The sequence below is a fragment of the Agathobaculum butyriciproducens genome (genome assembly GCA_003096535.1).
In the GTDB taxonomy this organism is placed as follows: Bacteria; Bacillota; Clostridia; order Oscillospirales; family Butyricicoccaceae; genus Agathobaculum; species Agathobaculum butyriciproducens.
The window spans coordinates 1-57,671 of the sequence record QEKJ01000004.1 but is presented as its reverse complement, the minus strand read 5'-3'; the positions used below and the strand labels follow the sequence as shown (position 1 = coordinate 57,671).

General features: G+C 56.6%; 49 protein-coding genes, 7 tRNA genes, 1 other RNA gene and 1 riboswitch (1 of these 58 running past the window's edge). Of the genes, 40 read left to right on the top strand and 17 right to left on the bottom strand.

All coding sequences use genetic code 11. The features are described from left to right. The 14 genes from C7386_RS05125 to C7386_RS05060 form a co-directional block, all read left to right on the top strand. On the top strand, positions 1-2,119 hold the 3' portion of the coding sequence (locus C7386_RS05125; RefSeq protein WP_318261190.1) for a PolC-type DNA polymerase III. Its footprint begins 2,255 nt before the window's first position; the window shows 2,119 of its 4,374 coding nt (coding positions 2,256-4,374); its start codon lies off the left edge, out of view; it ends in the stop codon at positions 2,117-2,119. Positions 2,120-2,134: 15 nt separating this feature from the next. Continuing rightward, positions 2,135-2,482, top strand: a complete 348-nt coding sequence (locus C7386_RS05120; RefSeq protein WP_116704962.1) for a DUF6054 family protein — start codon at positions 2,135-2,137, stop codon at positions 2,480-2,482. Positions 2,483-2,704: 222 nt separating this feature from the next. Continuing rightward, positions 2,705-4,339 carry an ATP phosphoribosyltransferase regulatory subunit gene (gene hisZ, locus C7386_RS13900; RefSeq protein WP_116704961.1) on the top strand — a complete coding sequence of 545 codons (1,635 nt, stop codon included), beginning with the start codon at positions 2,705-2,707 and terminating at the stop codon, positions 4,337-4,339. A 108-nt stretch (positions 4,340-4,447) separates the two neighbouring features. Next, positions 4,448-5,749, top strand: coding sequence for a histidinol dehydrogenase (gene hisD / locus C7386_RS05110; protein WP_116704960.1), 1,302 nt, complete (start codon positions 4,448-4,450; stop codon positions 5,747-5,749). Next, positions 5,736-6,311 carry an imidazoleglycerol-phosphate dehydratase HisB gene (hisB, locus tag C7386_RS05105; protein WP_116704959.1) on the top strand — a complete coding sequence of 192 codons (576 nt, stop codon included), beginning with the start codon at positions 5,736-5,738 and terminating at the stop codon, positions 6,309-6,311. Before hisD ends, hisB begins: the two co-directional genes overlap by 14 nt. A gap of 78 nt (positions 6,312-6,389) precedes the next feature. Further along, a complete protein-coding gene (hisH, locus tag C7386_RS05100; RefSeq protein ID WP_116704958.1) occupies positions 6,390-7,007 on the top strand; it encodes an imidazole glycerol phosphate synthase subunit HisH in 618 nt (205 codons plus the stop codon). Beyond that, positions 7,004-7,717, top strand: coding sequence for a 1-(5-phosphoribosyl)-5-[(5-phosphoribosylamino)methylideneamino]imidazole-4-carboxamide isomerase (hisA, locus tag C7386_RS05095; protein WP_116704957.1), 714 nt, complete (start codon positions 7,004-7,006; stop codon positions 7,715-7,717). The genes hisH and hisA overlap by 4 nt, the downstream gene beginning before the upstream one ends. Positions 7,718-7,765: 48 nt before the next feature. Then, complete coding sequence (hisF, locus tag C7386_RS05090; protein WP_116704956.1) at positions 7,766-8,530, top strand: imidazole glycerol phosphate synthase subunit HisF; 765 nt, start codon at positions 7,766-7,768, stop codon at positions 8,528-8,530. Between the two features lie 73 nt (positions 8,531-8,603). Beyond that, positions 8,604-8,936 carry a phosphoribosyl-AMP cyclohydrolase gene (gene hisI, locus C7386_RS05085; RefSeq protein WP_116704955.1) on the top strand — a complete coding sequence of 111 codons (333 nt, stop codon included), beginning with the start codon at positions 8,604-8,606 and terminating at the stop codon, positions 8,934-8,936. Positions 8,937-8,951: 15 nt separating this feature from the next. Next, a complete protein-coding gene (gene hisE / locus C7386_RS05080) occupies positions 8,952-9,275 on the top strand; it encodes a phosphoribosyl-ATP diphosphatase (RefSeq protein ID WP_116704954.1) in 324 nt (107 codons plus the stop codon). A 106-nt stretch (positions 9,276-9,381) separates the two neighbouring features. Then, the gene (locus C7386_RS05075; protein ID WP_116704953.1) at positions 9,382-9,867 is read left to right on the top strand and encodes a pyridoxamine 5'-phosphate oxidase family protein; all 486 of its coding nucleotides are present in this window, start codon (positions 9,382-9,384) and stop codon (positions 9,865-9,867) included. A 2-nt stretch (positions 9,868-9,869) separates the two neighbouring features. Continuing rightward, positions 9,870-11,090, top strand: a complete 1,221-nt coding sequence (locus C7386_RS05070) for a CapA family protein (RefSeq protein ID WP_116704952.1) — start codon at positions 9,870-9,872, stop codon at positions 11,088-11,090. Between the two features lie 123 nt (positions 11,091-11,213). Beyond that, the gene (locus tag C7386_RS05065; RefSeq protein WP_165815469.1) at positions 11,214-11,837 is read left to right on the top strand and encodes a TetR/AcrR family transcriptional regulator; all 624 of its coding nucleotides are present in this window, start codon (positions 11,214-11,216) and stop codon (positions 11,835-11,837) included. A gap of 152 nt (positions 11,838-11,989) precedes the next feature. Then, entirely contained in the window at positions 11,990-13,300 is a 1,311-nt protein-coding gene (locus C7386_RS05060; protein ID WP_318261188.1) for an MATE family efflux transporter, read from the top strand. Between the two features lie 469 nt (positions 13,301-13,769). On the opposite strand, the gene murD is transcribed toward C7386_RS05060, so the two are convergent. Then, a complete protein-coding gene (gene murD, locus C7386_RS05055) occupies positions 13,770-15,131 on the bottom strand; it encodes a UDP-N-acetylmuramoyl-L-alanine--D-glutamate ligase (RefSeq protein ID WP_116704950.1) in 1,362 nt (453 codons plus the stop codon). A 104-nt stretch (positions 15,132-15,235) separates the two neighbouring features. Between murD and rnpB the strand changes: the two genes are divergently transcribed. From rnpB to C7386_RS05040, 3 genes are all read left to right on the top strand, one after another. Next, an RNA gene (gene rnpB, locus C7386_RS05050) (RNase P RNA component class A) lies at positions 15,236-15,575 on the top strand. 364 nt (positions 15,576-15,939) lie between these two features. Further along, entirely contained in the window at positions 15,940-16,629 is a 690-nt protein-coding gene (locus tag C7386_RS05045; protein ID WP_116704949.1) for a hypothetical protein, read from the top strand. A gap of 177 nt (positions 16,630-16,806) precedes the next feature. Continuing rightward, positions 16,807-17,418 carry a CpXC domain-containing protein gene (locus C7386_RS05040; RefSeq protein ID WP_116704948.1) on the top strand — a complete coding sequence of 204 codons (612 nt, stop codon included), beginning with the start codon at positions 16,807-16,809 and terminating at the stop codon, positions 17,416-17,418. 280 nt (positions 17,419-17,698) lie between these two features. On the opposite strand, the gene C7386_RS05035 is transcribed toward C7386_RS05040, so the two are convergent. After that, complete coding sequence (locus tag C7386_RS05035; protein WP_133241573.1) at positions 17,699-18,547, bottom strand: putative manganese transporter; 849 nt, start codon at positions 18,545-18,547, stop codon at positions 17,699-17,701. 150 nt (positions 18,548-18,697) lie between these two features. On the opposite strand from C7386_RS05035, the gene C7386_RS05030 reads away from it, so the two are divergent. The 7 genes from C7386_RS05030 (at position 18,698) to C7386_RS04995 (ending at position 26,036) form a co-directional block, all read left to right on the top strand. Beyond that, positions 18,698-20,404: a DEAD/DEAH box helicase gene (locus C7386_RS05030; RefSeq protein ID WP_116704946.1), complete on the top strand. Its 1,707-nt coding sequence runs from the start codon at positions 18,698-18,700 to the stop codon at positions 20,402-20,404. 226 nt (positions 20,405-20,630) lie between these two features. Beyond that, entirely contained in the window at positions 20,631-21,818 is a 1,188-nt protein-coding gene (locus C7386_RS05025; RefSeq protein ID WP_116704945.1) for a phosphodiester glycosidase family protein, read from the top strand. A gap of 86 nt (positions 21,819-21,904) precedes the next feature. Then, positions 21,905-21,995, top strand: a tRNA-Ser gene (locus tag C7386_RS05020). Positions 21,996-22,737: 742 nt separating this feature from the next. Then, positions 22,738-22,822: transfer RNA gene (locus tag C7386_RS05015), tRNA-Leu, on the top strand. Between the two features lie 22 nt (positions 22,823-22,844). Further along, a tRNA-Leu gene (locus C7386_RS05010) sits at positions 22,845-22,930 on the top strand. Between the two features lie 210 nt (positions 22,931-23,140). Beyond that, a riboswitch (THF riboswitch) is annotated at positions 23,141-23,243 on the top strand. Positions 23,244-23,312: 69 nt separating this feature from the next. Further along, positions 23,313-23,897 carry a folate family ECF transporter S component gene (locus tag C7386_RS05005; RefSeq protein ID WP_110436503.1) on the top strand — a complete coding sequence of 195 codons (585 nt, stop codon included), beginning with the start codon at positions 23,313-23,315 and terminating at the stop codon, positions 23,895-23,897. A gap of 516 nt (positions 23,898-24,413) precedes the next feature. Beyond that, positions 24,414-26,036 carry a mannitol dehydrogenase family protein gene (locus C7386_RS04995; protein ID WP_116704944.1) on the top strand — a complete coding sequence of 541 codons (1,623 nt, stop codon included), beginning with the start codon at positions 24,414-24,416 and terminating at the stop codon, positions 26,034-26,036. A gap of 786 nt (positions 26,037-26,822) precedes the next feature. Here C7386_RS04995 and C7386_RS04990 read toward each other — a convergent pair. Genes C7386_RS04990 through C7386_RS04975 form a run of 4 tightly spaced genes read right to left on the bottom strand, consistent with a single transcriptional unit; the run spans position 26,823 to position 30,153 of the window. Next, positions 26,823-28,205, bottom strand: a complete 1,383-nt coding sequence (locus tag C7386_RS04990; protein ID WP_318261187.1) for an MATE family efflux transporter — start codon at positions 28,203-28,205, stop codon at positions 26,823-26,825. After that, entirely contained in the window at positions 28,202-28,687 is a 486-nt protein-coding gene (locus C7386_RS04985; RefSeq protein WP_116704943.1) for a DNA-deoxyinosine glycosylase, read from the bottom strand. The genes C7386_RS04990 and C7386_RS04985 overlap by 4 nt, the downstream gene beginning before the upstream one ends. Before the next feature lie 3 nt (positions 28,688-28,690). After that, a complete protein-coding gene (locus tag C7386_RS04980) occupies positions 28,691-29,734 on the bottom strand; it encodes an A/G-specific adenine glycosylase (protein WP_116704942.1) in 1,044 nt (347 codons plus the stop codon). Further along, on the bottom strand, positions 29,731-30,153 hold the full coding sequence (locus C7386_RS04975; RefSeq protein ID WP_110436509.1) for a PaaI family thioesterase: 423 nt from the start codon (positions 30,151-30,153) through the stop codon (positions 29,731-29,733). The genes C7386_RS04980 and C7386_RS04975 overlap by 4 nt, the downstream gene beginning before the upstream one ends. 1,319 nt (positions 30,154-31,472) lie before the next feature. Between C7386_RS04975 and C7386_RS04970 the strand changes: the two genes are divergently transcribed. The 4 genes from C7386_RS04970 (at position 31,473) to C7386_RS13270 (ending at position 34,021) form a co-directional block, all read left to right on the top strand. Next, positions 31,473-32,132, top strand: a complete 660-nt coding sequence (locus C7386_RS04970) for a helix-turn-helix domain-containing protein (protein WP_110436510.1) — start codon at positions 31,473-31,475, stop codon at positions 32,130-32,132. 79 nt (positions 32,133-32,211) lie between these two features. Next, positions 32,212-32,287: transfer RNA gene (locus tag C7386_RS04965), tRNA-Thr, on the top strand. Between the two features lie 21 nt (positions 32,288-32,308). Further along, positions 32,309-32,393: transfer RNA gene (locus C7386_RS04960), tRNA-Tyr, on the top strand. 1,394 nt (positions 32,394-33,787) lie between these two features. Next, positions 33,788-34,021 (top strand): hypothetical protein, encoded by a 234-nt coding sequence (locus C7386_RS13270; protein ID WP_133241572.1) that lies wholly within the window; start codon positions 33,788-33,790, stop codon positions 34,019-34,021. A gap of 114 nt (positions 34,022-34,135) precedes the next feature. Here C7386_RS13270 and tsf read toward each other — a convergent pair whose 3' ends face one another. Then, the gene (tsf, locus tag C7386_RS04955; RefSeq protein ID WP_110436511.1) at positions 34,136-35,068 is read right to left on the bottom strand and encodes a translation elongation factor Ts; all 933 of its coding nucleotides are present in this window, start codon (positions 35,066-35,068) and stop codon (positions 34,136-34,138) included. Positions 35,069-35,187: 119 nt separating this feature from the next. Beyond that, positions 35,188-35,913 (bottom strand): 30S ribosomal protein S2, encoded by a 726-nt coding sequence (gene rpsB, locus C7386_RS04950; RefSeq protein WP_110436512.1) that lies wholly within the window; start codon positions 35,911-35,913, stop codon positions 35,188-35,190. Positions 35,914-36,511: 598 nt separating this feature from the next. On the opposite strand from rpsB, the gene C7386_RS04945 reads away from it, so the two are divergent. Both C7386_RS04945 and C7386_RS04940 read left to right on the top strand, forming a co-directional pair. Continuing rightward, positions 36,512-37,372: a polysaccharide deacetylase family protein gene (locus C7386_RS04945; protein ID WP_133241571.1), complete on the top strand. Its 861-nt coding sequence runs from the start codon at positions 36,512-36,514 to the stop codon at positions 37,370-37,372. Further along, the gene (locus C7386_RS04940; RefSeq protein WP_110436514.1) at positions 37,373-37,618 is read left to right on the top strand and encodes a YlmC/YmxH family sporulation protein; all 246 of its coding nucleotides are present in this window, start codon (positions 37,373-37,375) and stop codon (positions 37,616-37,618) included. 215 nt (positions 37,619-37,833) lie between these two features. Here the strand turns inward: C7386_RS04940 and C7386_RS04935 are convergent, their stop codons facing one another. Together C7386_RS04935 and C7386_RS04930 are read right to left on the bottom strand one after the other, a co-directional pair. After that, positions 37,834-38,388: a FumA C-terminus/TtdB family hydratase beta subunit gene (locus tag C7386_RS04935; RefSeq protein WP_116704940.1), complete on the bottom strand. Its 555-nt coding sequence runs from the start codon at positions 38,386-38,388 to the stop codon at positions 37,834-37,836. 2 nt (positions 38,389-38,390) lie between these two features. Further along, positions 38,391-39,137: a GumC domain-containing protein gene (locus tag C7386_RS04930; protein ID WP_116704939.1), complete on the bottom strand. Its 747-nt coding sequence runs from the start codon at positions 39,135-39,137 to the stop codon at positions 38,391-38,393. Between the two features lie 373 nt (positions 39,138-39,510). On the opposite strand from C7386_RS04930, the gene ilvA reads away from it, so the two are divergent. From ilvA to C7386_RS04905, 5 genes are all read left to right on the top strand, one after another. Then, positions 39,511-40,722: a threonine ammonia-lyase gene (gene ilvA / locus C7386_RS04925; protein WP_110436517.1), complete on the top strand. Its 1,212-nt coding sequence runs from the start codon at positions 39,511-39,513 to the stop codon at positions 40,720-40,722. Between the two features lie 390 nt (positions 40,723-41,112). Further along, a complete protein-coding gene (locus C7386_RS04920; RefSeq protein WP_110436518.1) occupies positions 41,113-43,464 on the top strand; it encodes a phosphoketolase family protein in 2,352 nt (783 codons plus the stop codon). Positions 43,465-44,117: 653 nt separating this feature from the next. Beyond that, a complete protein-coding gene (locus C7386_RS04915) occupies positions 44,118-44,489 on the top strand; it encodes a GntR family transcriptional regulator (RefSeq protein ID WP_116704938.1) in 372 nt (123 codons plus the stop codon). Then, on the top strand, positions 44,486-45,385 hold the full coding sequence (locus C7386_RS04910; protein WP_110436520.1) for an ABC transporter ATP-binding protein: 900 nt from the start codon (positions 44,486-44,488) through the stop codon (positions 45,383-45,385). Before C7386_RS04915 ends, C7386_RS04910 begins: the two co-directional genes overlap by 4 nt. Positions 45,386-45,404: 19 nt before the next feature. Continuing rightward, positions 45,405-47,525: a DUF6449 domain-containing protein gene (locus C7386_RS04905; protein WP_116704937.1), complete on the top strand. Its 2,121-nt coding sequence runs from the start codon at positions 45,405-45,407 to the stop codon at positions 47,523-47,525. Positions 47,526-48,609: 1,084 nt separating this feature from the next. Here the strand turns inward: C7386_RS04905 and C7386_RS04900 are convergent. The 5 genes from C7386_RS04900 to rpmB form a co-directional block, all read right to left on the bottom strand. Then, positions 48,610-48,694, bottom strand: a tRNA-Tyr gene (locus C7386_RS04900). Positions 48,695-48,715: 21 nt separating this feature from the next. Next, a tRNA-Thr gene (locus C7386_RS04895) sits at positions 48,716-48,791 on the bottom strand. Between the two features lie 147 nt (positions 48,792-48,938). Next, positions 48,939-49,268 (bottom strand): branched-chain amino acid transporter permease, encoded by a 330-nt coding sequence (locus C7386_RS04890; RefSeq protein WP_116704936.1) that lies wholly within the window; start codon positions 49,266-49,268, stop codon positions 48,939-48,941. Between the two features lie 2 nt (positions 49,269-49,270). Then, the gene (locus C7386_RS04885) at positions 49,271-49,957 is read right to left on the bottom strand and encodes an AzlC family ABC transporter permease (protein ID WP_116704935.1); all 687 of its coding nucleotides are present in this window, start codon (positions 49,955-49,957) and stop codon (positions 49,271-49,273) included. 91 nt (positions 49,958-50,048) lie between these two features. Then, entirely contained in the window at positions 50,049-50,237 is a 189-nt protein-coding gene (rpmB, locus tag C7386_RS04880) for a 50S ribosomal protein L28 (protein WP_116704934.1), read from the bottom strand. 264 nt (positions 50,238-50,501) lie between these two features. Between rpmB and hprK the strand changes: the two genes are divergently transcribed. The 5 genes from hprK (at position 50,502) to C7386_RS04855 (ending at position 55,456) form a co-directional block, all read left to right on the top strand. Beyond that, positions 50,502-51,434, top strand: coding sequence for an HPr(Ser) kinase/phosphatase (gene hprK / locus C7386_RS04875; protein ID WP_110436525.1), 933 nt, complete (start codon positions 50,502-50,504; stop codon positions 51,432-51,434). A 97-nt stretch (positions 51,435-51,531) separates the two neighbouring features. Then, on the top strand, positions 51,532-52,047 hold the full coding sequence (locus C7386_RS04870) for a hypothetical protein (protein ID WP_165815468.1): 516 nt from the start codon (positions 51,532-51,534) through the stop codon (positions 52,045-52,047). 168 nt (positions 52,048-52,215) lie between these two features. Continuing rightward, positions 52,216-53,613 (top strand): stalk domain-containing protein, encoded by a 1,398-nt coding sequence (locus C7386_RS04865; RefSeq protein WP_165815467.1) that lies wholly within the window; start codon positions 52,216-52,218, stop codon positions 53,611-53,613. Positions 53,614-53,634: 21 nt separating this feature from the next. Further along, positions 53,635-54,483 carry a hypothetical protein gene (locus tag C7386_RS04860; RefSeq protein WP_116704933.1) on the top strand — a complete coding sequence of 283 codons (849 nt, stop codon included), beginning with the start codon at positions 53,635-53,637 and terminating at the stop codon, positions 54,481-54,483. 76 nt (positions 54,484-54,559) lie between these two features. Beyond that, positions 54,560-55,456, top strand: coding sequence for a hypothetical protein (locus C7386_RS04855; protein WP_110436529.1), 897 nt, complete (start codon positions 54,560-54,562; stop codon positions 55,454-55,456). Between the two features lie 308 nt (positions 55,457-55,764). Here the strand turns inward: C7386_RS04855 and gltA are convergent, their stop codons facing one another. Together gltA and C7386_RS04845 are read right to left on the bottom strand one after the other, a co-directional pair. Then, positions 55,765-57,159, bottom strand: coding sequence for an NADPH-dependent glutamate synthase (gene gltA, locus C7386_RS04850; RefSeq protein ID WP_110436530.1), 1,395 nt, complete (start codon positions 57,157-57,159; stop codon positions 55,765-55,767). 2 nt (positions 57,160-57,161) lie between these two features. Beyond that, positions 57,162-57,671: sulfide/dihydroorotate dehydrogenase-like FAD/NAD-binding protein (locus C7386_RS04845; RefSeq protein WP_116704932.1), on the bottom strand; the 510-nt coding region annotated here is incomplete at its 5' end.

Below are 57,671 nucleotides of genomic sequence, written 5' to 3'. Positions count from 1 at the left end.
CGGTGACGTACACTTCCTCGAGCCCGAGGACGAGGCGTTCCGCCGTATTCTGATGGCGGGTCAGGGTTTCTCCGATGCGGACAATCAGGCGCCGCTGTACTTTAAGAGCACGGATGAAATGCTGAAGGAATTTTCCTATCTCGGTGAGGACCGGGCGTATGAGGTGGTCGTGAAGAACACCAACATGATCGCCGACATGTGTGACGTGATTCGTCCGGTGCCGAGGGAAAACTACCCGCCGCACATCGACGGCTGTGAGGACGACCTGCGCAACATGTGCTATGAAAAGGCTAAGCGTATCTACGGCGATCCGCTGCCCGAGCCGGTGCAGGCGCGGCTTGACCGTGAGCTTGGCTCCATCATCGGCAACGGCTATGCGGTTATGTACATCATCGCGCAGAAGCTGGTTACCAAGTCGCTCGCGGACGGCTATCTGGTTGGCTCGCGTGGTTCGGTCGGCTCGTCGCTCGCGGCGTTCATGTCGGATATCACCGAGGTAAATTCGCTCGCCCCGCACTATCTGTGCCCGGACGACAAATATCTCGAGTGGCACGAGGATTACTCCTGCGGTGTCGATCTGCCCGATAAGATTTGCCCGAACTGCGGCAAGCCGCTCACCAAACAGGGCTTCAACATTCCGTTCGAGACCTTCCTCGGCTTCGAGGGCGACAAGGTGCCGGATATCGACCTGAACTTTGCGGGCGAGTATCAGTCGCGCATTCACTGGTACACCGGCGAGATCTTCGGACACGACCATGTGTTCCGAGCGGGCACCATCGGCACGGTTGCCGAAAAAACCGCGTTCGGTTATGTCAAAAAGTACATGGAGGAGCGCGGCGTTGAGTGCTCCCGCGCGGAGGAAAACCGCCTTGCCGCAGGCTGCACGGGCGTGCGCCGTACCTCGGGTCAGCACCCGGGCGGCGTTGTCGTTGTGCCCAAGGAGATTGAGATTTACGACGTCTGTCCGATTCAGCATCCGGCAGATGACCCGGATTCCGACATCATCACCACCCATTTCGAGTATCACTCCATTGACGCGAACCTCTTGAAGCTGGACGAGCTGGGACACGATGATCCGACCATCATCAAGCATCTGGAGAACCTCACCGGCGTAAACGCGCAGGAGATTCCGCTCGACGACCCGGAGACCATGAGCCTGTTTCACTCATGCAAGGCGCTTAAGTACAAGGGCGAAAACCCGGATACCGACCCGATCCTCGGTGACCTCGGCTGTGTGGCGGTGCCCGAGTTCGGCACCAAGTTCGTGCGCGGCATGGTCAAGGAGACGCACCCGTCCACGTTCGCGGAGCTGGTTTCGATTTCCGGTCTGTCGCACGGCACGGATGTTTGGCTCGGCAATGCCGCAGAGCTGGTCCGCAAGGGCATTCCGCTGTCCGGCTGTATCTGCTGCCGAGACGATATTATGAACTACCTGATCCTGCAGGGCGTCAAGCCCAAGCTGTCGTTCAAGACGATGGAGTCCGTCCGAAAGGGTAAGGGACTGACCGAGGAAATGGAAGCCGCCATGAACGAGCAGCATGTGCCCGAGTGGTACATCGACTCGTGCAAGAAGATCAAGTATATGTTCCCGAAGGCGCACGCGGTCGCGTATGTCATGATGGCGTTCCGTATCGCGTGGTTCAAGGTGCACCGTCCGCTCGCGTTCTATTCGGCGTACTTTTCCATCCGCGCGAAAGGCTTTGATGCGTCCTGTATGATCAAGGGCGATAAGGTTTGTCTGGATAAAATGTCCGAACTGCGCCAGAAGGAGCGCGATAAGACGATTTCAGCAGCGGAAAAGGATATGATGACGACCCTTGAGGTCTGCCACGAGTTTTACCGGCGTGGATTTACGTTTGAGCCGATGGATGTTTATAAATCGGACGCAACGCGCTTTCTCGTGACGGAAACCGGTTTGATTCCGCCGTTTACGTCCATGCCGGGCATCGGTGAGCAGGCGGCGCTCAGCATCGTGGAGGAGAGAAAGAACGGTAAGTTCCTCTCGGCAGAAGAGCTGATCGTCCGGTGCCCGAAGGCGTCCAAGGCGGTCGTCGAGCTGCTCGAGCAGATCGGCGCGCTTGGCTCCATGCCGAAAACAACGCAGATGACCCTCTTTTAGAAAGGTGTGACGATTGTGGCAAAGTACGAAAAGCATCTGACGGGAAATTTTGACGAGCTGCTGGAGCTTGTAACGGACGGCGTGCTGAACGGCAGCATGTCTGCGTCCTACGAGGACGGCTCGGATTGGACAAACGGCACGGTCCGCTGCGCGGTGCGCGTGTTCGAGCGTTACAGCTACATGGGCGGCAACCGCGTCAGCATGAATGTCACTCTGGTCGGCAACGACCGCGACCTGTTTTTCTCCGCCATCACTTCAGGTGGCAGTTCGGCCGTGTTCTTCAAGCTCAACACCCTCGGCGAGGAGAGCTTTCTGGAAAAGCTGGTACCGATTGTGGAGAACTATAAAAAGAGAGTAGAGTGAGGAGTTGAGAGTGAAGAGATGGGAGGAAGCGGGAGGGCGGAGAGAAAAAGCCGCCTCTGCTTCATCTCCGCTCTTCACTCTTTTTTTCACTCGAAAACGGGAGTTCGAAGCGGAAAAGGCTGCCCACTGCGTAGGCTCCGCTCTCTAAAAAGGGTCTTGACAGTATATAGGGAACTATGGTATGATTTCATCATGATAAAGCGATAAAGGAGTAGCGGAGCCATGAACCGTTTTCGTATTTCCACCCCGGAGGGTACCCGAGACCTGTTATTTTCCTCGTGCCGTGCGCTGCGGCAGACGGAAAATGCTGTGCGCGACGCGCTGGAGGAGCGCGGATACAGCGAGATCATCACCCCGGCGGTTGAGTATTTTGATGTATTTGCACAGGCAAACCCCGAGCTGGATCAGGATCAGATGCTGAAGATCATCGACAAGTCCGGCCGCATTTGCGTGGCGCGTCCGGATAACACCACGCCGATCGCGCGTATTGCAGCCACCCGACTGGATGACGCGGCGCTGCCGGTCCGCCTGTATTACAGCCAGAAGGTGTTCCGTTCGGTGTCCGGCGATCACGGCCACAAGGGCGAGTTCCTGCAGGTCGGCGCGGAATTTATCGGCGCGGACGGTCTGGAGGCCGACAAGGACATTCTCACGGCTGCGTTTGCCGCACTCAGCAAGACCGGCGCGGACAACTTCCGCGTAGAGCTTGGTCACGCTGAGATCTACAAGGCGCTGATGGATGAGCTTGGCGCGGATGCACAGTCCGCCGAGGGCATCCGCCGCCTGATCGAAAACAAGTCGTTTGCCGCGCTCGGTGATGCGCTCGAGCCGTTTAAGGGCAAGCCCGCTGCAAAGGCGCTCAGCGCTATGCCGAATCTGTTCGGCGGCATCGAGGTGCTTGACGAGGTCGAGTCGCTCACCGGCAACGTGCGCGTGCTCGGCGCGACCGCTTATCTGCGCCGACTGTATCAGGCACTGGATGAGGCAGGCTACGGCGACCGCATCATGATCGACCTCGGCCTTGTCCACGAGATGGATTACTACACCGGCATCATGTTCCGCGGCTACATCGGCGGCGCAGGCGCGGCGATTCTCGCAGGCGGCCGTTACAACGCGCTGTGCGCCAAGTTCGGCAAGGATATGCCCGCGGGCGGCTTCGGCATTGACGTGGAGAGCGTTGCCGACAGCCTTGCAGGACAGAGCCGTCCCGAGGTCGCAACCCGCCGGGATACCGTGCGTATCGCACTGACCAAGGGCCGTCTGGAGAAGAAAACGCTCGCGCTGCTCAAGGCCGCAGGCTACGATATCTCCGAGCTGGAGGCCGGAACGCGCAAGCTCATCTTCACCCTGCCGGACAGCGGCGTGGAGATCGTGCTGAGCAAGGCCGCGGACGTAATCACCTATGTCGAGCACGGCGTGTGCGACATGGGCGTGGTCGGCAAGGATACCATCATGGAAAAGGGCGGCAGCTTCTACGAAATGGTAGATCTCGGCTTCGGCAAATGCCGCTTCGCCCTCGCTACCAAGAAGGGCAAGGACGTGTACGGCGGCTATAAGACCCCGGTTATCGCTACCAAGTATCCGGCGGTCACCAAGGCCTTTTTCAATAAGAAGAATATGGACGTTGAGACCATCAAGATCGAAGGCTCGGTCGAGCTGGCGCCGCTGCTCGAGCTGGCGGACGGCATTGTGGATATCGTGGAGACCGGCACGACGCTCAAGGAGAACGGCCTCGAGGTCGTTGAGAATGTAGCGCCCATCTCGGCAAGAGTTATCGTCAACCTCGCCAGCGCGAAGATGAAGAAGGCAGCGATTCAGAAGGTTATTGCAGAACTGGAAAGTGGCTTGGAGAAGTAAGCCAATACATATATAACATAAATCATATCCATAGGGCGGGGTGCCCTACGGAATATTGATACCAATGCCGGTGGACGAAAACGGTTGACACAAAAGGGGAATACCACAATGTTTATGAAAACAGTCCTCGCGGACGGACAGGCAGAGCAGCAGGTCATCCGCGAAATGAAGGCCCGTGCGGCTGGTGCGCGCGGCGATATTGAGCAGATTGTCCGCGGTGTGATGGCGGACGTACAGCAGCGCGGCTGGGACGCGGTCGTGGAGTACGCCGAGCGGTTTGACGGCAAGGCGCCGTACATTGTCGAGCCGGAGGTGCTTGACGACGCGTACAACGCCTGCGACCCCAAGCTGATCGCGGCGCTGGAAAAGGCGGCGGCGAACATCCGCGACTACCATGAGCAGATGCTCGTCAAAACGTGGGAGTGGAATCGCTCCAAAGGCGAAACGCTCGGCCAGACCGTGCGCGGGCTTTCGCGCGTCGGCATTTATGTGCCGGGCGGCACGGCAGCGTATCCGTCGAGCGTGCTGATGAACGCCATTCCGGCCAAGGTTGCCGGTGTCGGTGAGCTGATCATGGTCACGCCGCCGACCGAGAATATGTCGAACGAAGTGCTTGCGGCGGCGAAGATCGCCGGTGTAGATACCGTTATTGCCATTGGCGGCACGCAGGCGATTGCCGCGCTGACCTACGGCGCAGGCTTTATCCCGCAGGTGGACAAGATCGTTGGCCCGGGCAACGCCTTTGTCGCGGCGGCGAAAAAGCTGGCGTTCGGCACGGTCGATATCGACATGATCGCCGGTCCGTCCGAGGTGCTGGTCATTGCGGACCACACCGCCAACCCGACCTACGTTGCCGCCGACCTGCTCAGTCAGGCCGAGCACGACAAGCTGGCTTCCGCTGTCCTGCTGACCGATTCCATGGCGCAGGCGCAGGCGATTTCCTGCGAGATGGAGCGGCAGGCGAAGCTCCTCCCGCGGTGGGATATCATCAAGGAGAGCGTAGCGAACTACGGCTGCGCCATCGTGTTTGACGACTTGAAGGACGCCTGCAGGATGGCTGATGTGGTCGCTCCCGAGCATCTGGAGGTCGTGACCGCCGCTCCGCGTGAGCTGCTGCCGTACCTGCACAATGCAGGCGCGATCTTCCTCGGGCAGTACGCGCCCGAGCCGCTCGGTGACTACATGGCAGGCCCGTGTCACGTTCTGCCGACCTCGGGCACGGCGCGTTTCTTCTCGCCGCTGTCCACGGACACGTTTTTGAAGAAAACCAGCGTTATCGAGTACACGCGGGACGCGCTCGAAAGCTATGCACAGGATATTATCGCGCTCGCGCAGAGCGAGCATCTGGACGCGCACGCAAACTCCATCGCGGTGCGCTTTGCGGAGGAAAACAACGATGAGAACCGCTGAAATCAAACGAAAGACCAAGGAAACCGACATTTCGCTCAAGCTGACACTCGAGGGCGGCGACCGCAAAATCGACACCGGCATCGGCTTTTTTGACCACATGCTCAACAGCTTCGCCGTGCATTCCGGCTTCGGTCTGGAACTGACCTGCAAGGGCGATCTGGAGGTGGACGGTCACCATTCGGTCGAGGACTGCGGCATCGCGCTCGGTCAGGCACTGGCGCAGTGCGTCGGTGACAAGGCGGGTATCGCGCGTTTCGGACAGGCGTTCGTGCCGATGGACGAGGCGCTCGGCTTCTGCGCGCTGGATATCTCCGGCCGCCCGTACCTCGTGTTCGATGCACCCATGCCGCAGCCGATGTGCGGTCAGTACGACACCTGCCTGACGGTCGAGTTCATGCGTGCGCTGGCGGTACACGCCGGACTGACGCTGCACCTCAAGTGCGAGTACGGCGAGAACGCACACCATATCACGGAGGCGCTGTTCAAGGCGCTTGCACGCGCGCTCAAGCAGGCCGTTACCGTGACGGGCGGCGGCGTTCTGAGCGCGAAGGGTGTTCTCTAAATTTCATAAACATGGTGCCAACCGTTACGGCAGGATGAGGTCATCCCGCCCTGCGGAACAGATTCCGAGAGGTACAACATGAGTTATATTGCAATCGTAGATTATGGCGCAGGCAATCTGATGAGCGTACACAACACACTTGATTACCTGGGTTATGAAAATAAAATCGCGGCTTCGGCGGACGTGATCGAGAATGCGGCGGGTGTTATCCTGCCCGGTGTCGGCGCGTTTCCGGATGCGATGGCGGCTTTGGAGCACTCCGGTTTGACGGAGGCGGTGCTGAAGGCTGCAAAGGAAAAGCCGTTCCTCGGTATCTGCCTCGGCATGCAGATGCTGTTCGAGGAATCGGACGAGGTGCGTCCGTGCAGGGGTCTGGGTCTGCTGCCGGGACGCATTGAGCGCATTGAGACGAGTCTCAAGCTGCCGCAGATCGGCTGGAATGCGCTGGACATTCTGCGTCCGAATGCCATGACCGAGGGCCTGGAAAACGGCAGCTATGTGTATTTCGTGCACAGTTTCATGGCGCATCCGGCGGACGAAAACGACCTTGCCGCCGTGACGGATTATGGCGCGCGCGTGCCTGCCATGGTGGCGCGAGGGAACCTGTTCGGCTGCCAGTTTCACCCGGAAAAGAGCGGTGAAGTGGGACTTGCGATGCTTCGCAACTTTGCAAAACTGACGGAGGTGGGAAAATGAGAGTTATCCCCGCAATTGATTTGAAAGACGGTCAGTGCGTGCGCCTGCAGAAAGGCGACTACGGCACTGCACATAAAGTAGCAGAAAACCCGGTCGAGACCGCACAGCGGTTTCTCGATGCCGGTGCAGACCTTGTACACATGGTTGACCTTGACGCCGCGAAGGACGGCTCGCACGCGAACTACGGCGTGGTGGAGCAGGTCATCCGCGAGACCGGCGCGACCGTGGAGCTTGGCGGCGGCATTCGCTCCATGCAGGATGTGGAGACCGTGCTTGCACTGGGCGTTTCGCGCGTGATCATCGGCTCGGCGGCTGTCCGCGACCCGGAATTCGTAGCCGAGGCTGTAAAAAAGTACAGCGACAAGATCGTTGTCGGCATCGATGCCAAGAGCGAGACCGTCCGCACGGACGGCTGGCTGGGCGACAGCGGCGAGAACTACATCGCGTTCGCAGAGCGCATGGAGTCCATCGGCGTACGCCACATCATCTTCACCGACATTGACAAGGACGGCATGCTCGCAGGTCCGAACTTTGACCAGCTGGCGGCGCTGCGCGCCTCGGTCTCCTGCGAGATTATCGCGTCCGGCGGCGTGTCCACCCTCGAGGATATCGCCGGCCTGAAAAAGCTCGGCATCGACGGTGCTATCGCAGGCAAGGCGGTGTATACCGGCACCCTCGATTTGGCAAAGGCTATCGAACAGGCCAAGTAACCGCCCTACGGTTACGATTGAACCTTCGATTTGAACGGAGTGAAAAACTTGTTAGCAAAACGCATCATCCCCTGTCTGGACGTAAAGGACGGGCGAGTGGTAAAGGGCGTGAACTTTGTCGGGCTGCGCGACGCGGGCGACCCGGTCGAGCTGGCGAAGTTCTACTCGCAGGAGGGCGCGGACGAGATCGTGTTCCTCGATATCACCGCTACGAGCGACAACCGCGATACCATTGCCGACGTTGTGCGCCGCACCTGCCGTGAGGTATTCGTGCCGGTAACAGTCGGCGGCGGCATCCGCACCGTGGACGATTTCCGCGAGATTTTACGCGCCGGTGCAGATAAAATTTCCATCAATTCCTCGGCGGTCAAGAATCCCGATCTGGTGAATGCCGCCGCGGAGAAGTACGGCAGTCAGTGCGTGGTCGTTGCGATCGACGCGCGTGCGAACGCCGAAATGCCGTCCGGCTTTGAGGTCTACGTTGCAGGCGGCCGCACCCCGACCGGCAAGGACGCGGTCGCGTGGGCGAAAGAGGTTTACGAGCGCGGCGCGGGCGAGATCCTGCTGACCTCGATGGACAAGGACGGCACCAAGTCCGGCTTTGACCTAAAGCTGACCAAGGCGGTTGTGGAGGTGGTCGGCATTCCGGTCATCGCGTCCGGCGGCTGCGGCTCGCTCGAGCATTTCTCCGAGGTGTTCGAGAAAACCGGCTGCGATGCCGCATTGGCAGCCAGTCTGTTTCATTATCGGGAACTGACAGTCGGAGAGGTTAAAGAGCACCTGAAAGAGAAGGGTATTCCGGTTAGAAAATAAAGCACAGGCTATACCGTAGTCGGCGCACCCTACGGTAAACATGAATCATTATCCTAATAGGGAAGTGAATATTTTGGATTTAAGCAAATTTTTCAAAAAGGCTCCTCTGGTGCCGATTATCTGCCAGGATGAGCGCAGCGGCGAAGTCCTGATGCTCGGCTACGCGAACGAGGAGGCCCTGCAGCTGACGATGGACACCGGCACGGCGTGGTTTTTCTCGCGCTCGCGCCAGAAGCTGTGGAACAAGGGGGAGACCTCGGGCAATTTTATCTTTGTCAGCAGGATTCTGTCCGACTGCGACGATGACACGCTCATCTATGTCGGCACGCCCAAGGGTCCGGTCTGCCACACCGGACACCGCACCTGCTTTTTCACCACGCTGTGGGAGAAGCCGGAAGAAAAGTAAAAGGAGAGCAGTATTATGAATTCGTTTGAGCAAATGGAAGCCGTTATCGCGCAGCGCCGCGCCGAACCGCAGGAAGGCTCGTACACCTGCTATCTGTTTGAGAAGGGCATTGACAAGATTCTTAAGAAGGTCGGTGAGGAGTGCGCCGAGACCATCATTGCAGCCAAGAACGGCGACAAGACCGAGCTGGTCGGTGAGATCAACGACGTATTCTACCACATGATGGTAATGATGAACGAGTGCGGCGTGACCATGGAGGATGTCTGCAAGGAAATGGACGTCCGCGCCCAGAAGATCGGCAACCTGAAGAAATTCCACGTTTCCGATCACAACACCTGATAGCTGACAGCATAAGACAGCCCTGTGCATATTTTGCACAGGGTTTGTTGTATTGTTGGCGGGAATATGATATGATGATACAAATACTTGAACAGAGGTGAAACTCATGCGCAGAAAAGACAGAGAAATCACCGGCCGAGAGAACATCGAGCCGATCCTGCAGGCCTGCAAGGTCTGCCGCGTCGCCATGACCGGCACGGACGGCTGGCCGTACGTCATTCCGATGAACTTTGGCTACACATGGGATGAGGACGGGCTGACGCTCTACTTTCACGGCGGCGTGAAGGGCAAGAAGATTGATTCGCTGAAAGCCGACTCACGCGTGTGCTTCGAGATGGATTGCGAGGAGGGTCTGACCGGCGAGGGCGACTTGGCCTGCCGGTACAGCTATGCATTCTCGTCCATCGTAGGGTACGGCAAGGTCGAGTTCGCGGAGGACAATGAGGAGAAACGGCAGGGCTTTGACGTTATCATGCAGCACCAGACCGGCCGCACGGGCTGGACGTACACGGACGCGGCTCTGTCCGTCACCGAGGTGATGCGCGTGCGCGCGGAGTCGTTTGAGGCCTCGCGCAAGGCGCCGAAGGGATGAGCATGAAGCACATCGGGACCAAAATTCTGGCAGGCGTGCTGGTGGTGCTGCTGGCGGGAGCGGGCGTGCTGATCTGGCGGAATCTGCCGGAGGATGCACCGCGCCTGCAGGAGCCGGAGGAGACCGTTCGGCAGGAGCCGGAGGTGCAGCCGGACACCACAGCGACCCTGTGCGTGGCGGGCGATATTGTGGCGCACATGCCGCTTGTCGCGGATGCGTGGAACGGCGAAGCGTATGATTTTACGCACCTGTTCGCGGACGCAAGACCGTATTACGAGGCTGCGGATTACACAACGGCCTGTCTGGAGACCACGTTCAACGGTCCGCCGTATTCGGGCTACCCGCAGTTCTGCGCACCGGATGCGCTGGCCTACGGCCTGAAAACGGTCGGGTTTAACCTGCTCTCCACGGCGAGCAACCACAGCATGGATACTTGGTACAGCGGTCTGGTCCGCACACTGGATGTGCTGGACGCCGCCGGTCTGGAGCACGTCGGCACTTACCGCACACAGCAGGAGCGCGATGCGGTGAAGATCATCGACGTGGGCGGCATCAAACTGGCCATGCTGGCGTATACCTTCAGCACAAACGGTCTGCCGGTGGACAGCGAGCACCCGTACAGTGTCAGCGTATACACGACCGACTACATGACCGACTGCAGTGTGGTGGATTACGACCTCATCCAGTCGGATTTGGACAAGGCGGGGCAGTCCGGTGCGGATGCGATTGCCGTGTATGTACACTGGGGCAACGAGTACCACACCGAGCCGTCCGAGCAGCAGGAGCAGCTGGCGGACTACCTGTTTGCGCACGGCGCGACATTGGTGCTCGGCGGGCACGCGCATGTGCCGCAGCCGATGGAGCTGCGGACGCTGCCGGACGGACGCACCGGCTATCTGTGCTACTGTCTCGGCAACCTGATCTCCAATCAGTTTGACCCGTACACCAACCTGACGGCAGCTGTCACGCTGACACTCACCAAAAGCGGGGAGACCGGACAGGTGACGGTTTCCGGCGCGGAGTACGCGCCGATGTTCATGCTGCACGCAAGCGACTCCAACGAGGGACGCTACCGCCTGTTGGATATTCGGAAATCCATGCAGGATTTTGAGCAGGGGGATACGTCGGTTGTAAACCGGTCGGTATATGACCGAATGCAGCAGGGACGTTCCGACCTGCACCGTATCTTCGGCACGGATGAGGTGCTTTCGCTTGTAGCATGAGAAAATGTTTACGGTTTCTTTACATACAACGCTCGACACTGTGTTGACTTTGCGACACGATGCTGATACAATAAATCTGTACCAAGAATGCACAGTCCGCAGAGAAACAGGGAGGAACGGTTCATGCCGGAGACGAAAAACAACCGCAGAGTGCGCTTTACGCGATCTGCACTGCGTGAAGCCCTGATTGACCTGATTCTGGAGAAGCCGCTGGTCTCTATCACGGTCAAGGATATCTGCGCGAGAGCGGACATCAACCGCTCGACCTTCTACCTGCATTTCAAGGACGTGACCGACATCCTGCGCACGACCGAGGACGAGATCATCGAGCACATGCACGAGCATGCGCCGATGCACGAACGGGAGTGCCGCGATCTGCAGGAGATCAAGGGATTCTTTATCGACTTTCTGGAGCAGATCCGGAGCAATCCGCGCATAATGAAGGTGATTCGGGTGCTGTGCAGCGAGCAGGGAGACCCGTATTTTGTACGCAAGCTGCAGACCATGACGTATGAAGCCTTCCTCGACGGCTGGGATATGCACATGATGCCGGAAATGAGCGAGCAGCGGAAGCTGCTTGTGTTTTCGTATATCATTTCGGGCATGGTATCCATGCTGTCCACTTGGGCGACCAGAGCGCAGGACACGCCGACCGAGCAGGTCGTATCGCTTTTGATGGGGTTGATGTGGCACGGACTGGACTGTTTTGCAGCATCCGACCCAAAAAGTGCTTTTCCGACCGAATAAGCCACTTGACATTTCTATGGGAAGATGGTATATTATAACTGCTTCGTAAATAAGCAATGTTTTCCGTCGATAGCATTGCAGATCGGCCCTTTTCGGTGTATTCCGGGAAGGGTCGATCACTTTTTATATAAAAATTTGAGGGGGAGAAGGAATTGCACAAACAGGGAGCTTTGCGCGAATTCGGGCACTATGCCGCGATGAACATCCTGGGGATGATCGGCATTTCGTGCTACATTCTCGCGGATACCTATTTCGTTGCGCAGGGACTGGGTTCACTCGGACTGGCGGCGCTCAACATCGCCATACCGGCGTACAACCTGATGAACGGCATCGGCCTGATGCTCGGCGTGGGCGCGGCAACGCAGTACACGATCGCGCGGGCGCAGAACGATCGGAGACAGGCGGACAGCGTATTCACGCACGCGGCGGCACTCGGGCTGCTGCTCGGACTGCTGTTCCTGCTCGGCGGACTGTGCTTTGCAAAACCGCTCGCGGGCCTGCTCGGCGCGGACGCGCAGACGCTCGGCATGACGACGACCTACCTGCGCATGCTGTGGTGCTTCGGGCCGTTCTTCGTGATGAACAACGTGCTGCTGGCATTCACGCGCAACGACGGTGCGCCGACCGTTGCCATGTGCGGCATGATCGCGGGCAGCCTGTTCAACATCGTGTTCGATTACATTTTCATTTTCCCGTGCGGACTGGGCATGTTCGGTGCGGCGCTTGCGACCGGCTTTTCGCCGTTTGTCAGCATTCTAGTGCTGCTGACGCACCTGCGGAGACCGTCCCGCGGCTTCCATCTCGTCAAAACGCCGCTGCGCGTCAGCCGTGTGCCGAGCCTGTGCGCGCCCGGTCTGTCCTCGCTCATCGGTGAAATCGCCTCCGGCGTGGTGCTGCTGCTGTTCAATCTGGTGCTGCTGCGCCTCAGCGGCAATACCGGCGTGGCGGCTTACGGCGTGGTGGCCAATCTTGCTCTGGTGGGAATCGCTGTCTTTACCGGACTGTGCACCGGCATACAGCCGCTGGTCAGCCGCAGCTCGGGTCTCGGTGACAGGGAACAGCTGCGGCGGCTGTTCCGCTGGGGCATCTGCACCGCGCTCGGGATTGCAGCCGTGCTGTGCGTGTCGGTTTTCCTCGGCGCAGAGCCGCTGACGGCGGTGTTCAACAGTGAGCATGACCCGCAGCTTGCCGCCTACGCGGAGAGCGGCCTGCGGATCTACTTCACAGGTTTCCTGTTCGCGGGCGTGAACATGGTCACGGCAGCGTTTTTCAGCGCATCGGATAAGACCGTGCAGGGGTTTGTCCTTTCGCTGCTGCGCGGCGTGATCGCCGTGCCGCCGATCCTGTTTCCGCTCGCGTGGGCGCTCGGCGTCGATGGCGTCTGGCTGACGTTCCCGATGGTGGAGCTGGTCACGGCGGTCGCCGCACTCGTCTGGGCGCGGAAGTACATCATTGAGAATTAGTAATTGTGCGAGGCAGGAGTTTTCCTCGAAGGTGCAGATTACCGTAGGGGCGGACCAATGTGTCCGCCCTTTTTTAACAATAATCAATCTGTAAAACTGTATAATGTGCCATAAAACAGTGAAAAAGACGTGCAATGCACGTCTTTTGCTTAACAGGATGTCATCTGTATGGTATAATACTGGTGTTGCCCTACTTATTCCCGGCAACGGGAAGGAGGTGCACCAAGTGAACTTCACCGTATCGTTAATCTGCTCCATTATGGCAAATGTAATTGCACACTACATTTGCAAGTGGCTGGATGAGCAGAAGTAGGTCAACATACAGCCACGGCTTAAGCCACCGATAACGGAATAGAAAACCCCCGGAGACTGGTACTCTCCGGGGGTTTTCGCCAAGTGAACTAATTCATATCGTTGCTTATAGTATAGCACCGATTGCGAAATAATGCAAGCGTTTATCCTATTAACCTTACAGCTCTTCCACAAGCGACTTAAACAGCTTGCCGCGTTCCATGAAATTCTTAAAGCGGTCGAACGACGCGCTGGCCGGACTCATGATAACGACATCGCCGCTTTCTGCGCGGGCAGCGGCCTCCTGCACGGCTGTTTCAAGGTTTTCCACCTCGATAATCGGGGGATGCTCGCCCTCGATATTCTCCACGCACTCGCGAATCTTGGGTGCGGTAGCGCCGGTGAGCAGCAGCAGCTTTACATGGTCGCAGATAGGCTTGCCGAGCACGTCATACGGGATATGCTTGTCGTAGCCGCCTGCAATGAGAATGACCTTCTGCTGGAAGGAATTCAGTCCTGCGATGGTTCTCGTCGGACTGGAGGCGATGGAGTCGTTATAATACTTCACGCCGTCCTTCTCGCGCACGAACTCGATGCGATGCTCAACGCCGCCGAACGTGGTTGCCACGGCGCGGATATCGTCGTCAGAGGCATAACCCTGCACGACAGCCGCCGCCATCATCATGTTGTACACGTTGTGCGCGCCCGGAATGCGGATATCGGATGCGGGCATCAGCTCACGGCGCACGCCGCCGTCCGCGATGTAGATAACGTCGTTCTTGAGGAATACGCCGTTGGCCAGCTCCTGCGTTTTGCTGGTGCAGAACAGGTTGCCGGACGCCTTGAGCGAGCGGGTGACCTCGTCGTCGAGATTGAGGATCAGCTTATCGTTCTCGCCCTGATTGCGGTAAATGGCAGTCTTGGCCTGCACATACTCGTCAAAATCCTTGTGGTAGTCCAGATGATTGGGCGTCAGATTGGTGATCGCCGCAATGTGCGGAGAGTGCTTCATGCCCATCAGCTGGAACGAGGACAGCTCCACGACTGCAAGGTCGTTTTCGGTCATCGTGTCCACGCGGGGGAGCAGGGGCGTGCCGATATTGCCGCCGAGATGCACAGTATAGCCCGCGTGCTTCAAAATCTCGCTGACGAGCGTGGTGGTCGTGGTCTTGCCATCCGAGCCGGTGATGCCGATGATCGGACACGGGCAGACCGCGAAGAAAAGCTCCATCTCGCTGGTGATCTCCGAGCCGTTTGTGCGCGCCTTCTCAAGAAAACGCGGGTGAACGCCCGGGGTACGGAAGATAACGTCCTCATCGAGCGCATCAAGGTAATGCGGGCCGAGAACGAAGTCTACGCCGAGGGTAGCGAGGGTAGCATAGCCGTCGCCAAGCTCGGTGGGTTCTTTTTTGTCATGCACGGTAACGCGCACGCCTGCAGCGCGCAGCATACGGATGAGCGGCATATTGCTCACGCCCGCGCCGATTACGCCGACCCGTTTATCCGACAGGCCGCCGAGGTATTGTTCTAATGCTGTCATAAATGCGTAACACCGCCTTTTGTACTTTGACAGTATACATGATTTTTCACGATTTTGCAAGTCCGGTTTGACGAGAGCGTTTTTTTACGGTATAATGCTATTTGTGACTGGTGCAGACGGTCGCGTGCCTTCGGGCATGAGGAAAGTCCGGGCTGCACAGGGCAAGGATAACGGATAACGTCCGCCGAGGGTGACCTTAGGAATAGTGCAACAGAGATATACCGCTGTTTTATGTCCGCATAAGGCAGTAAGGGTGGAAAGGCGAGGTAAGAGCTCACCACGTCCCATGGCAACATGGGAGGTCTGTAAACTCTATCCGCAGCAACGCCGACTGGGACTATGATTTGCCCGATCGTCCCGACTGGCGGCTTGAGATGCACGGCAACGTGCATTCGAGATAGATGACCGTCCACGACAGAACCCGGCTTACGCACCAGTCATGCCATAGCACCGCAGAGGAGAAATCTTCTGCGGTGCTTTTCTTTTACCTTCTGCAGGAATTGATAATTGAAAATGGAGAATGGAGAATGGAGAATTAACGCTATGGTGTAACCTTCTTCGTGTAACCCATCTGCAAATGCGTCACCGTAGGGGCGAACATTGTTCGCCCAAGCATCCGTTTAACCATAGTGCGGGCGCACACTGTGCGCCCCTGCGGTTACGCCTGTGCAGATGGTTTACAGACGGTGTGCCCCTACGGGATACATAGTACACTTCTATAAAAACTGCCGTTGCATTTTGTCGTTTTTTCCATATTCTGCGCCGAAAAAATTTGTTATACTTGAGGCAGGATAGGGAGGTGCATTTTATGAAAGGACTGGGAAAACGAATCCTCATGATGGCGGCTGTGACGGCGGTCTGCGTTTGGGCGGCCGGAAAATCCGGCTATGCGGTAAAACCGTACCGGCTGGACGAGGACACGCTTGCACAGCAGGTACAGGCGTTCGCGGAACAGGACCCGACAGAGTTCTACGGCAGGACGATATATGACGGCATTGTCATCGGCGATCGAGCGTTCTATGTGTTCACGCAGCAAGCAGGTTATGTGAGCATGAAGGACGGCGTACAGTGGGACTGCTTTTTCGGTGACTTGCACGCTTCTTCGAACTGGGTTGGCGACTGGACGATTGAGGTTGGTTCATACTCCGTTGATGCCAAATTCGGCTATGAAGTCATCGGCTGCGGCGGTCATAATTTCCTGCTGCTGTACGGCCTGAACTTCGACCAGCCGGTCGCAAGGGTGACATTCGACTGGTACGGAAAGGCTTGCGAGCTGCAAAGCGACAGCGAAAACCCGTGCTTTCTGCTCTGCACCGAGCTGGGCGATGCACTGCCGGACGAATACATTGACGATGAATGCATCAGACTGGGAAATTTCCGTTTTTACACGAAAACCGGCGAGGAGATCACAAACCGGTATGACAAATACTTCGGTACAATAGACGGGTCGGATATTACCGTTGCCGGCAGTATCGGCACGATTTACAAAGAAGCCTGAATGCAAAGCACCTGCCTACCCGCAGGTGCTTTTTCGGTTTGGCGCACTCCTGCCGCCTCACTCCTATCTCCAGCCTTGCAGAAGCTCTTCACTCTCAGCGCTTAACTCTTGCTTATAGATAGGGAAATGTGTTATAATAAAATTTAATTGGACAAACACAAGGGAGGAACCACTGTTATGATGATCGAATGTCCGCACTGTCATATGGAAACCGAACACAAGGTGATCGACCATATCAATATCGACCGAAATCCCGAGCTGCGGGCAAAGGTACAGGACCTGTCTGTCTTTCGTGTAAAATGTCCAAACTGCGGCGAAACCGTGCTCGCCGTACACCCGTGTCTGTACCATGACATGGCAAACCAGTTTATGGTATGGCTGTGGACCGAGGACGGTCAGGTTCCCAAGGCGGAATTTGATCCGCTGGCAGGCTACACCCTGCGCGTGACCGACAGCCTCAACACCTTCCGTGAGAAGATCAACATCCTCGAGCGCGGTCTGGATGACCGTACCATCGAGATCATGAAGCTGCTGCTGTTCGCACAGCTTAACCGCGACCTCGATGTTGTCGAGCTGCTCTTCCACGAGCTGGATGAGCGCACGGGTGATTTCCGCTTCGTGGCCGTGCTTTCCGACGGCGCGGAGCAGTATGCCGCCATGCCGGGCGCGGCGTATCAGCGCCTGCACGCGGATGTGGAAACCTATCTGTACACGCCGGGCGGCGAGTTCTCGCGCATTGATATGACGTGGGCGCATCAGGCACTCGAGCTGCTGCACGAGATGGGCTGACGGTTTACCTTCTCCGCAGGGCAGACTGACCTCAGCCCGCCGTTTGTGTCCGGTTTGCACAATCTTTCTCGTAGGGGCGCACAGTGTGCGCCCACGCAATGCCATATCAAACGGTTTCCGGCCGTTCCTTGCGCAGACTCCGGTCGCGCTGCGGCCGAACAATGTTCGCCCCTACGATTACACGTTTGCAGATGGGTTACACGGCGGGGTGAACGAAAGACGCAAATCAGGGCATAAAAAAGGATGTGCCGTTTTGACACATCCTTAGATTTTTTCATTCTCAGCCGATAAGCAGCTGCACCAGCGTACCGCCGATCACGGCGGTGGCAAACGTTGCGGCGATGACCGGCAGGGCGCGATGACGGCCTTCCTTCTCCTCAAGAAGAACGATGTAGCCGAAGCCTGCGCCGGTGGAAAGACCGGCAACCAGAGCGCCGAAGCTGATCGTGCCGCCGACAAACAGCTCGCTGAGCAGCACGCTCATCGCACAGCTCGGAATCAGACCGAGCACCGCGCACAGCAGAGGCTGGAAGATGCTGTTGGTCAGCATGAGGGAAGCCACGCGCTCCTCACCGATGCCGTGTACGACCATGTTGAGCGCGAACAGCACGACAAACAGGAAGATGGTGGTCTTGATGGTGTGGGACAGGATATTCGCCACCGGCGAGGTCTCACAGCCGCAGTCGCCCATCTCGATCTCAAGCGGGCCGTCGGTTCCGGCCTTGTGCCTCCGGAACACGGTGCAGCGCAGAATATAGCCGCCGATAACCGCGATCGCAAACTTGACCACGAGCAGCAGCACCACCTGCTGTACGCTTGCGCCGCCTGCCAGCATGATGGGCACCGCCTCATCCGAGGTGGCAAGGAACACGGCAACCAGCGTTGCCGGTGCAAGAAAGCCTGCCGAGAACAGCGCGGACGCTGCCGCGGAAAATCCGCACTGGGGAATGGAGCCGGCGAGCGCGCCGACCACCGGACCGAACTGCGCCGCACGCGAGAGCAGCTCCGGCGTATTGGTCAGCCGGTTTTCAATGTAGTACAGCAGTGCGTACACGACCAGCAGCAGCGGTACGGTCTTGAGCACATCGAAAAATGCTTCCGGCAGAACGTGATGAATAATTTCTAACAAATAGGTCACCTCATAGTTGATCTGTGGGTTGATAACATTCGTGTTGTCTCAGAGACAATTATAATAAGTATAGCATAGAACCCAGTCCGCAGGCAAGCGGGATTTGCCGGACTGCATACCAAAGATAGCAAAAGGAATCGAATATTTACCATGAAATTTAACGAACTCAAGTTGGAGAAAAACATCCTCAAGGCACTGAAGGAGGCAGGCTATTCCGAGCCGACGCCCATTCAGCAGCAGGCGATACCGCCGGTGCTCGAGGGCCGCGACCTGATGGGCTGCGCCCAGACCGGCACGGGCAAGACCTGTGCGTTCGCAGTGCCGATCATCCAGCGCCTGGCAAAGAGCGAGGGCAAAAAGGGCACCATCCGTGCGCTCATCCTCACGCCGACGCGCGAGCTTGCGCTGCAGATTTACGAAAACGTGTGCCAGTACGCGCGCTACGTGCCGTGCAGTGCGGCGGTCATCTTCGGCGGCGTATCGCAGGTGCCGCAGGTCGAGGCGATCGAACGCGGTGTGGATATTCTCATTGCCACGCCGGGCCGTCTGTGGGATCTGATGGGTCAGAAGATCGTAAAGCTGGACAAGGCAGAGTTTTTCGTGCTCGACGAGGCCGACCGCATGCTCGATATGGGCTTTTTCCCGGATGTCAAGCGCATCGTCAAGTTCCTGCCGAAAAAGCGCCAGACCCTGCTGTTCTCAGCGACCATTCCGGCAGAGATTGCCGATCTGGCAGAGAAAATGCTGCATGAGCCGGAGCATATCTCGGTAACGCCGAGCGCAAAACCGGCGGACAAGATCGAGCAGCAGCTTTATTTTGTAGAAAAGCAGGAAAAGAGGGAACTTCTGCCGGATATCATCCGTCAAAGCAATGTACACCAGGTTCTGGTGTTCACCCGCACCAAGCACGGCGCAGACCGGGTCGCGCGCGACCTCAACCGTGCGGGCATCAAGACCAAGTCCATCCACGGCGACAAGTCGCAGAATCAGCGCCAGCGTGCGCTCGCGGACTTTAAGGAGTGCAAGATCGCGGTTCTGGTTGCGACTGACATTGCCGCGCGCGGCATCGACATCAACGACCTGCCGCTCGTTATCAACTTTGACCTGCCGAACATTCCGGAAACCTATGTGCACCGTATCGGCCGCACCGGCCGTGCCGGTCAGGAGGGCACCGCGATTTCCTTCTGCGACCGCTCCGAGCGTCCGTACCTCAAGGATATCGAAAAGCTGATCGGCAAGCGCATTCCGGTTGCCGGTGAGATTCCGCACGAGGAAAAGGAGGAGGAGAAGCGCGAGTCCGGTCAGCACAGGACGACCAACAAGCGCTCCCGCCGCAAGCCGGTCTCCGAGAACGCCACCGCCGAGGAGGTCGCCGCAGATGTGGCCCGCGAAAAGGAAGCCAAGAAGAAGGCACGTCAGGCGAGAGCGAATGCCAAGCGTCCGTCCCGCCGCGAGAAGGCCGCCGAGCAGCAGACCGAGCAGCAGGCGAAGGCAGCCGCGCCGCGCTCCCGCAAGGGCGGCGAGAGAAGAAGCAATTCGAGCCGCCACGGCCGCAGAAACGACCCGTACGCTCGCTTCGAGAAGAACGAGCCGCGCGTAGACGCTCACACGCCGAGCCGCGCGTATGCGCTCAGCGATGAGGCTGCCGCACGCATCCGCAGAAAGGTCGAGGCCGCACTGGCCGCTCGCGCCGCAAAGGCGGACGGCAAGGCCGCTCCGCAGCAGGAGAAGAAGGGCAGGGGACACGGCAGCAGGTCTGCGCACAAGCCCGCACCGCAGCAGAACAAGACGGCACAGAGCAAGACGACCAATCACCGTCATCGCCGCCGCACCCCGAACAACAACCGCAAAGGTTAAGAAGTTGCTGTCATAACCATTGCACACCGCCTGAACGGCTTTTTTGCCAGCATACTGCGTTGTTTTCCCTTGCAATCCGTCAGGATTCCTGCGGGAAAACGCCTTATCTGCTGACAAAAGATCTCGTTCATCCGGCGCACTCTGGCTATGAAAGCAACTTCAGTGATAGAGACAAACCCGAACCGTATCCCGCGGTTCCCGGACTGAGAGAGAAGGAGCAACACGAATGAACGGCGCAAAACACCGCTTCGCACTGGGACTGACCTGCTTTTTTCTGATCGGCATCACGGTTGTGTATCCGTTTCTTCTGTACACACCGAACGCGTTCGTCACTCGCTGGCGTGAGTGGTACATCGAAACCGCAATGGGCACCATGACGCACCAGTGGCTGGCCACCTGGTTCATCCCGGAGAACATCATCAACGAGGTGATGACCAAGCGCTACCTGATGAACCAGAAGCAGGAGGGCATCGTCAGCAACTGGGACGGCGCATGGGAGGAGAAAGAGGAGGACACCGCCGAAACGCCGAAGGACAAATTCTATGCCATGTTCAGTGAGCTGGACGAGAGCGAATTTGAGCGCTTTCTGGCGGATAATCCGGAGTATCTGGAGAACGGCTACGACGAGATCAACATCGACCTGATCGGCGAGCCGAGCCAGACGCACTACGACACCGGCCTCAAGACGAAGCAGGGCGACACGGTTCTGGCGGTCAACGCCGCGCACGGCATCCTGATCGTCGAGCAGACCGGCGAGGACACGCTCGGCATGGAGTACGCGGGCAAGGTCGCGCTCTGCAAAAAGCCCGAGAATATCTATGTCGGCACGAGCGAGGGCCTTGGCGATTACGGCTCGTTCGTATCCGATATGGTGAGAGATTATGACGCCGTTCTGGGCATCAACGCCTCCGGCTTTGCCGATTTTGACGGCAACGGCACGGGCGGCACCGTGTACGGCTTCCTGAAAAGCCAGGGAGAGAAGTATCAGGACGCAGTAGGCAACGGCTGGAAGATCATCGGCTTTGACAACGAGGATCATCTGCAGGTCGGTGCGTTCAACGATACCTCCAGTCTGCGCGACGCGGTGGAGTTCCACCCGGCGCTCATCATCAACGGCGAGAATCTGGTCGCAGGCACCGGCCTGAACGAGCAGCAGCCGCGCACGGCCATCGGTCAGGCGAAGGACGGCACGGTTATCATGATGGTCGTTGACGGCCGTCAGATGCACTCGTTCGGCATTTCGATCGAGCGCTGCGGCGAGATCATGGAGCAGTACGGCGCATATCAGGCATCCATGCTGGACGGCGGTTCGTCCTCCGTTATGGTCTACCGCGGCCGCGAGATCACCAGTCCGACTACGCTTTCCCAGAATGAGGAAGGCCGTTATCTGCCGGATGCCTTCCTGGTGAAATAAAAATTATCACGATTTCGGAAAAAGCACTTGTATTTTCCGTCATTGCATGATAGAATAAATAAGCGCCTGTAAGACAGGCGCGATACGGAGAAGTATCGAAGTGGTCATAACGAGCTCGACTCGAAATCGAGTTGGCGGTAACACGCCACGTGGGTTCGAATCCCACCTTCTCCGCCAAAATAAAGACCATCCATCCGGATGGTCTTTATTTTTTACCGAAGGTGGGATTCGAAAGGCGGCTCTTAGAAACATGCCAGTGGCATGTTTCAACCGCCGTGGCTTTTCCGCAGAAAAGGAATCCCACCGCCCAGATCTCAGCGCCCGCTTCATACGGAGGGATGGGCGGCTCTTAGCAGAGTGCCGGTGGCACTCTGCAACCGCCGTGGGAGCCCGTAGGCCGACAACCTCTAAAATATTTAATGGTTGCTTGCCGCAGCAAATGGAATCCCACCGCCCAGATCTCAGCGCCCGTTTCATACGGAGGAATGGGCGGCTCTTAGCAGAGTGCCGGTGGCACTCTGCAACCGCCGTGGGAGCCCGTAGGCCGACAACCTCTAAAATATTTAATGGTTGCTTGCCGCAGCAAATGGAATCCCACCGCCCAGATCTCAGCGCCCGCTCCATACGGAGGGAAAGGCGGCTCTTAGCAGAGTGCATGAGGTGCTTGCGTAACATCTTCGCAAAAAAATAAAAAAATTTCTGCCGGCCGACGGAATTTCCCGAAGGACGGCAGTTTTTCATGCCGCCCAAAGCCGAAGACAAAGTGCGGAAAAGTGTCGGTTTTCGCCTGTTTTGATAATAATTTTCAGCGTTTGAAAATTTCTCAAATTTTTTCGCAAATTTTGTTGACAAAGGGGGATACCCCTGCTATAATATATCTTGTCGCTGAGAGACAAGCGGTTCACCGCGAGAGATCAATGCGAGTGTGCTGGAACTGGTAGACAGGCACGTTTGAGGGGCGTGTGTCGATCGACGTACGGGTTCAAGTCCCGTCACTCGCACCACCTTCTTTCAACAACCAAATATGCGGATGTGGCGGAATGGCAGACGCGCTAGCTTCAGGTGCTAGTGTTCGCAAGGACGTGGGGGTTCAAGTCCCCCCATCCGCACCAAGTTAAAGAGCTTCAAACTTACGTTTGAAGCTCTTTTTCTGTACTTTTTGGAAAGCTCGTCGGAGCAGGGAGGAGGCTGTCCGATCCCCTTGTCTAACAGATTGTCTGCCATTTCACCCAATTCCGCAGAATGCACCAAAACCAAGCCGACAGACCACGGATTTTCTGTATTGACACCTGCCCAAACCGTGGTACAATTATAACAGAAAAAGCAGAGTAGAGCACAATGCGTTAAGTGCCGCTGAAACGGGGAGTTGTTCGGCGGACGAAAGGGAGCCTTTTCCTTGCGGTATTGTGGTCGCATCCCGCTGCTGCAACTGTTTAGGCACTTTCCTAAATCGCTGTGGCAACAGATGAATTTGATTAGGAGGTGTCTTTTTCTATGTCTAAAACTCCGAATATCTTTGTCCGCTCGCTGCGTGAGCTGAAATCCACCCGCTGTCTGGCGGTCACGGCGCTGCTCATTGCGATCAACGTCACGCTGGATCTGCTCGGTCTGTCGATCAAGCTGCCGCCCAACCTGCGTATCGGCTTCGGCTTCCTGTGCAATGCGTCGATCGGCATGCTGTTCGGCCCGGTCGTCGGCATGATGGCCGGTGTGTGCACCGACGTGCTCGGCTACTTTGCGGGCAATCTGTCCATGGGCGCGTATTTCCCGGGCTATACGCTGACAGCCGTTGTCGGCGGTCTGATCTGGGGTCTGTGGCTGTATCCGCGCAAGATCACCGTATGGCGTGCCATCGGCGCAAAGACCTGCATTAACCTGTTCTGCAATATCTGCCTGAACACCCTGTGGCTGACCGTCACCGGCGGCAAGGCGATGAGCGTGCTGCTCGTTACGCGCGTGCCGAAAAACCTTATTCTGCTGCCGATCGAGATCGTGCTGGTCTATTTCGGCATGAAGCTGGTCAACCGTATCTATGGCGCACTGCCGAATGGCAAAGCGGCGACGGAAATCGAGAATTGAAAATGGAGAATGCTCCGTAAGATAAAACAGTCCCTCGGCCTGTCGCTTGACAAAGCCGGGGGATATGCTATAATAAAGACAAAGGGACACTGTTACAGCAGTCAGGCCCTCATCGTTCAATCAATAAGTATTGATGACCGTTTCGGGTACCAGCCGGACGGTCATCGCGCTTTTATACAGAAAATGTACAGTACAATGACCGCACATACAAAAAGCTGAAATGCTTTCTTCTGCACTTGCGCCACCTCCTTCCTGCCGCGGACTGCGGGAAAGGAAAAGAGGGTCTGACCGCCTTATGTAACAGTGTCCGCAATGATTATAGCATATAACACCGAATAAAGTCAATCAGCCGCCTTTTTGGGCGGTTTTTGTTTTATTTGAAAACATTGGCAGCACGCTTTCAGCTTTTTGTGAATAATTCTGTTTTTCCCTATGCAAACGGCTGATTTTTTGTTATACTATATATGATTGGAGAAGAACGGTACAGTCCGTTCGCTGAAAGGGAGTGACCTCTTTATGAAACTTACAAAAGAGAGTATTAAACATAACGTGGCATGGAAGGGTTATCGTCTGCCGCAGTACGACATTGACGCCGTGCGCGAAAACACCCACAAGGCACCGACTTGGCTGCATTTCGGCGCCGGCAACCTGTTCCGCGCCTTCCCGGCTGTACTGGCGCAGCGCCTGCTGACCGCCGGCCTGTCCGACACCGGCATTATCTGCTGCGACGGCTACGATGAGGAGCTGATCGACCGCTGCTACCGTGCCTGCGATCATCTGTCGCTGGTTGTCACCCTGTATTCCAACGGCACGATCAACAAGGAAGTGGTTGCGTCCGTTACCGAAAGCCTCAAGCTGAGCGAGGACATGCTGCGCCTGAAGGACATTTTCCTGGCGCCGAGCCTGCAGATGATCAGCTTTACGCTGACCGAGAAGGGCTATATCATCCAGGACGACACCCGTGAGTTCCTGCCGGACTACAAGCACGACCGCGAGAACGGTCCGGAAGGCTGCCAGTCCTTCTTTGGCAAGCTGACCGCACTGTGCCTCGAGCGCTGCCGCGCCGGTCTGTCTCCGCTGGCACTCGTTTCGCTGGATAACTGCTCGGACAACGGCACCCGTCTGGAGCGTGCTGTCCGTCACATGGCACGCGCATGGCAGAGAAACGGCTTCATCACCGAGGATGAGTATTACTTCCTGCTCAAGAAGAATACCTTCCCGCTGTCCATGATTGATAAGATTACCCCGCATCCGGATAACCGCATCGCAGACAAGCTGGCGGCTGACGGTCTGGAGAACGCAAAGCCGTTCGTAACCGAAAAGGGCACGCATGCGGCTGTTTACGTCAACTCCGAAAGCCCGCACTACCTGCTGATCGAGAACGCATTCCCGAACGGTCATCCGGCTCTCGAGCAGTGCGGCGTTATCATCACCCGCCGCGACATCGTTGAGAAGTCTGCGATGATGAAGGTAAGCACCTGCATGAACCCGATGGATACCGCCCTCGGCGTATTCGGCTGCATGCTCGGCTACACCCGCATCAGCGACGAGATGAAGGATACCGAGCTGGTCAACCTCATCACGCGCCTGAGCGAGCAGGAGGCAATGCCGATGGTAGCCGACCCGGGCGTTATCGACCCGGAGGCATTCCTGCACGAGGTTCTCGGCGAACGTTATCCGAACCCGTTCCTGCAGGATTCCCCGCAGCGTACCGCAACCGATACCTCGCGTAAGATTGCACCGCGCTTCGGCACCACGCTGTACGCTTACTATAACTCCATGCTGCCCGCACACCGTGCCACCAAGCTGATTTACATTCCGCTGGTACTGGCCGGCTGGCTGCGCTATCTGGAAGGCGTGGACGATAACGGCAGCGAGTTCACCCTCAGCCCCGACTCGAATATCGAGCATGTCCGTGCGCTGATGGGCAACCCGAAGCTGGGCGACGACGTAAGCGAGGCTCAGCTGTACCCGCTGCTGGCAAACCGCTACTACTTTGGTGTCAACCTGTTTGAGATCGGCGTAGGCGAGACCGTTGTCCGCATGTTTGGCGAGATGAACCGCGGCCCGCACGCTGTCCGCGAGACGCTGCAGAAGTACTGCGGCGAGGAGCAGGAGCAGGAGTGGATTTTCTCTTAAATTACCGAAAAACCATGGTTTTTCCGGTAATAGGAACGGATCGTAGACCGTTCCAAAGTCGTCCGAAAGTTCCCGTACGGAAACTTTCTCCCTCCAGAAGTCAAAAAAGAGTGATACATGCTCCCTCTTTTTTGGCATTTGCATAGCAAATGCTATTGAATGCGCGCTGATGCGCGGGTACAGCAAGATTGATATTGTACTAATTGTTAAAGAAAAGGCGAACCTTTATGGGTTCGCCTTTTTGTATGCAGATAAAACAAAAACCGCCACAAAAGGCGGTTGATGGACAAGGTATTGCAATATATGCTATACTCAGAATGTCAACAACGATGTGAAACAGGTTGTTCCTCGAAAGTAACAACCGCTCCTGAATAAGGAGCGGCGTTTCCTCAAGTTATTCGATTAACGGGAACGACCGCTCTTTCGCAGAGAGCCATCGTTGTTGACACAATTATAACGCAGTGCCCCGGTTTTGTCAAGCGACAGAGCCGGGGCACTGTTTTTCAGTTACCTGCTAACAAAGTTTACAAAACTTTCCCAAAGATTGCTGAACAGGGTGTTCCACGACGCCTGCGGGTTATGAATTGCAAACCATACAAGGCCTGCCGATAACAGAACAGTCACTACGATTATCACCCAGAAACAATACCATCGCTGTTTAGGTGTCATAGTATTTCCCTCCTCAGTCATAACGGTAATTTTCACCTCGGGGAGTTTTACATCTGATATCTATATAGTAACAGATATTTACGGCTTGTAAAGGGATTTTGCACAGAAGCCGGTGCATTATTTTTGTCCGGCGGCTACCCGTAATCCCGGCGCATACCTGAGCCATTTCCCGCTCTTGAGCCGCAGGAAGAAGCAGATCGACCGGCACAGCCAGTCACCGATCATGGCAATCCAGATGCCGATCGCGCCCATGCCGAAGTGCACCGCGAGAATATATCCCGCGACAAGCCGCAATCCCAGCATGGAGATAATCGAGCACACCATCGGATACCTTACGTCATTCGCCGCACGCAGGATATTCGGCATGGCAAACGAGGTCGGCCACAGGAAGATCGCGCAGCCGTTGTGAATCATAATCAGCGTCATGCCAAGCGCAAGCGCCTCTGCGGACACGCTGTAAATCTTGAGAATGAGCGGCGTGCACGCAATCGTGACAAGGCAGGTGCTGGCGGTAACGGCGTAGGTGATCATCATCAGCTTTTTCGCCATGCGGCGCGTCTGCGGCTCGTCGCCCGAGCCAATGCACTGCCCGATAACGGTTATCATCGCCAGGCTCATCGCCTGACCCGGAATGACGGCTACGGCGTCCAGATTGTTCGCCAACGCATTCGCGGTAATTTGCGTCGTGCCGAACAGCGAGATCATGCTCACGACGAGCACGCGGCCAAGCTGAAACAGGCTGTTTTCCAGTCCGTTCGGCACACCAATCTGCAGAATGCGGCGGATAAGCTCCTTATCCGGTCGAAACCGCTGTCCGCGCCGCAGAGAGACCGTGTGCTCGGGGTTCAGCAGCAGAATCGTGATAGCGACAGCCGCCGTGCCGCGTGACAGCACGGACGAAAGCGCTGCGCCTCCGACGCCCCACTTGAACACGAAAATGAACAGCGAGTTGCCGATGAGGTTGACGATGTTGATCAGTCCCGCAATCAGCATGGAGATACGCGAGTTGCCCTGTGCGCGGAACAGCGCCGCACCGGCGTTGTAAATCGCCAGAACAGGGTAGGAGAACACGCTGACCGTCAGGTAGGTGAGCGCGCTCTGCATCACATCGTCCTCGATCGTGCCGAACAGCAGGCGCAGCAGCGGTGCGCGGAACAGCATGACGAGCGCCGAGATGATCAGCGCAATGACCGTGACGACTAAGTACAGCTGCTTGGAGGCATCGCACGCACGGTCGTTCTTTCTCGCACCGAGCAGCTGCGCGACCACGACAGCGCCGCCGGTCGCAAGTGCGGAAAAGATGTTGATGATGAGCACGTTGAGCATATCGACCAGCGATACGCCGGAAACCGCCGCCTCACCGACCGAGGAGACCATCATCGTGTCGGCCAGACCGACCGTGATGGCGAGCACCTGCTCGATAACGAGCGGCAAAATCAGCTTTTTGAGTGCGGCATTGGGAAATAACTCTTTACTCGTAAAAAATACACCTCGAATCAAAGAATAACGCGGTACGCTTCTATCAGCCTCTCGAGCGACCATGCGGCGTTCGCGGGACTGGTGGAGGGCAGCTGCGTGATGGGTACGCCGGTTTTCGGCTCGATGAGTTTGCGGTACAGCTGCGCCGACTTGCCGCCGGTGGCAAAAATACGCGTAATTTTGCTCTCGCGGAGCAGTTTGCCGATGTCGTTCGGCTCGGCGTTGCGGATAGACGTGTCGGACGCGCCCGCAATATCGCATTTGGCGATGGTGTCCCACAGCGCCACATGATGCCGCAGGCACAGCGCGCGCTTGTCCTCGATGGAGACCGGCACCTCCTCGCCAAGCACAGCCGCCAGCACGCGCCAGAACCGGTTCTGCGGGTGGCCGTAAAAGAACCCGACCTCGCGGGATTTCGGGCTTGGAATCGAGCCGAGCAGCAGCACGCGCGACTCGCTGTCGTACAGCGGCGGAATGGTGTGAACGATGGTTTGCAGTTGCATGGATCAGTCCTCCAGTACGGAAACAAAGCTGCGGAACGCGCTCGGCAGCGCATAAGCGTCGCGCAGCTCGGCAGGTGTGACAAAGGTGAGAGCGGGTGCAGGTGCGTCCAGTTCGACATACACGCCGTTCATGTGCCACTCCACATGGGTGAAAATATGTTTGGCAGGCCGCAGAGAGAGCAGCTTTCGCACGCTCCAGTCCATTTCGGTGAGCGCCGCGCGCAGCTCGTCCGGCGAGAGATGGCCATCGAGCGACGGAAGCTCCCACAGACCGGCGAGCAGACCCTTTTTGGGTCTCTGCCGCAGACCGACAAGCTGACCGCAGCGCACAACAAGTACGGTGCGGTTTTCCACTCTCCGTGCCTTTTTTGCGGCTCGGAGCGGCAGCACAGCCGCGTTTCCGCGGTGAAAGCCCTCGCAGAGATGCTGAATCGGGCAGTCGTCACAGTGCGGCGCGCCGTTCGGCAGACAGACGGTTGCACCAAGCTCCATCAGCGACTGGTTGAGGTCGCCGGGACGGTCGGACGGCATGAGTGCGGCGAACCGTTCGCGCGTCTGCTTTTTGAATTTTGCGTCCGTGATCGGCGTGAAATCGTTATCCAGCCGCGCCGCCACACGCAGAACGTTGCCGTCCACCGCCGGAACGGGCAGTCCGAACGCGATAGATGCCACCGCGCCTGCCGTGTACTCGCCGACGCCGGGCAGAGCAAGCAGCCTGTCGTAATCAGCAGGCAGTTCGCCGCCGTATTCTTCGCACAGCAGGACCGCTGCACGGTGCAGGTTGCGCACGCGGCTGTAGTAGCCGAGCCCCTCCCAGAGCTTGGTGTAAACGGCCTCGTCCGCCGCCGCGAGAGCGGGAATATCGGGCAGCGCGTTCATCCAGCGGGAAAAATAGCCGCGCACGGCCTCCACGCGCGTCTGCTGCAGCATGATCTCGCTCACCCAGACGCGGTAGGGAGCAGGCTCAGACCGCCACGGCAGGTCGCGGTGCCCGGCGTCATACCAGCTCAGCAGCGGCTGCACGATGGCCTTGCTTACCCCGCTCAATATTTCATGTCATCCAGCGTAGCGCCGGTGTAGAACATGGTGAAGGTTGCGTCGGCAATATGCTTGCCCTCGTCGTCGTGCACCTCGACCATGTAGACCGACACCTTGCGGCCGCGCTTGCGCTCGTACGCCACAGCGGTCAGCTTTTTGCCGCAGCGGCCCGGACGGTAGTAGTGGATGGTGCTGTCGAGCGTGACGGCCACCGTGCCCTGAGACGCCGCCGCAGAGCCGGCCGCAATGTCGCACAGCGTGAAGATCGTGCCGCCGTGCGCCATGCCGAGCGGATTGAGCAGCTCGGGGGTCAGGTCAAGCTCTACGGTTGCGCCGCCGTCCTTGTCGAGCGTCACAACGTGCATGTGCATCAGTTTGTTTAAGCCGCCGGCTTCCTGCCGCAGCTTGAGGATTTCTTCAATGGTCAAGGTTAGGACTCCTTTATATTTATATAATCTTTTGATAAACGATGGTTTTTCGCCTTCGAGGCGAACGGAACTGCGCTGACGCCGCGCGGGCGCACAAGAGGGTAGACACCAAGGTTTCTACCCTCTTGAGAATCACCCATTTCCTTAGAGGGCACGGCGCAGATTGCCGACATGTGACCGCTGCGAAAATGGGGAACGGCAGAGGAGTTTTTCTTCCGCAGAGACGCACTGCGTGCGCTCATGTATCCGCATATTCGCAGTGTCGGATACCTTTCTGCTACACATGTGGTTTCATCTACGCAAGCGCAACATACCCGTGTTGCGCAATTCGTTAGCGCGTTATTACAGACAGGGTCTACGAGGATAAATGCTGCCGAACGCCTAATTCGCAGGTGCTGTCTGTAATCTCCAGACTTACGAATTACGCGGCACTGTCATGCCGCGTCTGCGTTGACTAAACCGCCTGTGTAGCAGTACGTTATCTGACACTGCAAATAGGCTGCTCATGAGGACGGACACCGAAGGTAGTCCGTCCGTAGCAGAGGAAAAATCCTCTGCCGTTCTCCTTTTTGAAGCGGTCGCCGCTCTCCGATTTTCGCCGGGCTAACAAACAAGGGAAAGGTAGGAGTTCAAAGAGGAAGGAAAACCGCAGGTTGTCCTTCCTTTTTGCCCCCGCGGCGGGCGCCGCAACGTCCCCGCCGTCCGCAGACGGCGAATCCCCCTGCTGAGGTTCAGCGAAAAAACTGCCGCCCGTCAGGGGCGAACCGCCTGCGCAGTTCGCGTGCCCCGGTCAGCCGGTGCTGAAAAAACTGCCGCCCGTTAGGGGCGAACCGCCTGCGCAGTTCGCGTGCCCCGGTCAGCCGGTGCTGAAAAACTGCCGCCCGTCAGGGGCGAACACGCCTGCGCAGTTCGCGTTCCCCGGTCAGTCGGTGCAGAAAAAACTTCCGCCCGTCAGGGACGAACCGCCTGCGCAGTTCGCGTGCCCCGGTCAGCCGGCGCAGGATAACAGGTGAAATCTGCGATACTACTCTATTTTATTATAAAATGCACCCGCTCCTGCGTCAAGCGCAACCGCCCGGCGAAGCCTGACGAATTTTTCTAACAGCCGTCGGATTACATAATCCCCAATATGTAGTTACCAATCGGAAACAGGACAACAAAATGCAGGGAAAAGTGCCGAAAATACAAAGTGAGCCTGTCGAAATGCGTCGAATATGACTGTTTTCTGTACTTTACAAACGGTAATACAGCGAGTATAATATAAATATATATTTTATAGTTGTGCCTTCTGCGGCACAACGCAGACGGAGAATGTTGGAATGAGTGATTTTTCGCGCACGCTTGCGCTTCTGCGACGGGAAAAGAAAATAAGTCAAAGAGCGGCAGCGGGCGACCTCGGCGTTTCGCAGGCGCTTCTCAGCCACTATGAGAACGGACTGCGCGAACCCGGTCTGTCTTTTGTTGTGCGTGCGGCGGATTATTACGGCGTGTCCTGCGACTACCTGCTCGGCCGTTCGATGGCGCGTGACGGCTCTGCTGTGCCTGCCGAGCGCATGGAGGGAACGGCCACCGAGACGGAGCACAGCCAGATCGTGCAGGCGGCAGCCCTGCTGCTGCAGGTTGCCGAATCGCTCGAGAGCAAGCAGCTTTCGCACGAGATCGAGTCGTATTTCGCGGTTGCGATCTACAAGGTGTACCGCTATCTCTACATGGCCGACCCGGCCGGTGTGGATGCGGTGTTCCGAGCGCCGCAGGATCGCTTCGAGTACCTGTGCGATGCCCGCATGAAGGAGCATGAGCTGAAAATCCGTCTGGCGGCCAACGGCGAGGAAGGCTGCGGTCTGACGCAGGAGAATATCCGGCGGATGCCGCTCGCCCCGAGCGAGATTGCACGGCGTTATCCGGATTTGTCGAGCGCACTGCTGACTGTTCTGCAGCAGGTGTCGGATTCGATCGACCGGAAAAATAAAATGCAATAAATTCGGATAAACCTATTGACAAATACACCGGCGTGAGGTATACTAAACAAGTCGCTGAGACAAGACGACTTGATGAAATGCTGGTGTAGCTCAGTTGGTAGAGCAGCTGATTTGTAATCAGCAGGTCGGGGGTTCAAGTCCGTCCACCAGCTCCAATCAAGCTGGTAATTGAATATGGAAGGTTTCCCGAGTGGCCAAAGGGAACAGACTGTAAATCTGTCGTCTATGACTTCGGTGGTTCGAATCCACCACCTTCCACCAAAACAGAAGGACATTCCAAAAGGAATGTCCTTTTTCTGTTTTGGCGGAAGGTGGTTGTGGATTCGAAAGCCGGCTCTTAGAAACGTGCCGGTGGCACGTTTCAACCGGCGTGGCTTCCGTCGCAACGGAAGCGAATCCACCACCGGACGGGCAGGCACGCGTGTAGCAGTACGGTTGTGGGACTGCACCAGACGCTCAAGTTAGACACACGCCCTAAACGGAGTGTTGGCTCTTAGAAACGTGCCGGTGGCACGGTTCAACCGGCGTGGCTTTCACCGCAGTGAAAGCGAATCCACCACCGGACGGGTCGGCAGGCATGTAGCAGTGCGGTTATATGACTGCACCAGAAGTTAGACACGCGCCCTAAACGGAGCGCCGGCTCTTAGAAACGTGCCGGTGGCACGTTTCAACCGGCGTGGCTTCCGTCGCAACGGAAGCAAATCCACCACCGGACGGGTCGGCAGGCGTGTAGCAGTGCGGTTATGGGACTGCACCAGCCAATCACGGCAGGCACGCGCCCGATCCGAAGGGAAGAACAGATTGTTCGATAGCGAAATCAACCTGTACAGGCTATTTGGAACGATATATTGCCGTTTGCGACGTTATCCCGTAGGGGGCGCACACTGTGCGCCCAGGCAGCGCAAAATCATACGGTTCGTGGGCGAACACTCCGACTCGCTAAGAGCCGCCTACGGCGGTTGCTCGCTGGACGTCCACTGCGGTGGGTGTGTTCGCCCCTACGGTTCAGTCGGTGTAGATGAATTTACAAGCGGTGTGCCGAGGTCGTACCTCAGGGCACCTTCTCTTGCGGCTTTGCCGCAGCAAAGCGAATCCACCACCGGACGGGCAGGCAGGCGTGTAGCAATGCGACCATGGGCGGCAATAACCAATCACGGCAGGCACGCGCCTAATCCGAAGGGAAGGACAGATTGTTCGATAGCGAAATCAACCTGCACAGGCGTTTGTAACGATATATTGCCGTTTGCGACGTTATCCCGTCTGGGCGCACAGTGTGCGCCCAGACAGCGCAAAATCATACGGTTCGTGGGCGAACACTCCGACTCGCTAAGAGCCGCCCTGCGGCGGTTGCTCACTGGACGCCCACTGCGGTGGGTGTGTTCGCCCCTACGGTTCAGCCAGTGCAGATGAATTTACAAACGGTGTGCCGAGGTCGTACCTCAGGGCACCTTCTCTTGCGGCTTTGCCGCAATTCACCTTGGCACACCCTACGGGATAGACTGTACAGACCGAAAAATATTTTCTCCGAGTTGACCACTCATGGTCAATTTTTTATATAATCCGGCGTATAGATGAGGGTAGAAGCTATGCCAGTCAAGGCGAATGCAGCGGCACATCAGCGGGCGTGAGAACCACAACGGCGGCGACCTGAGCCGATGAAGCTGCTCCATCGAACAGAGCAAAACCAGCCTTGTTGGGTATCAACAGGGCCTATTCCCATGCCCATCGTTTTTTCTCGTCCGGAAAACGCGATTTCTCGTCCGGAAAACGGCATTTCTCGTCCGGAAAATCCACAGAGCAGAGAAGAGCAGAGGACAGAACAGCAGAGCAGAGAAGAGCAGAGCATAGCAGAGAACAGCAGAGCAGACAAAATTGAGAATGGAAAATGATTCTGTCTGACCTGACCCTGACTGACGAAAAGAGATTTTCTAAATTGCTTTCTGAAAATAAAAAGGACCTCCGGTAAAACCGGAAGTCCTTGATCTATCGTTTTGGTAACGAGATTACTTAGCCATGGAAGCAACTTCTGCTGCGAAGTCGTCAACCTTCTTCTCGATGCCCTCGCCCTTCTCGAAACGAACGCACTTTACGAGCTTGATCTCGCCGCCCAGCTCCTTGGCAACAGCCTTGATGTGAGCCTCAACGGAAACCTTGTTCTCCTTAACGAAAGCCTGCTGCAGGAGGCAGTTCTCCTCGTAGTACTTGCCGATACGGCCGTCTACCATCTTGTGGATGATCTGCTCCGGCTTCGGCTTAGCAGCGGTCTTGTTCTCCTCGAGAGCCTGGATCAGGAGGATCTCCTTCTCCTTTGCGAGGGTAGCCTCGTCAACGTCGGACTTGTCCAGGAAGGACGGGTTCATAGCAGCAGCCTGCATGCCGATGTCCTTGCCCAGCTCCTTAACAGTAGCGTTGTCCTTCAGACCCTCGGAAACTTCCAGACCAACCAGAACGCCGATTACGCCGCCCATGTGGTTGTAAGCAACGTTAACGGTGGAGTTGTCGAAACGCTCGAAACGACGGATCTGCAGGTTCTCGCCGATGGTCAGAACCTTCTCCTGCAGAGCGTCCTGAACGGTGCCTTCGCCCATCTTGCAAGCCTTGAGAGCCTCAACGTCAGCCGGAGCGTCCTTGATAACAACGTTAGCAACGTCGGAAACGAACTGCTGGAAGTCAGCGTTCTTAGCAACGAAGTCGGTCTCGGAGTTTACCTCGATGATTGCGCCTACGCCGCACTCATCACATACGGTAGCCTTGACCAGACCCTCAGCAGCGATGCGGTCTGCCTTCTTGGCAGCCTTAGCCAGGCCCTTCTCACGGAGCAGCTCGATAGCCTTGTCGAAGTCGCCGTCGGCCTCGGTCAGTGCCTTCTTGCAGTCCATCATGCCTACGCTGGTCATTTCGCGGAGCTTCTTTACGTCAGCAGCGGTAAAAGCCATTTTATTATTCCTCCAATTTATGATTTTACGATGAAAAAAACGTAGGGCACAACGAACACCGGCGCGCCGGGTCGTCGCGCCCTACGAACAACTCACTGAATGTTATATTGAGTTATGAATTACTCAGCCTTTGCGTCAGCCTTAGCCTCAACCTCGAGCTGCTCGCCCTGCTTGCCTTCCAGAACAGCGTTAGCCATGGTCTGGGAGATCAGCTTGATAGCGCGGATAGCGTCGTCGTTGCCCGGGATAACGTAGTCGATCTCGTCCGGATCGCAGTTGGTATCAACGATTGCAACGATCGGAATGCCCAGCTTGCGTGCTTCTGCGATCGCGTTCTTCTCCTTGCGGGAGTCAACTACGAACAGAGCGCCCGGAAGCTCCTTCATTTCCTTAACGCCGCCGAGGTACTTCTCGAGCTTAGCGATCTCGAGCTGGAGCTTGATAACTTCCTTCTTCGGGAGCAGATCGAAGGTGCCGTCAGCCTGCATCTTCTGCAGCTGGTTCAGACGAGCGATACGGGTACGCATGGTCTTGAAGTTGGTCAGCATGCCGCCCAGCCAACGTGCGTTAACGTAGAACTGACCGCAGCGCTCAGCCTCTTCCTTGATTGCGTCCTGTGCCTGCTTCTTGGTGCCGACAAACAGGATGGACTTGCCGGAAGCTGCCATATCGCGTACGAAGAAGTATGCTTCCTCGAGCTTCTTTACAGTCTTCTGGAGGTCAATGATGTAGATACCATTGCGCTCGGTGAAGATGTAGGTAGCCATTTTCGGGTTCCAACGACGGGTCTGATGGCCGAAGTGTACGCCGGCCTCCAGCAGCTGCTTCATAGAAATTACTGCCATTTTGTTTTTCCTCCTTGGTTTTTCCTCCATCCCTGATCATCTGACAGCGGCAACAGAACGAGCGTCCCATCACCGACCGCTTTCATCACGGGATGTGTGAATTCATGCTATGATAGTTTACACCAATGGGAGGGGGATGTCAAGAGGAAAGTTGAAAATTGAGGATGGAAAATGGAGAATGGAGAATGAACGATACGGTTTACGGCGTTTCCCCGAGTTTGGATTACATTAAATATACCGTATCGAATGATTGGAATGCTTTGCGGTCAATTAAATGAATATCGTAGGGTGCGACGACCTCGGCGCACTGTTTCTAACGATTGTAACGTGCGTAACCGTAGGGGCGACCAGTGTTCGCCCGCAGCGCGACCGGAGCCTGCGCAAGGAGCGGCCGCGCATCCGGTTAACCATAGTGTGGGAGGCCAATGGCCTCCCCTACGGGGTAGATGTTGCAGATGAATTTACATACGGTGCGCCGAGGTCGTACCCCAGGGCACCTTCTCTTGCGGCTTTGCCGCAATTCACCTTGTCGCACCCTACGATAAAACCGGTAATGAAATATTTTTCGCTGCATAAATTATGACAGGAGGGGATTTCTTTGCGATTGGGTTTTCGTCACACCGCGTTTCAGGCGGTATGCACGGTTTTGGTTTTATGCTTTGCGCTCGGACTGCTTGAGCGTGCCGACACGGTGCAGCCGGTATTCGGGGAGGACAGCGTGCGCGTGCCGATTCTAATGTACCACAGCATTCTCAAGGACAGCGCACGGCAGGGCAAGTATGTTATCTCGCCGGCGGTTTTGGCGGCCGATCTGGACGCCTTGCAGGAGAAGGGGTATACCGCCGTAACGGTGAGCGATCTGCTGGCGTATGTACAGGACGGCGCAGACCTGCCGGAGAAGCCGGTGATGATCACCTTCGATGACGGCTACTACAACAACTACATTTATGCCTATCCGCTGCTCAAACAGCGCGGAATGAAGGCGGTTGTGTCCATCATCGGCAGCCAGACCGCGCTTTTCACCGACAACGGAGAGGAAAACGCCTACTGGTCGCATTTGCGGCTTGACCGCCTGCGCGAAATGCAGGATGTGTTTGAGGTGCAGAATCATTCGTGGAACCTGCACGAGTACGGCGAACGCCGCGGCTGTCTGCGCCGCAGAGGCGAGGACGAAACGCGCTATGAGACGCTGCTCCGCAAGGATACCGAGCAGACGCAGACGCTTATCACGGACGCCGGACTGCCCGCGCCAACCTGCTATACCTATCCGTTCGGTGCGTGCTCCAAAGAGAGCGAAACGCTGCTCAAAAGCATGGGCTTCCGGTGTACGCTCGGGTGCGAGGAGCGCGTCAATACCGTTACACGCAATCCGGACTGCCTGTTTGAGCTGGGGCGGTTCAACCGTCCGGCAGGGCAGAGCACGGAAAGTTTCCTGCACCGCGCGTTAGGAGAGGATTAAATGCAGAATACCATGCGATTTTCCGAACTGCACTGCCGTGAGGTGATTAATCTGTGCGACGGAGCACGGATGGGCGAGGTGAGCGATCTGCTGTTCGATCCGGTCTGCGGACAGATTACCGCACTTGTCGTGCCCGCGCAAAGCGGCATTGTCGGGCTGTTCTCCAAAAATGACTGCGTTATTCCGTGGGGATGCATTGAAACCCTTGGGGAGGACTATATTCTGGTCCGGTACAGACCGAAATAGGGAGGAGGTAGGAGTGGGTGATGATAAACTTTTTCCGTAGGGCGGGCTGCCCTCAGCCCGCCGTTCGTAACGGCATGCAGATGATATACGCGGCGGGCTGAGGGCAGCCCGCCCTACGGTATAGGTAAATCATAAGGAAAACTCCTTACTCCTATCTCCTAACTTCTGCCTTGCACAGGTAAAAGAAAAAGGCGGACAACCGTCCGCCTTTTGGCTCAATCCTTCTTATACTTTGCAACGCCCTCGGTGTAGAGGTTGCCGCCGACCGAATCCTGCGACACGATGGCGGAGAAATTCTCCACGGTGAGACGCTTGACCGACTCACAGCCCAGCTCGTCATACGCGATGACCTCGACATTCTTAATGGATGCCGCCTTCGCCGCGCCTGCGCCGCCGATGGCTACCATATAAACCGCGCCGTTGCGCGCCATTGCGTCCTGCACGCCCTGACCCCGCACGCCCTTGCCGATCATGCAGGCAAGACCTGCATCGAGCAGACGCGGTGCGAACGGGTCCATACGGCCGGAGGTGGTCGGGCCGACCGAGCCGATGACCTGACCCGGCTTTGCGGGGGTCGGTCCGGCGTAGTAGATCGCCGCGCCGTCGAGGTCGAACGGCAGCTTGTCGCCTGCGTCCATCGCGGCAACGATCTTCTTGTGTGCGGCGTCGCGCGCGGTGTAGACCGTGCCGGTCAGCGTTACGGTGTCGCCCGCGCGCAGCTTCGGCGCCATTTCCTTGAGCTGTTCGGTTTTCAAATCGTAGTGTGCCATGCTTATTCCTCCGTTTTCGGGCGCAGATTGTTCAGAACCTCACGCAGTCCGTTTTTTGTCTTGTCCGGCTCGGGATGGGGCGCCTCGCCGTCCTTTTTGCCGAGCGACGCGCTGATCTTGTCAATTTCACCGAGCACCTCACCGGCCTTGCGGGCCAACTCGGCGGATTCCTGCTGGTTGCGTGCCAGCACGGTGCGGTAGTTCTCCTTGGTGGCATCCAGCTGGCGGCGCACCTGCTCGATAGTCTCCATCGACTTGCGGCGCAGCTTCTGCAGCTCAACCTTGGCATCCTCCTCGATCTGCTTGGCGCGCCGGTACGCGGAAAGCTCCATCTCGGCGATCTTCTCTCTGGTCGCATCGTATTCGCCGCATTTGGCCGACAGCTTAGCGTTCTCCGAGGTCAGCCGATCGTTTTCCGCCGCAAGCTGCGCCGCACGGGCGTTCTGCGCCTCGATCTCGGTCGCCTGAAGGGAAAAACCGCTTTCGATCTGGTCCAGCTGTGCGCGGATTTTATCGGTATCCAGCGTCATTTCGCCCAGCCGCTCGAGCAGCTCGGCGTTCTTTGCGGTAAGCGCCTCGTTCTGTGTGCGCAGCTCGTTCATCGCGGACTGAGCCTCGGTCAGCTGAGAGCGCAGCTCGGCGGTCTCGGTGTAGTATTTCGTGTCGGTTTCTTCTATGTAATGCATTACGTCCTCGCGGTTAAAGCCGCCGAAGATGGCACTGCGGAATCCACGGGTTTGCTCGTCCATTGCAGTTCCTCCCACAATAATCTAATTTACAGTATAACAAATTCATGTAGAAATGGCAACAAAATTGAGAATTGAAAATGGAAAATGGAAAATTAACGCATCGTTCAACCGGTTCCGCAGGGCGGGGCACGCCGGAGCGGCTTCTCTGGCCCTTGCGGACAATTCACCGTGCCGCACCCTGCGGGATACCGATTGAACAAGATTGCACGATGCGATCATTCTCGCAATGCACACACACCGCGGGGAATGCGGATTCTTTGTACATATTGAACAGAATGATATAATAATGTAAGGTAATGTGCCCGAATATCTTGCAATCAAAAATGGAAAGTGATATTATAAATCTATCTTGCAAAAACGAGGAAGATGCTCAATGTTAGAATTAAAAGATTTCGAGGCAGCTGCGGACCGACTGAAAAACGTCATCCACAACATTCCGCTGTCTACGTCCTGCACCTTCTCCGCCATGACCGGCGCAGAGGTTTATCTGAAGTACGAAAACCAGCAGAAGACCGGCTCCTTTAAGGTGCGCGGTGCTTACAATAAGATTATGAAGCGCTTCGCTGAGGGCGACCTGCACGCCGTTGTTGCGTCCTCTGCGGGCAACCATGCACAGGGCGTTGCCTTTGCGGCAACCGCTGCCGGTGTAAAATCCACCATCGTTATGCCGCGTTCCGCGCCGATCGCCAAGGTTTCCGCAACCCAGGGCTACGGTGCCGAGGTTGTTCTGGCGGGCAACATTTACGATGAAGCCTATGCCAAGGCATGCGAGATCTGCGAGGAGACCGGCGCAGAGTTCATCCACCCGTTTGACGATGAGGATGTTATGGCAGGTCAGGGCACCATCGCGCTGGAAATCCTGCGCGACCTGCCGGGTGTTGACATGATCTTCGTTCCGGCCGGCGGCGGCGGACTGATCTCCGGCGTGGCTGCCTGCGCAAAGCAGATCAACCCGCGCATCCAGATCATCGGCGTACAGGCTGAGGGCGCACCGGCGATCGCAAATTCGTTCCGCACCGGTGAGCGCACTCCGTCCGATACCGTGCACACCATCGCTGACGGTATCGCCGTAAAGACCCCGGGCGAAAAGACCTTTGAGTATATCAAGCAGTATGTGGACCGCGTTGTCACGGTTTCCGATGACGAGATCGCTTCCGCTGTTCTGCTGCTGCTCGAGCGCTGCAAGCAGGTTGTTGAGACCTCGGGTGCGGCTCCGCTCGCGGCTGTACTCAACAACAAGGTGGATGTAAAGGGCAAAAAGGTCGTATGCGTGCTGTCCGGCGGCAATATCGACGTATCCTTTATTCACAAGATTGTGGAAAAGGGCCTGATTACCCGCTGCCGTCAGCTGAAGTTCTCTGTGCTCATGCCGGATGCACCGGGCGCACTCGAGCATTTCTCGCACATCGTTGCACAGCAGAATGCCAATATCATCCTGTTCCAGCATGACCGCGTACAGACGGACCTCGAGATCGGCGAGGCGATTATCCATGTCGTCTGTGAGGTCGGCGGCGTTGACCACGCCAAGCGCCTCATCGACACCCTCACCGATGATGGCTATAAGGTGTTTACTTCGCAGATTTGATAAAAATGCAATGAAATTACAGCGTTCCGCTTGAATAGAGCGGGGCGCTGTTCTTTTTTCGGAATAATGGAGAATGGAGAATGAACGCTGTGGTTTAACCTTCTTCGCATTGCGATATCATCGTATGAAATGTATACCCCAGGACACCTTCTCTTGAGGCTATGCCGCAATTTTCCATTCTCCATTCTCCATTTTCAATTATGCCTGCCTCCTCACTCCTGCCTGAATCAATGACAAATGTAATATTGACAAGTAAATAACAATGTGCTATTATCTCAGCGTGATAAGGAATGAAAAAACAGGTGGACGCTTTATCGCATTATTTGCCTTAAAACGGATAGACTAATAAAACCAAGCATACAGTCAATCGCAGAAAGGAAGCATTACGCTATGGCAGCACACATCAACGACGAAATGCTGAACAAAATGGACGCATACTGGCGGGCGGCAAATTATCTTGCAGCCGGTCAGCTTTACCTGCTCGATAACCCGCTGCTCAAGGAGCCGCTGAAGCCCGAGCACATCAAGAAGAAGATCGTCGGCCACTGGGGCACGGTGCCCGGTCAGAACCTGATTTACGTTCATCTGAACCGCATCATCAAGCAGTATAATCTGGATATGATCCTGCTGTCCGGTCCGGGTCACGGCGGCAACTTCTTCGTGGCGAACACCTACCTCGAGGGCACTTACAGCGAGGTTTACCCGAACATCAGCGAGGACACCGAGGGCATGAAGCGCCTGTTCAAGCAGTTCTCGTTCCCGGGCGGCATTGCCAGCCACGTTGCCCCGGAGACCCCGGGCTCCATCCACGAGGGCGGTGAACTGGGTTATTCTCTGGCGCACGGCTTCGGTGCGGTGCTGGATAACCCCGACTTGATCGCAACCGTGGTTGTCGGTGACGGCGAGGCGGAGACCGGCCCGCTGGCAACCTCGTGGCACGGCAACAAGTTCCTCAATCCGGTGACGGACGGCGTTGTTCTGCCGATCCTGCACCTGAACGGCTACAAGATCTCCAACCCGACCGTGCTGTCGCGCATTCCCGAAGAGGAGCTGCGCAAAATGCTCGAGGGCTGCGGCTGGAAGCCGTATTTCGTCGAGGGCGATGAGCCGATGAAGGTACACCGCGCACTGGCGGACACGCTCGACACCGTAACCGAGGAAATCCTCGCCATCCGCAAGCATGCGCGCGAGACCGGCGACACGACCCGTCCGATCTACCCGATGATCGTGCTGCGCACCCCGAAGGGCTGGACCGGTCCGAAGAACGTGGACGGCAAGCAGATCGAGGGCAGTTTCCGCGCGCATCAGGTGCCGCTGATGATGGACAGCCCGGAGCACCTGCCCATGCTCGAGCAGTGGCTGCGCAGCTACCATCCGGAGGAGCTGTTCGACGAAAACGGCAAGCTGATTCCCGAACTCAAGGCGCTGGCGCCGACCGGCGAGCACCGCATCGGCGCAAACCCGCACGCCAACGGCGGTCTGCTTATGCACCAGCTGCGTCTGCCGGATTTCCGTGATTACGGACTGAATGTTCCGGCTCCGGGCAGTGTTGAGGGTCAGGATATGATCGAGCTTGGCGCTTATGTCCGCGATGTCATCAAGCTGAACATGGACAGCCGCAACTTCCGCGTATTCGGCCCGGACGAGACCATGTCCAACCGCCTGAGCCACATTTTCGAGGTCACCGACCGCGAGTGGAACGCCGAGCGTCTGGACACCGACGAATTCCTGTCCGCAAGCGGCCGCGTGATGGACGGCATGCTGTCCGAGCACATGTGCGAGGGTTGGCTTGAGGGCTATCTGCTGACCGGCCGTCACGGATTTTTCGCAAGCTACGAGGCGTTCATCCGCATTATCGACTCGATGGCGGCACAGCACGCCAAGTGGCTCAAGGTCTGCAACGGCCTGCCGTGGCGTCAGCCGATCGCGTCGCTCAACCTGATTCTGGCTTCCAACGTATGGCAGCAGGACCACAACGGCTTTACCCATCAGGACCCGGGTTTCCTTGACCACATCGCCAACAAAAAGGCGGATGTTGTCCGTCTGTACCTGCCGCCCGATGCAAACTGCCTGCTCAGCTGCTTCGATCACTGCATCAAGAGCCGCAACTATGTCAACGTCATCGTGGCTTCCAAGCATCCGCGTCCGCAGTGGCTGACCATGGAGCAGGCTGTGCAGCACTGCACCCAGGGCATCGGCATCTGGGAGTGGGCGTCCAACGATCAGGGCGCAGAACCGGACGTTGTTATGGCGTGCTGCGGCGAGACACCGACGCTCGAAACGCTGGCTGCCGTATCCATCCTGCGGGAAGAACTGCCCGAACTCAAGGTTCGCGTTGTCAACGTGGTTGACCTGATGAAGCTGCAGCCCGAGCGGGAGCATCCGCACGGCCTGTCCGACGCCGAGTACGACATGCTGTTTACCAAGGATAAGCCGATCATCTTCGCCTTCCACGGCTACCCGACGCTTGTCCATGAGCTGACCTACCGCCGTCATAACCGCAACCTGCACGTTCGCGGCTACAGGGAGGAGGGCACCATCACCACGCCGTTCGATATGCGCGTGCAGAATGATATCGACCGCTTCCACCTCGTCAAGGACGTTCTGCTGCGCCTGCCGCAGCTTGGCAACCGCGGCGCGTACCTCTACCAGAAGATGAGCGATAAGCTGGTGCAGCATCAGCAGTATATCACCGAGTACGGTGAGGATATGCCGGAAGTCCGCGAGTGGAAATGGAAATAATGGAGAATTGAAAATGGAGAATGACCGTGAAGGGATGGTTCTCCGCAGGGCGCACATTGTGCGCCCTTTTCTTTTGCCTGTTGATAGGGGTAAAATGTGGGTTTTCATTTGTCCTGCTGTTAGAAATGGGAACCGCAGGCAATGTCATAACATAGTATTAACCCAAATGCAATGCTGAAAATCATTGCACAAACCATACCGTAGGGTGCGACAAGGTGAATTGCGGCATAGCCGCAAGAGAAGGTGCCCTGGGGTACGACCTCGGCGCACCGCATCAAACGATTGACATAAATTCAATGGATTGATATAAATTGAACGAATATCGTAGGGCGGGGTGCCCTCACCCCGCCGTGTAACCGATAGGCACATGCGTAATCGTAGGGGCGCCCACGCACCCGTTTAATCATAACGTGGGCGGCCGATGACCGCCCCTACGGGATAAATATTGCCGGTGAATTTACATTCGGCGGGGTGAGGGCACCCCGCCCTACGGAAATGGTTTATCGATGCGTTAATTCCTAACTCCTAATTACTAATTTTGCACAGGTTTTCTCTTGACACCTCGTCAACTGTATGCTATTATCTAACTGTACTAAAACACGCAGTACAGTTGATACACTCTCAAATCAACAAAAGGAAAGGAGGCGCGTCAGGTGATTAAAATCGACTATCGGGATGCCCGACCCATCTATGAACAGGTGGTGGACGGCATTGAGGGACTGGCTCTGCGTGGGGCACTGCCAGCGGACACCCAGCTGCCCAGTGTACGGCAGCTTGCGATGGAACTGTCGATCAACCCGAACACAATACAGCGCGCTTACGGAGAGCTGGAACGCCGCGGTGTGATCTACGCCGCAAAAGGACGGGGAAATTTTATATCGGACAATGCAGCGGCACTGCGTTCCCAGAGGCTTAACGAACTGGGTGAGCAGATTACCGCACTGGCCGGTCAGGCGCGCTCACTCGGGGCGACCGAGGAGCAGCTGCGCGGCTGGGTAGAGAGGAAAGGAGAGAGCGAAACATGATTACGGCAACTAACGCGACCAAGCGGTTTGAGGACATCACGGCGGTCGATCACATCTGCGCGGAAGTCAAGGACGGTTCGGTCTACGGCCTGATCGGCTCGAACGGCGCGGGCAAGTCCACGTTCCTGCGCATGCTGGCCGGCATTTTGCAGCCGGATGAGGGCACGGTGCAGATCGACGGAGCGGACATTTTCGAGAACATTGCGATGAAGGAACGGTTTTTCTTCATTTCGGATGAGCAGTTCTTTTTCCCGAACAGCACGCCGAAGGAAATGAAAAACTACTACAAGCGCTTTTACAGCAAATTCGATGAAGCGCGCTACCGCAAGCTGATGAACGGCTTCGGTCTGGACGAAAACCGCAAGCTGCGGACGTTCTCCAAGGGCATGAAAAAGCAGGTTTCGGTCATCTGCGGCGTATGCAGCGGCACGGACTACTTATTCTGCGATGAGACGTTCGACGGTCTCGACCCGGTCGTTCGCCAGACGGTAAAGAGCCTGTTTGCCGAGGATGTAGCGGACAGAGGTCTGACGCCCATCATCGCCTCGCACAACCTGCGTGAGCTGGAGGATATCTGCGACCATGTCGGTCTGCTGCATCGCGGCGGCATCCTGTTCTCGCGCGATCTGGACGACATGAAGCTCGGCATGTACAAAATGCAGTGCATTTTCCCGAATCCGCTGCCGGATTCCGCGTGGGAAGGCTTTGACATTCTGCACAAGGAGCAGCGCGGCTCGCTGTACACGATTACGGCGCGCGGCAGCCGGGAAGAGCTGCTCGCCAGGGTGAACGCGCTGAACCCGACCTTCTGCGAAATGCTCCCGCTGACGCTGGAGGAAATTTTTATCAATGAAACGGAGGTGGCAGGCTATGATGTCAAGAAACTCCTGTTCTAAGGGTCTCGTACGGGATTGCATGAAACGCAATCTGTGGGCCATCGTGCTGTCCACGGTGGGATTCTTTATGGCGCAGCTGCTGCCGGTGATTATGACGGCGCAGCACAGCCTGGCGGCACATAAGCAGGATCTGGTCAATCTGAGTGCGGCAGATGCTGCGGCAAGCTGGCAGGGATATGTGGAGAGCGTCGGTGAGATGCTCGGCGGACAGAATGTGTTTGTCAAGCTGGCCGTCATCATTCTGGCGGTCACCTGCGGTGTGAGCATGTTCGCGTACCTGCACAATCGCCGCAAGGTGGATTTCTATCACAGCCTGCCGATTTCGCGCAGCCGCCTGTTCGCGGTGGACTATGCGACCGGTGCGCTGTGTGCGCTGGTGCCGTACCTCGTGCTGCATGCGCTGAGCATTGTCAGTGCATGTGCGATGGGCTTCGGTGAGGTGGTCAACGCATCGCTCATCGGCGTGATCGCGTCCAACGTCATTTTCTTCTTCCTGCTGTACGCGATGGCGGCTGTTACGACCATCCTGTGCGGCAATACGGTCATCACGCTGCTGCTCGGTCTGTGGGTGTACTTCGGACCGACACTCGTAACCGCACTGTGGCAGAGTCTCAAGAGCATGTTCTTCCAGACCTATGTGATGGATGCTTCCATGGCTTCGCTGCTGTTCTGCAACAAGTTTGCACCGCTGATTCAGTATTTCGGCGTAAACGGCACGAAAATGCATAGCTGGGCAGTGGAGCCTATCTGTGCGATGGATTACTCCGCCGGGCTGCAGGAGTCGAGTGCTATCGGTCTGCTGATCGGCTATGCGGTTGCGGCGATCGTTATCACCGCACTGGCACTGTTCCTGTTCCGCATCCGCAAGAGTGAGCGGGCGGGCACGGCACTGGCATTCAACCCGATCAAGCTGCCCGTCAAGATTATTATCTGCGTGGTTATGGGTACGGCGTTCGCTGAGATTTTCAAAATGCTGGTCTACGAATCCGAGCTGTGGTTCTGGGTCGGTCTGGTGCTCGGCACGGTCATTTTCCACTGCGTGGTGGAGATTATTTATGCGTTCGACTTCCGCGCCATCTTCCGCAAGCCGCTGCAGCTGGTTATCATCCTTGCAGTGCTGTGTGCGGGTCTGCTGACCATGCAGTCCGACGTGTTCGGCTACGACAAGTGGCTGCCGGATGAGGGCAGCATTGCAGCGGCAGCGCCGATGGGTTACGTCGGTGAATCGGCACTGCTCAGTGAGCCGGAAAACATCGCGGCAGCGCGGCAGCTGGCGGCGCTCGGCGTGGAAAGCCTGAATAATACGGATGAAAATGCACAGAAGGAGTGCATCACCGTCACCTTCAAGCTGAAGAACGGCAAGGTGAAGAGCCGTTCGTATGAGCTGCCGGCCACAGACGAAGTGTTCACGCTCAAAAAGCAGATTTACCAGTCCGCAGAGTACAAGCAGAAGACGTGGTCGCTGTTTGCGCTCGGCGAGGTCAACGAGGGTTACCACCGCAACATTGTTTTTTACACCAACGGTGACGGCTACAACGGCGTCGGCACACTCAGCGACTCGCAGAAGGCGCAGGAGATCATTGACACGCTCAAGGCAGAGACGCTGACCCACACCGGTGATGCCATGCCGGTGCTGTGCATGGAATTCTTGCAGCAGAACAACGACGATTATTACAGCGAGGGTGCCGTATGCGTGACCGACAAGGACGTAAAGACGCTTGCACTCATCAAAAAGTACGCCAATATCGTTCCCAAGGCTGTCAGCGCGAAAAACGTAAAGCTGATTACACTGAGCATCTATCTGCCGGATAAAGACTTCTGGCAGGGCGTGCAGGTGACCGACCGGGCGGACATTGACGCGCTGCTCAAGAACGCGGTCAACATTGACGCAATGAATCTGTACGGCAGCGATGCGATGGCGTATGGCATTATGAAGCAGTTTGCCCGCAGCAACGTATCCGTGACCTACACGGACGAAAAGGGCGACGAGTGGAACGCAAGCGCAGGCTACACCGAAGAGGATTATCCGAAGGATATCATCGAGAAATACCGTGCACAGGCCGAGAAGGACGCGGAAAACGGCGTCGAGTCTGCACAGGACGGTGATGTTGCCTATACGACGGAAGTAGCTGTCGGATAAGAAAGCGCGGTATCATCTGTTTCCGCTCGGGCTGTTCCTGCCGCTGTTCTGGCGGTGGTTCGAGCGGGCAGCACCGCTTGTCTGCTGGCTCGTCATCATCGCGGCAAGTACAATATCCGATCTGCTGATTCTGTGGTAGGAGACAGCGGGTCGCAGGATAGAGAGTAATATACGGAAAACAGGCACACCGAGAGGTGTGCCTGTTTTGGGTGTAATAGGATGAAAATACGAGGCAAATACACAAAAACCGCCCCGAAGAGCGATTTATTGACAGTATGAAGCCATGTATGCTATAATGAAGCTGCTGATATGAAACGGCGAGGTTATCCCCTGGAATAAGGGGGTGACGCGCATGACAACAATGGAGGTACTTACGCTTCTGATGCTGCTTGCGACGGTTGTCTTCGGTATTTTGAACCTCAAGAAATAACCGCCACCTAAAAAGGCAGCGGCGTTTTCCTCAAGCTCTAAACTTGCAACGGGGAACGACCGCACCCGACATGTGAAAGCCGTTCTTATATCAGTATTATAAACGGACGCTCCGGTTTTGTCAAGTGATGAAACCGGAGCGCTTGTTTGTTGAGAGACATGGTTTTGCACCATATATCCCGTAGGGCGAACACACCCACCGCAGTGGGCGTCCAGCGAGCAACCGCCGTAGGCGGCTCTTAGCGAGTCGGAGTGTTTGCCCACGAATCGTATGATTTCGCGCACCCTACGGGATAACGTCGCAAACGGCAATATATCGTTCCAAATAGCCTGTACAGGTTGATTTCGCTATCGAACAACCTGTTCTTCCCTTCAGATTGGGCGCGTGCTGACTTGGCGTTCCTTCGGATTGGGCGCGTGCCTGCCGGGATTGGCTATTGCCGCCCATGGTCGCACTGCCACACGCGTGCCTGCCCGTCCGGTGGTGGATTCGCTTTGCTGCGGTAACAACCATTAAATATTTTAGAGGTTGTCGGCCTACGGGCAAGCCACGCCGGTTGAAACGTGCCACTGGCACGTTTCTAAGAGCCGGCTTTCGAATCCATTCCACCTGACACCAAAAAAGAACCGATACTCGAATGAGTATCGGTTCTTTTGGTGGAAGGTGGTGGATTCGAACCACCGAAGTCATAGACGACAGATTTACAGTCTGTTCCCTTTGGCCACTCGGGAAACCTTCCATATTCAATTACCAGCTTGATTGGAGCTGGTGGACGGACTTGAACCCCCGACCTGCTGATTACAAATCAGCTGCTCTACCAACTGAGCTACACCAGCGTTTTGTCAAGCCGTCTGTCTCAGCGACTTATATATAATAGCATGCAAAGCGCGAATTGTCAACAGCTTTTTACAAAAATCTCGAAAATCTTTCGGAAAAACACAGCGGGCAGATTCACCGAGGAAAATCCGCCCGCGAATTCCTAATCAAACGAACACATTTTGTATGAGCACCATGTAAAGCACCGTGCCGACGCCGATGGACAGCAGGTTATTATGCTTCCAGATATGCAGCAGCGCCGTGATGGCGATGCACAGCAGCTCGGGAATACCGTGGGTACCCGTCACCCAACCGACGTTTTTCAGGCAGTACACAACCAGCAGCGCGATGACTGCGGGCGGCAGGGTAGAGCCGAGGTATCGGATGATCGGCGGGATGGGCTTGGAGCCGTTGAACAGCAGGAACGGCGCAACGCGCGTTGCAAACGTGCAGACGGCTGCCACGGCGATCATGGCGATAGCATAAACAGTTGTCATAATCAGGCGACCTCCTTTGCCAGACGGCCGCGCATAGCGACCAGCATGACGCAGATTGCGAGCATGGCGGGCAGGATGAAATTGTCCGGCCCGAGGATGGCGAGCGACACAGCTGCCGCAGCCAGCCCCATCAGTGCGGGGATGTGGCACTTGGTGCTCTGCCACTGCTCCACGAAGATAACCGTGAACAGCGAGGTCATGGCAAAATCAATGCCGGTGGTGTCAAACGGCAGTATGCCGCCGATGATCGTGCCGAGCACGCCGCCGAGGATCCAGTAGCTATGGTCCAGCATGGCGATCCAGAAACGCATATCGCCTGCATCAATGCCCTCGGGCGTCTTGACCGAGCACAGCAGGGAATAGGTCTCATCGGTCAGCGAGAAGATCATGTACCACTTGCGGCGGCCCATCTCATGAAAAGTCTCCAGAAAGGACAGACCGTAGAAGATATGCCGGCAGTTGAGCAGCAGCGTCATCACCGCAACGGTAACAAGGGACGCCTTGGCCGCCAGAAGCGACACAAGCAGATACTGTCCCGAGCCTGCGTAGATGCTCAGGCTGCAGAAGAAGGACCAGATCGATCCGAAGCCGATATCGCGCAGCATAACACCGAATGCAAAACCGATGAACAGATAGCCGCACAGTACGGGTATCGTGGCGGTAAAGGCAGGACGAAACGCCTTTTTCATGGAAATCACCTACATACTATAAGGGTAAAAGAAAAGCGCTCTGCGAACAGAGCGCTTTGGCATTTCAACGTAAACGCACAGATCGTTAAAATCAGATAGCGCGGGTAACCTTGCTGGAACGGAGGCACCGAGTACATACGTTGATATGGCGGGGAGTACCATCGACCATAGCCTTTACGCGACGAACGTTCGGCTTCCAGGTTCGATTGGAACGACGGTGAGAGTGGGAAACCTGAATACCAAAGGTCACACCCTTATTGCAAATATCGCACTTTGCCATTTTCCTGCACCTCCTTCTTTCGGGCATTGCATAGCAGATATTATATTACCACATGTATAGAATGAATGCAAGCATTTTTTTCAGAAAAAGAGAAAATTTCAAGTTTTCCTGCGGTCCGTGCGGAAATCGTTGAAAATAACAGGGAAATAGGGTATAATACAGCTATATCTACTTTATGTATTATACTATGTATTATACAGCAATAAAACAGCAGAGTAAAGAGGATATAGAATACCTGCCACAGCGGAAGGGAGCATTATACTTATGCAGTTAAAAGAATTCGGTGTCAGCTTGGGCGATCTGATCCATGAATTTAATTTTGAGGTCGTTTACGGTCCGGAGGGCTTTGAAAAGACCGAGATCACCAAGGACGACGTAAACCGTCCCGGTTTGCAGCTGGCAGGATTTTTTGATTATTTCGATCCGAACCGTATCCAGATCATGGGCAAGGTTGAGTCCAGTTATGTAGAGGGTCTGTCGAGCGAGGAGCGCCGCAGCCGTTTCGACCGTCTGTTCGAGACCGGCATCCCGGTGCTGCTGCTCTCGCGCAATATTGACGTATTTCCGGAATGCCTTGCGGCTGCACAGGAGCACGGTGTGCCGATCCTCCGTACCAACGAGTTTACCTCTACCATCATGAGTGTGATCGTCGCCTTCCTCAAGGTAAAACTTGCACCGCGTGTTACGCTGCACGGCGTACTCATCGAAATCTACGGCGAAGGCGTGCTTCTGCTCGGTGACTCCGGTGTCGGCAAGTCCGAGACCGCGATCGAGCTGGTAAAGCGCGGCCACCGTCTGATCGCGGACGACGCGGTTGAGATCAAGCGTGTATCCGACAAGACGCTCGTCGGTACGGCGCCCGAGGTTATCCGCCACTTTATCGAGCTGCGCGGCATCGGCATCGTTGACGTTCGCCGTATCTTCGGTATCGGCGCGATCAAGATGACCGAAAAGGTTGAGCTTGTCATCAACCTCGAGCCGTGGGAGGACGGCAAGCAGTACGACCGTCTCGGCATGGACAGCCAGACGACCTCCATCCTCGATATCGCGGTTCCGAGCCTGACTATTCCGGTAAAGCCCGGCCGTAACCTTGCCGTTATCATCGAGGTTGCAGCGATGAATGACCGTCAGAAGAAGATGGGCTTCAACGCCGCGAAGGAGCTGCAGGAGCGTATGCTCAAGCAGTACGGCAACTGATAAAAGGTAAATAAGGCAGTACAATTCAAACGGTATTGCCTTGAAAATTTAATAAAAGGTGGGGATCTTTATGAAAAAAGCAGCGGTATTGGTATGTATGGCGTCTGTTCTTCTTTCGGGATGCAGCGGTGCCGGTGGGGAAAAGGTGTCGCAGACGGCGGATTCCTGCGCGCAGGCAGTCGCGTCCGAGCTGGCAAAGACCGACTGGACGGCAGTCAGCACGGATACAAACAGCGAGGATGCTGCGTATGTGATGGCGCATACGGACACGGTCGCACTCGACAGGCTGATCGCGTTTACACTTACAGCCGATGGCGGGCCGAGTGAGGGCGCGTGCGAGGAGCTGCGGAGCCGTTTTCTGGAATCGCCGCACACTGTTCTGGCGTATCTGGTGCTGATGGGGGATCAGACGGTATCGTCGGACGACAGCACACCGGCAGCAGAGTTCATCTGCGGGCAGATTGCCTCGGCGGATGCCGCATGGCATGACGGCTCGGAGGAGTTTGCACAGGTAATGGAATCGTGCAAAGCCGACTATCCGGAAGGACCGGCGGCGGAGCTGCTGAGCAAAATGGAGACGGCGCACGAAGCCTCTCTGGAACGAAATAAATAAGGTATGCAGGCAAAAGCGTGACTTTGATGGTCATGTCTTTTGCCTGCGTTTTCTTTTAGGGAAAACGACTAAACAGAGCGGATGTTTTTTGTTGCACTCACCGAAAGAAAACCGGGAACAAAACCGCTCCCGGACCGTCTAACTGGGTATAAAAAGGAGGTAGTGATTATGATGGAGAAAAAACGAATGGCGGCATTGCTTGCAGCGGTGCTGTTCGGCATGAGCGCGATTCCCGCCGGAGCAGTGAACCTGATCGACACGGACGCGGCAGCGACCGACTCCGCCGAGCACGCGGAGCTTGACCTGTACGGCGTGCGCGCCACAGTAACCGACAGGCAGGACGGCGAGCTGACCGTCAGCACCGAAACCGCAGGCACAGTTGTGGTGCACATTGCGGAGCAGACGATCATCATGGACACGCAGACCGGTCTGCCGGCAGGCGCACAGGATATCAAAAAGGGTGACGAGGTGTACCTCTACTGCGGGGAAATGATGGCGCTGTCCGAGCCGCCGCAGGTGTATGCCAAGGCGATTCTGGTCAATCTGACCGACGAACACGAGCCTGCAAGCCTGCTGTCTGCCGAGCAGGTGAAGAGGAACGCGGACGGCAGTCTGACTGTGCAGGCAAGCGACGGCGGCCTGACGCTGAACATTGCACGGAATGCGTCTGTTACGCCGTTCGGCACGAAAAACAAGGCAAAACTTGAGGATATCCGCATGGGAACCCGTTTTTTTGCATGGTATGATACGATTCTGGAATCCTATCCGGCACAGGCGAGCACGGACAAGGTTGTGCTGCTGCCTTCTGAGGACGATACGTTCGCCATCGTCATTGAGGGCGATATGGTCGCTGGTGAAGGCCGCATGACGAACGGCGTGGCTATGGTTCCGCTGCGCCTGACCGCCGAGCTGTGCGGCTTTACGGTCAAGTGGAACGCCAGGGACCGCACGGTGCACCTCACCAACGGCACGGTGCAGACGACTGTGACCATCGGTCGGGATGCGTATTTCCGCGCAACCGCACTGCCGGACGCGGACGGCATGAGCCGCCCGGGAGCACTCGGTGCCGCGCCCTATATCGCGCAGAGCAGAACGTGGGTTCCGGCTGAATTGTTCGGTCTGCTCGGCGAGCAGATTGAGATGCGCGGGGACGCGCTGTATCTCGGCGGGGTGCCGAATGCTTTCACCGGAGAAGCCGATGAGACGAATGCGTTTAACATCGTGTGCAAGGACAAGACGCTCGACAAAGGGCGCATGGAAAACGGCGTGGCTATGGTGCCGCTCCGTGAGGTCGGCGAAGCCCTCGGCTACACCGTGACGTGGGACATAGAGAACCGTCAGGCGAAGATGAACAACGGCAAGGTTATGACGCATATAAACATCGGTGAGGATTCCTATATCCGTTCGGTGATGAACGGCGACGGCACGGAAGCACCGGTTTCGTTCGGCGCGGCGCCGTATTTCGCTGATGGCAAGACGTGGGTTCCGGCAAAGCTGTTTGAACTGCTCGGAGAACAGGTTGAAATGAAGGGGAATACTCTGTATCTCGGTGGAACGGAGAACTAAATACGAGAAAGGATGACCGCCATGAAACGAAAGTGGAAAGCCTGCCTGTGCATAGCCGCGTTCCTGCTGGCCGTGCTGCCGGTCTCCGCAAGCGCGGATTCGGGCCCGAAACCGCAGATCACCATTCAGGTGCAGAATGCGCCGGACGGCGATTATTATGTTGACCTGCTCATTCCGGGCGAGGTACCCGAGCGATGCATCGACAATATCGAGTGGAATCATATCGACCGTGCGTCGCTGCCGCTGGATGCGCTGGAGCGCGACCGCATGGACGGTTGGCACTATGCCATGCTGGACGGCACACAACCGCCTCTGTTTTACAATCATCCGGACAAGGACACGTTTGTGTTCAGCTATTTCGGCACGCCGGACACGTTTCGGATTGCGGTTTATGATGATTCTCAGCAGAAAGTAAACTTTTCTGAGGTGATGAAGCGCACACAGCTGCAGCAGATATTCACCTTTGACTTTGCGGATAATACGGTAAAAACCGGAAATCCGCTGCTGACATATTTCAAACAGTTTGCGTCCTCGCTGCTGCCGACGCTGCTGCTTGAGGGAATCCTGCTGCTGCCGTTCGGCTTCTGGGACAGGCGCAACGCAAAGCTGTTCTTCGTCGTCAATATCGGCACACAGCTGCTGCTCACAGTCGTAACGGCGGCCTGCATGTGGATCGGCATGCCGTTCTACCGGTATCTGGTATTTGCGCCGCTGGAGCTTGTGATTTGGATCATCGAGGCTGTTGTTTACCGCAAACGGCTGCAGACCCGGCGGGAGACGGCTCATCCGATCGCTTACGCGCTGTGCGCCAACGCACTGAGCGCAGCCGCGACTTTGTTCAGCGTGCACATGGTATTTCCGTGGGTTTGAGTGAAAAGAACACAGGTTCTTTTGCGTATTCCGGCATTTTGTGGTATGCTATACGGAGCAAAGGAGGCGAGCGGCCGTGTCAGCCAAAGCATACTATCATCTGCCCGGATTGTTTGAATTTTACGAGTTTTACCGCGCATTCCTGCCGTTATACCGCGCAAATCGTGACTGGTTTTATGACTGGTGTGAGATTGGGTCCATTTACGGCGCACCGGCGGACTGCCTCTGGGGAGGCGGACGAGCGGGTTTCGGTGAGTGCGGCGCACGCGAAGCGCTGGCTCTGGCACAGGAGTACGGCGTTTCCGCGCGGCTGACATTCAGCAATTCGCTTCTGCGCGAGGAACACCTGTCCAACCGCAAATGCAATGCACTCTGCGAGCTGTTTTCGCAGGCAAACGGCGTGCAGAACGGCGTAATCGTGCATTCCGAGCTGCTGACCGACTACCTGCGGACGCAGTATCCGGCGTTGTACCTCGTGTCATCTACGACCAAGGTGCTGACCGATTTTGAAGATTTCCGGCACGAGCTGGACAGGGAAGAATTTCGGTATGTCGTGCCGGATTTTCGATTGAATAAACGGTTTGAGGAATTAAACGCCTTGTCGCAGGTGCACAAAGATAAGGTGGAATTTTTGTGCAATGAGTGCTGCTGGTTCGGGTGCAATGACCGCAAACGCTGCTACGAGGTTGTCAGCCGCAAAAATCTCGGCGAGGACTGCGAGCACCGGTGTAAAGCACCGGATGCACAGAGCGGCTATCGGTTCTCCAAGGCGATGGAAAATCCGGGATTCATCGGCGTTGATGCTGTTCTGCGGACGTATCTGCCAATGGGATTTTCGCAGTTCAAGATCGAGGGCAGAGGACTGGGAAGCGCGCTGATCCTCGAGTTTTTGCTGTATTATATGACAAAACCGGCGTATCAGCTGCGCGTGAGAGAAGAAATTTATCTGGATAATATGTTAGACCTGTTTTAACGCATAAGAAAAGAACCTGCCGTAAGACAGGTTCTTTCAGTCTGTAAAAAAAGTATTATTTTAATTTTTACGCTTCGTGCGGCAGCACGCATAAAGTAGAATTTGCGGAGCAAATTCATAAAAAGTCGGGGCGTGTACCTGACTTTTTATACAAGGGAAGAAAAAATGTGCCCGCAGGGCGCGGTTTTTCTTCAGTATTCGCTCGAAAGCGTGGTTTCAAGCGAGAGGCTGCTCGAAAAACGAAGTTTTTCGACAGTCTCAAAGAACCTGCCGTAAGACAGGTTCTTTTTCGCATAAGCAAGCAGAAATTACTTGTTCTTATTCTTGATGTACTCGTCCATTGCAGCCGCAGCGCGCTTGCCTGCGCCCATTGCGAGGATAACGGTAGCTGCGCCGGTAACGGCGTCGCCGCCGGCGAATACGCCGTCCTTGGAGGTGATGCCGTGCTCATCGTCAGCCACGATGCAGCCCTTGCGGTTGGTTTCCAGACCCGGCGTGGTGTGACGGATCAGCGGGTTCGGGCTGGTGCCGATTGCCGCGATAACGCAGTCCAGATCAAGCACAAACTCGCTGCCCTCGACCGGAATCGGACGGCGGCGGCCGGATGCGTCAGGCTCGCCCAGCTCCATCTGCTGGCACTTGAGGCCGGTGACGTTGAAGTTTTCGTCAGACAGTACCTCGAGCGGAGCGGTCAGGAACTTGAACACAACGCCCTCTTCTTTCGCGTGGTGAATCTCCTCGAGACGAGCCGGAAGCTCCTTCTCGGAACGGCGGTATACGATGTAAACCTCGTCCGCGCCCATGCGCTTTGCACAGCGGGCGGCGTCCATGGCTACGTTGCCGCCGCCGACTACTGCGACCTTCTTGGCGTGATAGATCGGGGTGTCGGCGTTTTCCTTGTACGCCTTCATCAGATTGATGCGGGTCAGGTATTCGTTCGCGGAGTAAACGCCGTTTGCGTTCTCGCCCGGAACACCGATAAAGGTCGGCAGACCGGCACCGGAGCCTACAAAGATAGCCTCGTAACCGTCACCGAACAGCTCGTCGATGGTCTCAGAACGGCCTACAACGAAGTTCAGAACAAACTCAACACCGAGGTCCTTCAGCGTGTCGATTTCCTTCTGCACGATAGTCTTCGGCAGACGGAACTCCGGAATGCCGTACATGAGTACGCCGCCGGCGGTGTGCAGTGCCTCGAAAACGGTAACTTCGTAACCCATACGAGCCAGATCGCCTGCACAGGTCAGACCGGCCGGGCCTGCACCAACGATGGCAACCTTGTGACCATTGGACTCCGGCTTGACTGCCTTTTCGGTGCTGTTTTCGCGGGCATAGTCTGCAACGAAGCGCTCCAGACGGCCGATGGCAACGGCCTCACCCTTGATGCCGCGTACGCAGTGGCACTCGCACTGGCTCTCCTGCGGGCATACACGGCCGCAGACAGCGGGCAGTGCGGAGGTCTCCTTGATCTTGGCAGCCGCCTCGAGGAACTTGCCCTCGGCAACCAGAGCGATGAACTCCGGAATCTTAACCTGTACTGGGCAGCCGGTCATGCAGGGCTTGTTCTTGCAGTTCAGGCAGCGCTGTGCTTCCTCGACCGCCATTTCAGCGGTGTAGCCGAGCGTTACCTCTTCAAAGTTCTTATTGCGGACGTCCGGTGCCTGCTCGGGCATCGGGCACTTCTTCGGATTCATATTCGGCATGATTACTTGACCTCCTTCTTGAACAGATTGCAATGCTCCTCGCGGCGCTCTACCGCCGCGCGCTCCTGTGCCTTGTACATGGCACCGCGGCGCATTGCACTGTCAAAATCAACGAGGTGACCGTCGAAATCCGGGCCGTCAACGCATGCGAACTTGGTCTCGCCGCCAACGGTAAGACGGCAGCCGCCGCACATGCCGGTACCGTCAACCATGATGGTGTTCATGGAAACGATGGTCTTGATGCCGTACGGACGGGTGGTCTCGCAGACAAACTTCATCATGATCATCGGGCCGATGGCGATAACGGCATCGTACTGGTTGCCCGCGTCGATCAGCTCCTTGAGCACCTGCGTAACCAGAGCCTTGCGGCCGTTCGAGCCGTCATCGGTCACGATGTGCAGGTTGGTGCAGGCGTTCTTCATCTCGTCCTCGAGGATGATGATGTCCTTGTTGCGGAAACCGGCGATCAGGTCAACCTCAGCGCCCATTTCGTGCAGCTTCTTTGCCTGCGG

What these genes read in the sequence shown, in the direction of transcription:
- hisZ (WP_116704961.1), top strand. Translation starts at nt 2,705, where the DNA reads ATGAACCGTTTTCGTATTTCCACCCCGGAGGGTACCCGAGACCTGTTA.
- hisD (WP_116704960.1), top strand. Translation starts at nt 4,448, where the DNA reads ATGTTTATGAAAACAGTCCTCGCGGACGGACAGGCAGAGCAGCAGGTC.
- hisB (WP_116704959.1), top strand. Translation starts at nt 5,736, where the DNA reads ATGAGAACCGCTGAAATCAAACGAAAGACCAAGGAAACCGACATTTCG.
- hisH (WP_116704958.1), top strand. Translation starts at nt 6,390, where the DNA reads ATGAGTTATATTGCAATCGTAGATTATGGCGCAGGCAATCTGATGAGC.
- hisA (WP_116704957.1), top strand. Translation starts at nt 7,004, where the DNA reads ATGAGAGTTATCCCCGCAATTGATTTGAAAGACGGTCAGTGCGTGCGC.
- hisE (WP_116704954.1), top strand. Translation starts at nt 8,952, where the DNA reads ATGAATTCGTTTGAGCAAATGGAAGCCGTTATCGCGCAGCGCCGCGCC.
- C7386_RS05075 (WP_116704953.1), top strand. Translation starts at nt 9,382, where the DNA reads ATGCGCAGAAAAGACAGAGAAATCACCGGCCGAGAGAACATCGAGCCG.
- C7386_RS05070 (WP_116704952.1), top strand. Translation starts at nt 9,870, where the DNA reads ATGAAGCACATCGGGACCAAAATTCTGGCAGGCGTGCTGGTGGTGCTG.
- C7386_RS05065 (WP_165815469.1), top strand. Translation starts at nt 11,214, where the DNA reads ATGCCGGAGACGAAAAACAACCGCAGAGTGCGCTTTACGCGATCTGCA.
- murD (WP_116704950.1), bottom strand. Translation starts at nt 15,131, where the DNA reads ATGACAGCATTAGAACAATACCTCGGCGGCCTGTCGGATAAACGGGTC.
- C7386_RS05045 (WP_116704949.1), top strand. Translation starts at nt 15,940, where the DNA reads ATGAAAGGACTGGGAAAACGAATCCTCATGATGGCGGCTGTGACGGCG.
- C7386_RS05040 (WP_116704948.1), top strand. Translation starts at nt 16,807, where the DNA reads ATGATGATCGAATGTCCGCACTGTCATATGGAAACCGAACACAAGGTG.
- C7386_RS05030 (WP_116704946.1), top strand. Translation starts at nt 18,698, where the DNA reads ATGAAATTTAACGAACTCAAGTTGGAGAAAAACATCCTCAAGGCACTG.
- C7386_RS05025 (WP_116704945.1), top strand. Translation starts at nt 20,631, where the DNA reads ATGAACGGCGCAAAACACCGCTTCGCACTGGGACTGACCTGCTTTTTT.
- C7386_RS05005 (WP_110436503.1), top strand. Translation starts at nt 23,313, where the DNA reads ATGTCTAAAACTCCGAATATCTTTGTCCGCTCGCTGCGTGAGCTGAAA.
- C7386_RS04995 (WP_116704944.1), top strand. Translation starts at nt 24,414, where the DNA reads ATGAAACTTACAAAAGAGAGTATTAAACATAACGTGGCATGGAAGGGT.
- C7386_RS04985 (WP_116704943.1), bottom strand. Translation starts at nt 28,687, where the DNA reads ATGCAACTGCAAACCATCGTTCACACCATTCCGCCGCTGTACGACAGC.
- C7386_RS04970 (WP_110436510.1), top strand. Translation starts at nt 31,473, where the DNA reads ATGAGTGATTTTTCGCGCACGCTTGCGCTTCTGCGACGGGAAAAGAAA.
- C7386_RS13270 (WP_133241572.1), top strand. Translation starts at nt 33,788, where the DNA reads ATGAAGCTGCTCCATCGAACAGAGCAAAACCAGCCTTGTTGGGTATCA.
- tsf (WP_110436511.1), bottom strand. Translation starts at nt 35,068, where the DNA reads ATGGCTTTTACCGCTGCTGACGTAAAGAAGCTCCGCGAAATGACCAGC.
- rpsB (WP_110436512.1), bottom strand. Translation starts at nt 35,913, where the DNA reads ATGGCAGTAATTTCTATGAAGCAGCTGCTGGAGGCCGGCGTACACTTC.
- C7386_RS04940 (WP_110436514.1), top strand. Translation starts at nt 37,373, where the DNA reads ATGCAGAATACCATGCGATTTTCCGAACTGCACTGCCGTGAGGTGATT.
- C7386_RS04935 (WP_116704940.1), bottom strand. Translation starts at nt 38,388, where the DNA reads ATGGCACACTACGATTTGAAAACCGAACAGCTCAAGGAAATGGCGCCG.
- C7386_RS04930 (WP_116704939.1), bottom strand. Translation starts at nt 39,137, where the DNA reads ATGGACGAGCAAACCCGTGGATTCCGCAGTGCCATCTTCGGCGGCTTT.
- ilvA (WP_110436517.1), top strand. Translation starts at nt 39,511, where the DNA reads ATGTTAGAATTAAAAGATTTCGAGGCAGCTGCGGACCGACTGAAAAAC.
- C7386_RS04920 (WP_110436518.1), top strand. Translation starts at nt 41,113, where the DNA reads ATGGCAGCACACATCAACGACGAAATGCTGAACAAAATGGACGCATAC.
- C7386_RS04910 (WP_110436520.1), top strand. Translation starts at nt 44,486, where the DNA reads ATGATTACGGCAACTAACGCGACCAAGCGGTTTGAGGACATCACGGCG.
- C7386_RS04905 (WP_116704937.1), top strand. Translation starts at nt 45,405, where the DNA reads ATGAAACGCAATCTGTGGGCCATCGTGCTGTCCACGGTGGGATTCTTT.
- C7386_RS04890 (WP_116704936.1), bottom strand. Translation starts at nt 49,268, where the DNA reads ATGACAACTGTTTATGCTATCGCCATGATCGCCGTGGCAGCCGTCTGC.
- C7386_RS04885 (WP_116704935.1), bottom strand. Translation starts at nt 49,957, where the DNA reads ATGAAAAAGGCGTTTCGTCCTGCCTTTACCGCCACGATACCCGTACTG.
- rpmB (WP_116704934.1), bottom strand. Translation starts at nt 50,237, where the DNA reads ATGGCAAAGTGCGATATTTGCAATAAGGGTGTGACCTTTGGTATTCAG.
- hprK (WP_110436525.1), top strand. Translation starts at nt 50,502, where the DNA reads ATGCAGTTAAAAGAATTCGGTGTCAGCTTGGGCGATCTGATCCATGAA.
- C7386_RS04870 (WP_165815468.1), top strand. Translation starts at nt 51,532, where the DNA reads ATGGCGTCTGTTCTTCTTTCGGGATGCAGCGGTGCCGGTGGGGAAAAG.
- C7386_RS04865 (WP_165815467.1), top strand. Translation starts at nt 52,216, where the DNA reads ATGATGGAGAAAAAACGAATGGCGGCATTGCTTGCAGCGGTGCTGTTC.
- C7386_RS04860 (WP_116704933.1), top strand. Translation starts at nt 53,635, where the DNA reads ATGAAACGAAAGTGGAAAGCCTGCCTGTGCATAGCCGCGTTCCTGCTG.
- gltA (WP_110436530.1), bottom strand. Translation starts at nt 57,159, where the DNA reads ATGCCGAATATGAATCCGAAGAAGTGCCCGATGCCCGAGCAGGCACCG.